Raw genomic sequence first — 49,421 nt, forward strand, 5'->3', positions numbered from 1 at the left:
TAGTGCTTTTGCGAGTCCTTTTGGGGCCTCACCTGAATAACCTGATGCAAAACCTGATCGAATAATGTAGTACCTGCCAAACTGATCTTTAAATATAAATGCATGAGCCTGTTCACTTGTGAGCAAACGTGCATCAGTGAAATCTACATTTGTTTGGATTAAATTGCAAAGACTATAGAGACATGTTTCTGTTACTCCAGCTTGAGCTAAGTAATCTATGTGGTAATAGTTTTCAGTCTTAAACATTTTTAATAATTAATAAATAGTTGTTTGAAATATGATGAAGTAAATGAGATTAGAAATCTAGAGCTTAAGTTTTTAAAGAGTCGATTTGATGCCTTCACCTAAAACTATCATTGTGAGGTTATTGGTGGTATTAAAAATGGACCTCTTCCTGCCCATAAGCGCGAGCAAATAGAAATATATTCAAAAAACTTGATAAAGTTTAAAATCATCGAGAACAGCATTGAGATTGGTTAATCTTTCACATCGGGCAACATTTCAAAAAAACTATTTGAACCCTGCTATTGAAAGTAACTTAATAGAACGAACAGTTCCAGATAAACAGAAAAGTCCAAAGCAGAAATATAGACGAAAGCTACGATTAATTCTTTATTTAATTTTCAAGATGAATGAAAAGAGCTATATACTTTTGAGTATACAGCTCTTAGATGATTAATTTACTTTAGATTATTTTTAAAGAAAGAAGTTAATTTATCAAATGGAATGAGATTAACACGATCATATAGGTCAACATGTCCTGCACCTTTAACATAATATAATTCTTTAGGCTCACCAGCATGTTTATATGCATCTTCACTAAACTCTTTTGAATGTGCTTGATCACCTGTTATGAATAACATTGGGCGAGGTGAGATCATTTCAATATCATTAAATGGATAGAAATTCATAAACTTCACATTACTTGTTAAAGTAGGATGAGTCGTCCCAAGAGGATCAGCACCTTTAGGAGTAAACTCTCCTCTTGGAGTACGGTAAAAGTCATAGAACTCACGTTGAATAGCAGGAGTGTCTACTGTCAGTTTATGGACTGTACCACTGGTATAAGCTGGCTTTTGACCTTCAAATTCTTTATAGCGTTGAGCTGCAGCTTCTGCAATAATTTGTTTTCTTTGCTCGATACTTAAAGAATGATTTAAAGCATTGCGGTTAGCAGCACCCATATCATACATGCTTACAGTAGCAATCGCTTTCATACGTGGATCAATTTTAGCAGCACTAATTACAAAACTACCACTACCACAAATTCCTAAAACACCAATTTTCTCAGGATTAATAAAATTGCGAGTCCCTAAGTAATCAACAGCAGCACTAAATGCTTCTGCATATATATCTGGTGCTACAGCATTTCTTGGGCTGCCTTCACTTTCTCCCCAAAATGATTGGTCGATTGCTAATGTGACAAATCCTTGTTCTGCAAGTTTTTGTGCATAAAGCATAGAACTTTGCTCTTTTACTGCACCCATTGGACTTCCTACAATAATCGCAGAAGCTTTTGTATTCTTACTTAGATTTTTAGGTAAAACTAAATTACCAACAATTTTCATTCCATACTGGTTCTTAAAAGAAACTTTCTTGATAATGACTTGGTTGCTTTGATAAAAGTTATTCGCACCATTTGACATATCTGCTGCCATTACAGATGCTGATGAAAATAGGCTAACTGTAGCTGTAACCGCTGCTGTTAAAGCAATATGACGGAGTTTTTGAAGATTTATTGGCATTCTTACCATCCTTAAAATTACTGACTAAAATATGACATTGAGATAATTTTACTAATCTTAGGGGACACAAATTAGTCCATAAAAACATAATAGACTTATGAATTTTACTCATTAATAAAGCATTTTTTGATGAAGCGATAAGCAAAAATAATGTTTATTTTATTTTTATAAAGCTAATTCATGAATTAAATACATGACTCTATTCGATTTAAGCAACTTATTCTTATTTAAGATTATTTTTATAATTATATTTTCTTTATATTGAGAATAAAGATGCCTAGTACTTTAAATGAGGATAAGAGGCTGGAAAGGCCTGCTTATTGGAGTGGCGTATTTGCAATGGCTTTATGTGTTTTTGCATTAATTGCTTCTGAATTTATGCCAGTTAGTCTATTGACTACAATTGCTCAAGATTTACATATTACAGAAGGATTAGCTGGGCAGGGAATCACTGTTTCAGGTGTTTTTGCTGTAATAACAAGTTTAACAATATCCTATCTAGCTAAAGGAATAGATAGAAAACATTTATTGTTAGGACTAACAGCAATAATGGCTATTTCAGGGCTTATTGTTTCTTTGGCTCAGAGTTATACGATGTATATGATTGGTCGTGCATTTATTACTGGTAATAATGGCAAAAAACACTTTACTGTAGATTCAATAGGTGAAGATAGATTTCTTTGGGTTTTGGCAAGAAATGAAAAAGGTGATGCAGTAGGCTATGCTACCATCAGGCCATTAACAGAAGGTATAGCTGAAGTTAAAAGAATGTTTTCAAGTCAAAGTTCACCTGGTATAGGTTATGCTTTACTTACTTTTTTAGAAAAATCAGCAAAGGCCATGGGGTATAATGCACTTTTGCTTGAGACTAGAAAGGTTAACACAAGAGCTGTAAAATTCTACAGAAAAAATGGATATATAAGTATTAATAATTATGGACCATATGTAGGTCGTGATGAAGCCATATGCTTCTCAAAAAACTATAATCTTCATATTTAAATGGAGTATTTTTTAGTTTAATAATAGTCAGCTAAGCTGATTTCTAAATCTATCTAAGAAAGTATATATTATAGTGAAACAGGCTAATTCATCATACAGTCAATAATACCAAAGGCTTGCCTACACGTATTCTGGAGTTTTTACTTGTATGTGTTTTTCAGCATTTTCACTATAGCTAAATTATGGTCATAGAGATGAAGAGAGCATTATTATTTTAGAGTTCGCATATTAAGATACGATAAGAAGTGTTAAAACATGTTTTTATAAGAGAAGTGATATATTTTAAAACTCGAATCTATTTTCAAATCTTTAATCAATGTAAGGCATTATAAAGCAACCGGTTGTTTGTAATGCTCTTCAAAACAAAAAGAGCTCTTCAATTTGAACAGCTCTTTTTGTTTGAGTGACAACTGATGTGCGGTTCAACAAAAACCTACCAGCTTAAAGCACCGCCAGTTTGGTAATCTGTTACACGTGTTTCAAAGAAGTTCTTTTCTTTACGTAAGTCCATCATTTCCGACATCCATTGGAATGGATTATTTACACCTTTATACTGTTCAGGCAAGCCAAGTTGTGCAAGTCGACGGTTACAAATGAACTGTAAGTATTCTTCCATCATTGCCGCATTCATACCTAAAATACCACGTGGCATAGTGTCACGTGCATATTCAATTTCAAGCATTGTGCCTTCAACAATCATTTGAATCACTTCTTCTTGGAATTCTGCAGTCCAAAGTTTTGGATTTTCAATTTTGATTTGGTTGATCATATCAATACCAAAGTTTACGTGCATAGACTCGTCACGCAAAATGTATTGGAATTGCTCTGCAACACCACTCATTTTATTACGACGACCCATACTTAAAATTTGGCTAAAACCGCAGTAGAAGAAAATGCCTTCAAGTACACAATAAAACGCAATCATATTACGCAGTAGCGTTTGATCTGTTTCAGTTGTACCTGTCACAAATTTTGGATCACCTAATTCTTGTGTGTACTTTAGACCCCAAGCTGCTTTTTTAGCAACACTTGGAATTTCACGGTACATATTAAAGATTTCGCCTTCGTCCATACTTAAGGATTCAACACAATACTGGTAAGCATGAGTATGAATAGCTTCTTCAAAAGCCTGACGTAAGATGTACTGGCGGCACTCTGGGTTTGTAATCAAACGATATAGCGCAAGTACTAAGTTGTTCGCAACCAATGAGTCTGCTGTTGAGAAAAAGCCAAGATTGCGCTTGACAATCATTCGCTCATCTTCAGTTAACCCATCTTCTGACTTCCATAACGCAATGTCATGCGTCATGTTTACTTCTTGAGGCATCCAGTGGTTTGCACAACCATCAAGGTATTTTTGCCAAGCCCATTCGTATTTGAATGGTACAAGCTGATTTAAGTCCGCACGGCAGTTAATCATTGATTTATCATCAACTTCAACACGACCCGCACCCATTTCCAACTCTTCTAGACCTGGTGCAATATCTAAATTTCTGAGTGATTCAGCTGCCCGAGCCATGGTATCGGTTTGATGTGTTGCTCTGTTACTTGAGGTTGTTCCAGAATTTTCAGATTCGTCAGAGCTTTTCTGCGATGACTGCGAATCAGATACCATCTTCTGTTCAGGCGTTTCTTGCGGTTGGACGGGCGTAGATTTGGACTCTGGAGTTTGTGTTTTCGAATCATCGTCAAAATCGTCCCAACTTATGATAGACATAATTAATCTCTCTTCTTGGTGTTTATTTTAGCATAAGTCATCTATTGAAGTGTTGATGCCTTGAATGCGATATTGATTTCTAGATAAGTGGCATAGGGTAGTGAACCTATTTCCACTCATCCTTGACTCACAGATTATATGTTGCCTAAAAAGGCGTGCAGTGACATTCCTTTAAGAAATGTCACTGTCATGTTTTATTGGCATGCTTCGCAATCTGGGTTGTCGATAGAGCATGCTTGCGGTACAGGAGCAGCTTGTGTAAAGCCTTCTTCTACACCTTTAGCCGTTGCAGTGGGTGCATTGTTAACTGTGGTTTTTTTCACAGCGTTCAGGGCACCTGTGTTAATGGTCGATTTTTCAGTTGAGGTTGCACCGAGTGCTCGGAGGTAGTAAGTCGTTTTTAGACCACGTAACCATGCCATTTTATAGGTCAGGTCAAGTTTTTTACCATTTGCACCTGCAATATACAGGTTGAGAGATTGTGCTTGGTCAATCCATTTTTGGCGACGAGATGCTGCATCAACAATCCAACGTGGTTCAACTTCAAAAGCAGTGGCAAACAGTGCTTTGATGTCATCTGGGATACGTGCAATTTTCTCTACTGAGCCTTCGTAGTGTTTAAGGTCATTGACCATAACAACGTCCCACAAGCCACGTTCTTTCAGCGTACGAACGAGGTATGGGTTAATAATTGTAAACTCACCAGATAGGTTAGATTTTACATATAAGTTTTGGAAGGTTGGTTCAATAGATTGCGCTACACCACAAATATTTGAAATGGTTGCTGTTGGTGCAATCGCCATCACATTTGAGTTACGCATACCATTTTTTTGTACGGTAGTACGTAGGGTATCCCAATCTAAACGTTGTGTACGGTCAACTTCAAACATTTTTTCAGGGCGTGATTTTGCCACAAGATCAAGTGAGTCAATTGGTAAAATACCTTGATCCCATAGTGAACCTTTAAAGGTTGAATACGTGCCACGCTCTACAGCTAAGTCACTTGATGCTTGAATGGCGTGGTAACTGATCACTTCCATTGATTCATCGGCAAACTCTACTGCTGCATTTGAACCATAAGCAATATTCATTTCATAAAGGGCATCTTGGAAGCCCATGATTCCCATACCCACTGGGCGGTGTTTCATGTTTGAGTTTTTCGCTTGTGGTACGGCATAGTAGTTAATGTCAATGACGTTATCTAGCATGCGTACCGCAGTTTTAATGGTACGTTTTAGTTTGTCTTCGTTTAGCTTACCTTGTTCGATATGGCGAACGAGGTTAATTGAACCTAGGTTACATACTGCAATTTCATCTTTGCTGGTATTTAAGGTAATTTCAGTACATAAGTTTGATGAGTGAACGACACCAACATGCTGTTGTGGTGAGCGTAGGTTACATACGTCTTTAAATGTAATCCAAGGATGGCCTGTTTCGAACACCATAGACAACATTTTACGCCACAAGTCTTTTGCATGTAGTTTTTTATGCAACATGTTCTTTTCTTTGGCAACGCTTTCATAGTAGCTGTAACGTTCAGCAAAGGCACTACCAGTCAGGTCATGCAAATCTGGTGTTTCTGATGGCGTGAATAGTGTCCATTCACCATCTTCAATAACACGTTGCATAAATAAATCTGGAATCCAGTTTGCTGTGTTCATGTCGTGAGTACGGCGACGGTCATCACCTGTGTTTTTACGTAGCTCTAAGAATTCTTCGATGTCTAAGTGCCATGTTTCTAGGTAGGCACACACAGCACCTTTACGTTTACCACCTTGGTTTACAGCAACTGCGGTATCATTTGCCACTTTTAAGAAGGGTACAACACCTTGTGATTTACCGTTTGTGCCTTTGATGTATGAGTTTAATGCACGTACAGGTGTCCAGTCGTTACCTAAGCCACCAGCCCATTTTGAAAGCATGGCATTGTCACGCATGGCACCATAGATGTCGTATAGGTCATCATCAATGGTAGTGAGGTAACAGCTTGAAAGTTGTGGGCGTAATGTACCTGAGTTAAACAGTGTTGGCGTTGATGCCATGTAGTCAAAGCTAGACAGTAAGTTGTAGAACTCAATGGCACGATCTTCACGGTTTTCTTCGTTTAAGCAAAGCCCCATAGACACACGCATAAAGAACAGCTGTGGCAGTTCAAAACGTACACCTTTTGAGTGAATGAAGTAGCGGTCAAATAGGGTCTGTAAACCTAAATAGGTAAACTGATTTGAGCGTTCTGGTTGAATGGCATTTGATAGCTTTTCTAGGTCAAACTCGAGCAGTACAGGTGACAGTAGCTCAAGCTCTACGCCTTTTTTAAGATATGCTTCGAGAGCATTGGCTTCTGATGTTTCAGCATCTAAGCCTAAAAATTGTAAGCCTGTTTGTACCAATTCATTACGTAGCAAACGTGCAGTCACATAAGTATAGTTTGGCTCGTGTTCAATACGTGTACGTGTTGCCATGATCATTGTGGTTGCAATGTCACTGGCCTTTACGCCGTTGTATAGGTTTTTAACAGTCTCATCAACGATGGTTTGTACGTCAATGCCTTCAAGCCCTTCGGCTGCTTTGCTAATTTCTGTATTCAGCGCCGCGAGGTCTAGTGGCTGTAGGCTACCATCTGCCGCTGTGATTTGTAGTGTTGGGTGATGATTTTCTGACAGGTTTTGACGAGCATTGGTGCGTTGCTCACGGTAAATGACATAGCTACGAGCAACTTTTTGTTCGCCTTCACGCATTAGTGCAAGTTCAACTTGGTCTTGAATTTCTTCGATATGAATTGTGCCACCAGATGGTAAGCGACGTTTAAACGTATTGCTCACCATATTGGTCAATTCAGTAATACGGTCATGGATACGGCTTGAGTCAACGCTTTGTTGCCCTTCTACAGCTAAAAATGCTTTACCAATAGCTACAGAGATTTTCTCGGCATCAAAAGGTGCAACTTCACCAGTACGTTTGATGACTTGAAGTTGCCCTGGGGTTGATGAGATGACGCTCATATCAGCTTCGCTCCATTGTATTGTTTATGATGTTTTGACCTGTATTAAATACGCTTTTGCAGTATATAAGTTAAAGGCTTAAACACAATATTTGGTGGTTTATATTAAGTATTGGCACAAGATACGGTAATTTTTTTAAATTATCAATATTGACATTTTGTTATTTATTTTGTTGTGGAAGGACGGGTGTTGTAAGTGGTTGTTGTTTGTAAAATATAGCAGTAGCAAGCATATCAAAAAATAAAAAAAATACGATGGGATAACTGTGTGGATAACTTTATATTTTGTGCTTATGGTTTAAAACTCCCCGAATTGTATTTATGATTTTAGTATTTTGTGTGATTTTAAGGTGATCATGTTATGTTTAGACTACTTTACATACAATAGATAAAAACAATGAAATTTGAAATTAATACAGAAGTCCGTATCAAGGCAACGCTAGATCAGGTCTGGGCAGTACTCATGGATTTTGAGCATTATAAAGCGTGGAATCCTTTTATTTATGATGTTGTTGGCAATATGAGTGAAGGGGGCTTAATACGGGTAACATTACATGATGACTCTGCTCATAAAATGTCATTTAAAGCAATTGTTTTAGCGCATGATACAAATAAGCAGTTTACGTGGTTGGGTCGTTTATGGATGAAAGGTATTTTTGATGGTGAGCACAGCTTTGTTCTAGAACAAGTATCTGAAGATACAGTGAAGTTGACTCAAAGTGAAATGTTTAGAGGGGTGTTGGTTCGACCATTTTTAAAAACTTTACAGCACAAGACAACACAAAACTTTCAAAAAATGAATGATGCCTTAAAGAAAAAAGTAGAAGGTCTGTAATATATAAAAAGAACAACACCTCACTTGAGGTGTTGTTCTGGTTCAAATATTGATGTTTAAGATACTTTGTCGCCAGGTTTTGCATCGGTTGCTGGTGAAATAATAATGCCATCCCCTGCACACAGTACCATGCCATTTGAAATGCCAAAACGCATTTTTCTTGGTGCAAGGTTAGCCACCATTACCACCAATTTGTCTTGTAAGTCTTCAGGTGCATATTGGGCACGAATACCGCTAAATACGTTACGTGGTTCAGGCTCACCGACATCTAGGGTAAGTTGTAGTAGCTTGTCTGAGCCATCTACTGTATTTGCTTGTAGTACTTTTGCAACTCGTAAGTCGACTTTGAAAAAGTCATCAATCTGAATGGGTTCATCTGTCGTTGGTGTTTTTACAGCAGGCTTAGATGATTTTTTTACAGCTTTTGCAACTGGCTTTTCTGTAGCGGTGAGTGATGATTTTGAAGCATCAACCATTGCATCTACTGCTTTTTTATCTACACGTTGCATGAGCGGTGTAAATGTATTGATTTCCCAATCGGTGAGTACAGTTTCTCTTGATGCAAAGTGAAAATGTTCAAGTTTTAGGAATTGCTGGACTTCACTGGCAAGTGTAGGAAGTACAGGTTGTAGATAAACCATCAATTGGCGGAATAGATTGATCCCCACTGAACAAATGTCATGGACGTGTTGGGCTTGGCCTTCTTGTTTGGCCAAAGCCCATGGTTTTTTCTCATCAATATATTGGTTGGCTTTGTCTGCTAAAGCCATAATTTGACGAATAGCAGTACTGAACTCACGAGACTCATATGATTGCATGATCTGTTGTCCTGCATCGATGAAGTGTTGTACGAGTTCAGGCTCAGCACATTGCTTTGACAGTATGTTGTTAAAGTCTTTATTAATAAACTTTGCACAACGGCTGGCAATATTAATTACTTTACCTACAAGGTCTGAGTTTACTTTTTGTATAAAGTCATCAAGGTTTAAGTCAGAGTCTTCGACTTTGTCTGATAGTTTTGATGCAAAATAGTAACGCAGTTGCTCTGGGTTAAGGTGTTCTTTATATGTAGCAGCTTTAATGAACGTACCACGTGATTTAGACATTTTTTGCCCGTTCACAGTTAAAAAGCCATTTACAAAGAGGGCTGTAGGGGTACGGTAACCTGCACCTTCAAGCATTGCAGGCCAAAATAACGCGTGGAAGTAAACAATGTCTTTACCAATAAAATGGTAGACTTCATTTTTACTGTCTTTTTTCCAGTAGTCATCAAAGCTTAGTTCAGGGCGTTTGGTTTTAATGTAGTTTTCAAAACTTGCCATGTAGCCAATCGGTGCATCTACCCATACGTAAAAGTATTTGTTTGGTGCATTTGGGATTTCAAAGCCAAAGTAAGGGGCATCTCGTGAAATATCCCAATCAGATAAGCCTGCTTCAAACCATTCGTCTAATTTATTGGCAATAGAGACAGGCAAACGGCCTTGGTCACGTGTCCATTGTTGTAGGTAGTTGTTGAAATCTGGCAACTTAAAGAAGTAGTGGTCAGACGATTTTTCAACAGGGGTAGAGCCACTTAATGTTGAGCGAGGGTTCAGTAACTCTATTGCATTGTAGGTTGTGCCACACGACTCACAAGCATCGCCATATTGGTCTTCTGTGTTACATTTTGGGCAAGTACCTTTAATAAAACGGTCTGACAAAAACATTTGTTTTTCAGGGTCAAACAGTTGTGTCACAGGACGAACGGCAATGTGGCCTGCTTTGTGGTTTTTTAAATAGATTTCTTCGGCACGTGCTTGGTTTTCACTGCTATGGGTTGAGTCATAGTGATCAAAGCTAATATTAAATGCCGCAAAATCATTTTCATGTTCTTTTTGTATTGATGCTATATATGCTTCTGGTGTGACGCCACCATTTTTTGCACTGAGCATAATTGCTGTACCGTGGGCATCATCGGCACACACATAAGTTACATCATGTCCGAGAGATCGCATTGCACGAACCCATATGTCGGCTTGTATATAGCCAAGCAGGTGTCCCATGTGGATTGGGCCATTTGCATAAGGTAAGGCATTGGTAACAAGTATTTTGCGAACGGACATAGTTCTCTCACGGTGTTTACAAGTGGGTGATTTTACCTGACTTATCGGTTTCTTGCATGGTTGAATTGCGAAAAATATAATCAAAATGATGGTTGTGTGAAAGTGCAGGCGGATTTGTTGTGTATAGAGGGAAAAAGATATCTTCCGAGTTGTGTATTTTCTTTGTATCAAAGTGCAGTTTTTAGTAAAAAATCTAACAAATTTTTTACAGTTGGATTAGGTTATTAAAGGTGTACTTAACTTAATTAAATTTTTGAGTTTAAAAAGGAAAAACAACATGACAGACAGTAATAAGTTTGACGAATTGAAAAATAAAGCATCTGATCTTTCTGATGCGGCGAAAGAAAAGGCACAAGATGTTCAGACACAAGGGGAAAATGCATTCAATAACTTGAAACAACAGGCAGAAGATGCCAAAGATCAAGGTCAGGCAAAGTTTGATGAGTTAAAGCAAGGTGCTGAAGATAAATTTGCTGAACTTAAACAAGGTGTGGAAGATAAGCAAGAGTCTGCACATTCTGCAATTAGCGATAAAGTAGATGAAGCAAAAGCAAAAGCTGAAGAGTTAAAAGATGCTGTAGAAGATAAAGTGGAAGAGCTAAAAAACACCGCAAAAAATAAGTTTGACGATTTCAAAAATAAATTCTAATCTGTTGTAAATATTCGCTGCCGCCTATTAAAGATGTCGTTAAGTTAATGACAGATTTATAGGCGGTTTTTTCATGCTGTGATATAAGCATGGCATTATATGTGTTGATTAGGTTGGAGTTGTTATGTCGTGGCACGGGTTGTTAAAATCTGCTTTAGGGGAAAATCATTCGCATGAGCAAGACATTGAACGTGTGTTACAGACATTTCAGTTACCTTCAGGTCAGCTGTTATGTGACCATATTCAACAGATACAATATGTAGATGCATGTTTGCAACTGATGTTAGATGTGCCTAAAGCTGATGTGGTGCAGTTACAAACATTTCGTGATGAGCTTGCTGAGCAATTAGCACTGTATGCAGTGAAGCATTTAAATTTACATATTATTCAACAAAAAACGGCAGCTGTAGAAACGGTCATACCACAGTCTAATAAAACACCACCGCAACAACAGACTTTGACTGCACATCCAATGATTGAGCATGTTGTGGTTGTCGCTTCTGGCAAAGGTGGTGTCGGGAAGTCGACCACTACAGTGAATTTAGCTTTAGCACTGCAGTCACTAGGCTATAAAGTGGGTGTTTTAGACGCAGATATTTATGGGCCAAGTATTCCAATCATGTTAGGCAGTGAAGCCAAAAGCCCTGTGATTGAAAATGAACGTTTTATTCCAATCAATGCGTATGGTATGGCTGTGCTATCTATAGGTCATTTATTGGGTAAAGGAAATACGCCAGTGGCATGGCGAGGCCCTAAAGCGACTGGGGCACTGATGCAATTGTTTAATCAGACTTTATGGCCACAGTTAGATATTTTACTCATTGACCTACCACCTGGTACGGGCGACATACAGCTGACTTTAGCACAACGTATTCCTGTGACGGGTGCAGTGGTGGTAACCACACCGCAAAATGTGGCATTGCTTGATGCTGTGAAAGGTGTAGAGTTATTTAAGCGAGTGTCTATTCCAGTATTGGGCGTGGTTGAAAATATGGCCATGCATGTGTGTTCAAATTGCGGTCATGAGGAGCATATTTTTGGTATAGGTGGTGGAACTCATTTGGCTGATGAATATGCTGTGCCATTGTTGGGGCAATTACCCTTATTGAAAAGTATTCAGCAAAGTGCAGATTCAGGTAAGCCAAGTGTATTGGTACAAGATGAAGCTGCACCACACTATGTCAATATTGCAAAAAATATGTTGCTTGAGCTAAAAAAAATACCGCAGCGTGTGCGAGATAAAAGTCGTATTTTTTAAATGATCTGATTTAGCATGTATTTAGTTTTTCGTAGCGCAGATGCCCCATTTGACTAAGTGAGCTTTTGTGAGATAACTCCTTGGGGTATTTGGTGCTACAGTAGGTGAAATTACCCATAGATCCTCTAGGCAAGCCAGTATCCCGTTGTAAAACAATAATGTTTGATTTAAATGCGCCTGTCCAAATGAGTGTGCCATAGTCAATGTTGTTCTGGTGTACTTGAATGATGGTATCTGTATCATCAACTTTATTATTATTGTTTAAATCGTAGGTAGCTAAAATAGCGTTATTCCAACGATTACTACCATTGCATGTTTTACCATCATTTGTTGAGCATAAAATAATATTTTTTCGTGTGATGATGGCCTCATTTTTGTAGTGTTGAATTATATTGTTTAGATGAGGGTAAATATTTTCACTTTCTGATCTTGCTTGTAGGTGGTTAAATGAGGGGATGGCGAGTGTGGCGATTACAGCTAAAACGGTGAATGTAATGGCAAGTTCAATGAGTGTGAAACCTTGAACTGTAGAGTGTTTTTGAAATTTTTTTATTAATGTCATTATATGTGTTATCGATACAAGCTAAGTGTATTTTTCTATTTTCATTATATTATTTTATAGATAGAACGTAGTGGTGGCAATACAAAAATAGATTTGCCACCACATTTAAAATTATTGGTTGAGCTCTAAAGCGCGTTGGTATGCGACTTTCTTTTTAATATTAAATAAATCTGCGGCAATTTGTGCTGCTGTTTTTACAGACATGTCTTGTAGTAATCGCTGTAAGATATGGTCAAGCTTGGCTGTATTTAAATCCACTTTTTCAGTTGCACCTGCAACAATCAGGACAATTTCGCCTTTTTGTTGGTTACGGTCTTGTTCGACCCATTGTGCAAGTTCAGCTAATGTGGTTTTTTTGATGGTTTCAAAGGTTTTGGTAATTTCCCGAGCAAAGCCTACGCTACGATCTGCACCAAATACGCTGATCATATCTTGAATAGAGGCTAAAATACGGTGTGGTGCTTCGTAGAAAATAAGGGTTTGGCTTTCATCTTTGAGTTGTTCTAATGCGATTAGGCGTTGTGATGATTTTGATGGGAGGAAACCTTCAAAACTAAAACGGTCGCTTGGTAAACCAACAGCACTTAAGCCTGCAATAGCCGCACATGCACCAGGAATAGGAGTAACTTTAATATTGTGCTCTTGGGCTGCTCGGACTAACTTAAACCCAGGATCACTAATTAAGGGCGTGCCTGCATCGCTAATTAAAGCAATAGATTTGCCTTCCTGAAGTTGTTGTATAAGTTGTTCGATTTTATGTGATTCGTTGTGGTCGTGGCACGCTGTAAGTGGTGTGTTAATGTTAAAATGTTTGAGTAGCATGGCAGACTGACGCGTGTCTTCAGCGGCAATCAGGTCTACTTGACGTAATGTTTCTATAGCACGGTAAGTGATATCATCTAAGTGCCCAATTGGCGTTGCGACAACAAATAATTGAGCAGCCATAAGTATGATCTCGTCTTTATATTAAATAGGTAGTTTAACTGATTTTTCATGGCATTGTGAGAGATGTCGTTAAGTGAGTGGTTAATGGCACATCAAAATAAATTGGGGCAGTGGGCAGAGGCTGTTGCTTGTAAGCAGTTACAGCAAGCAGGTTTTGTAGTGTTATATCAAAATTACTTTTCTCGGTATGGTGAAATAGATCTTGTGGCTTTTAAAGGTGATTTAATCCTTTTTATTGAGGTCAAAGCTCGAGCAAGCACAGCCTATGGAACAAGTGTTGAGGCCATTTCTGAGCGTAAACAAGCAAAAATTATACAAACAGCAGAGTATTTCATCATGCAACATCCTCAGTACAGTGATTATAATTTTCGATTTGATGCGATTTGTATTGATTTAAAACATGTTATTGCAAAAAACACACAGCCAGATTTTTCTAAATTAGCGTATGATTTAACTTGGATTGAAAATGCATTTACTTTGAGTTAGTGGTGTTTTAGTGTTTTTAATTAATGAAATAACACTAAATGACACAGAAGGAGTTTTAAGGTGTCTAAGCGTATTATAGTGTCACTACTATGTGTAGCAAGTTTGTCAGGTTGTGCCAGTTTTATTGCAGGTGGTACGGGGTCTGCACCCGTAGGTACACAAAATGGGGTGCGTTCACTCGGTCAGGCTATTATTGATAAGTCGATCGAAAGAACAGCCTATATTAACTTATTTAAGTTAGATTATCGTTTTAGACAGTCACGTATTAATATCAATAGTTTCTTTGGCAGTGTACTACTGACAGGTCAAGTCCCTGATGCAAGTTTGAAAAAATTGGCTGAAGATAATTTAAAAGCCATGAGTGATGTTAAATCTGTGCATAATTACATTACTGTTGGGCCACAAATTAGCTACACCACCATTATGCAAGATACTGCCGTGACGGCAAATACGCGTGGTTTAATTGCAAAAGCATCTGTGATTTCTGACAGTAAAGTGTCTGTGCATACAGAAGATGGTGTTTTATATGTGATGGGGCGTTTAAATCAGGCAGAAATTACTGATTTAAAACAGGTATTAGAGCAAGTAGGGAACGTCACGAAAATAGTTACCCTTATTGACCCAATAGATGCAACAGGTGTAGTGCAACCAACGGTGCAAACCCCCGTTGCGATTGAGCAACCAAGCACACGTAGTGCAAATACGACCCCTTATACCAACTAATGATATGATCGCGAATGGGTAAAATGATAAAACGACAACGCATCACTACACGCATAAAAAAAGCACACCAAGCATGGAAAGACTTTCGCGCTTATGAAGTGGTGAGTCGTCGCTTGAATCAATCTATTGCAACAGATAAATTTTTTCTTACTGAAAATGTGGCCTATGGCGAACATGAGCGACAAAATTTTGACCTGTACCGTGCTGTGTCATCACGACAAGATCGTGCACTTATTGTTTTTGTACATGGTGGGACGTGGGCAAGAGGTGATAAGTCAGATTATGCTTTTGTGGCAGAGAGTTTTACACAAGATGGTTTTGATGTGTTGGTGTTGAATTATCGTTTAGCACCACAGCATCGTTTCCCAGACTATGTGTCTGACTTAATACATGCGGTCAATTATTTACATGCACAGCAACAAGAATTATCTATTTCTACTGAAAATTTAGTGTTGATGGGTCACTCTGCAGGCGCATTTAATATTATGTCTGCGTTGTATCACAAAGATGCTCAGGATGTATTTGATGGTATAGATCAGATTAAGGCTGTGATTGGTCTGGCAGGCCCATATCATTTTAACTATGCCAATGATAAAAATTTACAGCAGGCTTTTCCTGTAGATAAACACTACAAGCAGATCATGCCGTATTATTTTGTGACACAGAATCAGATTCAGCATCTTTTGCTGATTGCTGAGCTAGATCTGATTGTTGCATCACAAAACAGTAAAGACATGCATTATGCACTGTGTAGAGCGGGTAATCAGAGTGTGCTTGAGCGTGTACCCTATGCGGGGCATATTAGCTTGGTTGGCAGTTTATCGAGCCGTTTTAGTCACTACTTTGCAACCAAGCGTCTAATCTTAAATTACTTAAATCGGATTTTAGGCTAAAGTTTCATTGATCCATGCCGTAATTATTTTATGAGCAATACTGCCTGCAAATGGAATATCAGGCATGGCATTGCGGTCAAAAAATTGAGCATCTGCAATTTCATCTTCTTGTACGATAATATCACCGCTGTCATATTCAGCATGAAAGCCAAGCATGAGATTACTTGGAAATGGCCATGGTTGGCTTTCAAGGTAGCGAATATTTTTTACTTTAATACCGACTTCCTCTAATGTTTCTCTCGCCACAGCTTGCTCAAGTGTTTCACCCACCTCTACAAATCCTGCAATTAAACCGTACATATTGTCTTTACGGTGAATAGACTTTGCCAATAATACTTGGTCACCTTTGGTGATAATGGTAATAACACAAGGGTTAATGCGAGGATATTGGCGTAAGGTACAGCTAGGGCAACACATGCAGTATTCGCTCGCATGAGGTGTGGTTTTTTCACCACAGCGACCACAAAACTGATGGTTTTTTTTCCACTCAAGTAGTTGGATGGCACGGCTCGCCTCTTCGGCTTGGGTGTTTGACCAGTTTGGAATGAGTTGCCTTAATGCGACAAATTGAAAGCTTTGAGGAACGCTTTGGTGGCTTGGCCATTCTCTTGCCACAATACAGGGGGCTTTCTGCACAATCACGTCATCTGATTGTACCGTCAAAGAAGGCATATTGAAGGTGTCATCAACTAACAGTTGCTGTTGTTGATGTATATAAGCTTTGGCGAGTTTAGTCATGACTACAGCGTCTTTTTAGATTATGTTTTCATCAGCATAAATCATTCAGGGGGTAAATTAAATCTTTTACCGATTTTGCTGAAGCCCTTTTTTACGATGCTGTTGTGGTTTTTGAAAAAAAGCACGGCTCGCCATTTTTTGCTTCAATGTTTTTAACCCATGTGTTGTGTTGCTCAAGCTCGGCATCACTTGGTGTAATCACAGCGAGTTTAATATGACTGGCAATCGGGTTAAGCTGTTGTGTCTGCTCATTTTGGCTTTGATTGGCATGGTCAATGTCTAGTAAAACTTGACCACCTGTCATGGCCAAATAGACATCTGCTAAAATTTCGGCATCAAGGAGTGCGCCGTGGTAGGTTCGATCTCGTGCAGGTATATCATAACGTCTGACAAGCGCATCTAGAGAGTTTTTCTGCCCAGGGTGTTTGCTTTTGGCCATGACTAAAGTATCTGTTACTGCACACACCGTTGAAAGTTTAGGTAGCCCTGCTTTTTCAAACTCCATATTTAAGAAGTTCATATCAAACGTGGCGTTGTGGGCAATGATTTCCGCCCCTTGCAGGTAGTCAAATAATGGCTGAGCAATCTCTTGGTAAACGGGTTTGTCTTGCAAAAACTCATCTGTAATACCATGCACAGTCACAGAGTCGCCAACAGGTTTTTGCGGATTAATGTAAATATGAATCGAGCTACCTGTGAGTTTGCGGTTAATCATTTCAACGGCACCCACTTCAATAATGCGGTCGCTGTCTTGAAAGTAAAAACCAGTGGTCTCTGTATCTAGAATCAGTTGGCGTTCGCCGTGTAATTCCTGCTGTGCAGGGGTGATTTTGATATGTGGATGTTGTGTATGTGTTAATACAGTATGGTCTTCTGCTTCTGCTTCTGCTTCTGCTTCTGCTTCTGCTTCTGCTTCATCTAGTCCAAAAGGGTCGCTCAGTAACCAGTCTTGATCTTGGTTTGGTTTAGGATTTTTTTTTTCGCTCATGACCTGATTTGCTCCTAGATTTGCCAATTGATCTGCCATTTCGTTACCTGCATGCCCCGCATGGCCTTTAATCCAATGCCATGTAATGTCACGCCCTTGGCAGACGTCATCAAGTTGTTGCCATAAATCGGGGTTTTTGACATCTTTCCAATTTTTCTTTTTCCAGCCTGTAATCCATTCGGTAATACCACGTTTGACATAGATAGAATCTGTCCAAATAATCAGTGTGGCATCCGGAGGGCAAAATTTAATGCCTTCAATGGCTGCTGTGAGTTCCATACGGTTGTTGGTTGTGACTTCTGCACCACCATAGCGTTGGTGTTCGCCTTGCTCTGTCACAATATAAGCACCCCAGCCACCTAAACCAGGATTTCCTTTGCAAGCACCATCAACATAGAGTGTAATTGTTTGTGACATGATACAAAACCAAAACTAAAAATAGAGGAATAAAGCAGTATTCTAACCTGCGAACGAACCTGTTTGATTATAGCAGGTTGATTTTTTTATTTATTGTAACATTTAAGCTAAGTTTGCGAGTATTATTTACTTGTGCGAATTATTGGCTCGCATAAAATAGCTGAAAAATTAGTAGCTCACGACGCATTTGGGATTGTATATGTTTAAATCTACCACAGTACTGTGGCACTCGGCTCTATCTAACAAATTTAAAATGTCATTACTTGGCTCAACTGTTTTAGGGCTGCTGCTTACAACAGGTTGTGCATCGACATCAACAACATCTACAGTACATAAAACGCATACAGCAACAAATTCCCAAGCCAATAATGCCAATTCGGGCCTTTTAGATGCGAACTCTTTAGACTCATTAGAAGATTTATTGTCTGCAACAGATATGAGAGCGGTAGAGGGTGATCGCTTACTTATTTTAAAACATGGTGATGTGTGGAAACGTATGACCGTTGGTTTTAAAATGGATGAAACAAAATGGGACCCACGTATAGAAGCACAGCGGAATTGGTTTATTTCTCGTCAGCCGTATTTAGATCGTTTAAGTGCCCGAGCAAGTCGTTATTTGTATCATACTGTCAAAGAAGCAGAACGCCGTGGTATGCCAACAGAGTTGGCTTTATTACCTGTGATTGAAAGTTCATATGACCCCTCTGCAACCAGTTCAGCATCTGCAGCAGGGTTATGGCAGTTTATTCCAAGTACGGGAAAAATTTATGGCTTACAACAAACGGGTTCTTATGATGCTCGCCGTGATGTTGTTGAGTCGACACGTGCCGCATATGAATTTTTAGGTTCACTATATAACCAATTTGGTTCTTGGGAGTTGGCACTGGCGGCTTATAATGCAGGGCCGGGGCGTGTACAGCAAGCCATTAACCGTAATGCAGCAGCAGGCTTACCGACAGATTATTGGTCTTTAAAGCTTCCACCTGAAACGATGAACTACGTACCACGCTTTTTGGCGGTGGCACAAATTGTAAAAGACCAAAAAGCATATGGCATTACTTTACCGCCCATTGCAAACCGACCACATTTTAGAGAAGTTCAAGTTCAACCGGGTGTTTCTTTAGTACAAATTGCTGAGCTTACAGGTGTTTCTCGTAGTGAGTTATCTACATTAAACCCAGGGTATCGTGGTGATTTTATTGATGCTGCAAGCCCTGGTCGTGTATTAATCCCTTCGGATGTAAGCTTGAGTGTTGATCAAAGAGTATCTGCATTAAAAGGCAATGGTTCAGCATCACTATGGGTCAACACGAGCCCAGCGCCAGTTGTGATCAAACCAACACCAAATGCAATCACGCCTGTGGTGATTACACCACAGAAAAGAGTGACGCCTAAAGATGCCAATGACCTTGCTGCTTTTGCAAATAATGCAGATGTACCGAGTGCACCTCGTATACCGATTGCTGTGACGACAGCCTCTGATTTGAAAAAACCAATTAGTGTAGAACCACCAATTTCAGTGAAAGAGCGTGATCGTATTGTTGCTGAAATTAAAGCAGATGATGCTAAAGAAACGGTATCTTCTGTAGTACAACCAGTAGCAAATAATGCAGAACAGCAACAAGTGATTAGTGAACTAAAAGCAATTGCTCCAGCTGGTACAGAAGTTGTTGACCCGTATGATGGTAAAATTAAACTGACAGCGATTCAAACCAGTCAATCTATTGCAGACAGTCAAGGCAAAGAAGTCACCAAAAGTTTTGCTTCAGATGATAGTAAAGATAAACGGAATATAGAGAATAATCAGCCAAAAGGCACTCGTAGTACTTATACTGTTGCGGCGGGCGATACCTTAGCCACCATAGCTGCAAAAAATGGTGTGAGTTGGAGAGATATTGCCAAATGGAATCAGATTGATCCAAATGCATCATTATATGTGGGTAATATTTTGTATCTGTATGATGCCAAGCCACAACCTCAAACGACGAATGTGACTAAGCCTGAGGTTTATACGGTCAAAGCCAATGACAGTTTAACTGCACTTGCAAGTCAGTACGGTATTTCTATTAAAGACTTAGCGGATTGGAATGACTTACAGCCGAACAGTAATTTGATGGTAGGGCAAAAACTATATTTAAGAGAACCAAAAGAATCATCAGTTAGCACAAAGAGCACGAAAAATAAGCCAAAAACTGTTGTATATAGTGTGAGAAAAGGTGAGTCTTTAAGAATTATTGCTGAGCGTTATGATCTTTCTGTACAGGCATTGGCTGATTTAACCCCTAGCTTGACAGCATCATCTGGCTTAATGGTAGGTCAAAAAATTAATGTGCCACAAGGTGATAGCGATACAGATCAAAATGACAGGTCTCGTGATATATCACGTTTGAAAACCGAACTATATAAAGTTCAGCGTAAAGAAACATTTGCAGACATTGCAGATAAGTTTGATTTATCTGTTGCAGATTTGGCAAAAATTAACCAAGTGAAAGCCAATCATATGGTGAAAGTTGGACAAGTTATAAAAGTACCTAAGGTTGAGCAACCACAAGAATACATTGTGCAACGTGGTGATACTTTGGCAAGTATTGCGGCACATTTTAAATTCCAGCCAAATTATTTGGCTCGCATGAATGGCTTGTCTAGTAAGTCTACAGTGCGTGTTGGACAAAAGCTTACTTTAGTTGAAAAAGAAGAGCCTACAGAGGTAAGTAAGCCTGCAGCTAAGTCAGAAGCGTCGGCGAAGAAAGTTACGTCTACGCGTGCCACGGAAAGCTATACGGTTAAAGCAGGGGATTCATTTAATAGTATTGCTAAACGCTATGATTTAACCATCAAAGAATTAGCAGAAATGAATGCTATCTCTGTGAAGTCGATGCTAAAACCAGGACAAGAAATAGATGTACCAAAGAAAACCATTTCTTATAAAGTAAAATCTGGTGATAACTGGATTAAACTTGCGGCGAAGTATGATTTAGAGCCGAAGGATTTGGCCGACATGAATGATACATCAACAAGCAAAGCATTAAGAATTGGAGCAGTGATACAAGTTCCAAATAAGTAAGTAAATGTTTTATAAATAGATGCTTAAATATTTAGGCATCTATTTTTTATAAATACAAGAGTTTTAAGATGAGTGCAATTTTATTATTTGTTGTAGGGGGAGTTTTGGGTTTTATACTTGGTCGCAAATCTCATGGTAATCGGGTACAAAAGCCAATAAATAAAGAGATTGGAAAAGGCTATTCTTATAGTGAAAGACAGTATCGTAAAGTGGCCTACTTATCAGATGCTGATCGTATTAGAGCATTAAATCTATTGTCTGCCAATGCCAGTGTTTTTCTTCGACTTTTAAAACAAGAATTTCTTCACCATGAAGTCATTGTTAAAAATAAACGTTTTTTTATTGTAGATCGTGATCAATATCCAATTGCTATTTTTGAATATAGAGATGGAGAACATGCCATAAAAACCATGACAGTTGAAGATGGACTGCCTTTATTTTTATATAAGGGGATAATTTCTAGTGAAAAAATAAAGCAAGATGTGATATTAATTTATCAACAATACCCAAGAAAAGCCTAAAAGTTGATATGTGAGCTATGCTCATGATGAGATGACTTTTCATTGAGTGTAAATGTGGTGATTTCACTCACATACTCACTTATTCCATTTTAATAGACATAACAAAAGGTAAATACAATTGGATACATTAAGTAGTGCCCATATTTGTTTGTTAGGTGATTTTTCGGATCAAGTGGGAGCACATAAAGCAATTAATCAGTCACTTTGTATTGCATCATCTAAATACCAAGGCAGATTAACCTATCAGTGGGTAAAAACTAGTGATATTAGTGATGACATAGCTTCACAGTTTTCTATGTATGATGCGATTTGGTGTGTTCCTGGAAGCCCTTATGAAAATATGTCAGGGGTATTAAATGTTTTAAATTATGCTAGGACTCACAAAGTTCCTTTTTTGGGTACATGTGGTGGGTATCAGCATGCTTTAATTGAATATGCAAGAAACGTTTTATCAATTTTAGATGCTGATCATGCAGAAATTAATCCAGAATCTGAGATTTAATTAATAACACTTTTATCATGTGCAATGATAGAAAAGAGTGAGGTAGTATCTATAATAAGCACAACACTTTTACATTGTATATATGGTACAGACAAGGCAAAGGAGCAGTATCATTGTAGCTTTGGTCTAAATGAACAGTATCTTGCAAGTTTTGAATCGGATACATTTAAGTTTTCAGCATTTGATAATTCGGGGCATGTACGAGCATTTGAGATTTGTAATCATCCTTTTTTTATTGCAACATCTTATCAGCCAGAGCGTATGGCTTTTCAAAATATTTTACACCCTATTGTTGATCATTTTGTTTTGGCAGCCATCAAAAGAAGTAGTATTAATTCGTGAAACCTAATAGAAATTATTTGGTTTCTAAAAAGTGTTTAGGCTTAAGAAAAGCGGACTATTCTCTTTAGGAAGGATATAAGCTGACTTATATTCTAGGTTGGTTTTTAGTTTTAGATGAACTCTTGATTAATCTAACTACATTTTTGCATTGTGTCCAGAGATACATATTTATCGTAGGTATAGTGGCTTTCTTAAAAAAGTCTGAGTTCAGATCACTGACACTTCAGGAAGTAATGTTAATAATCATATTAAATGATGATGGTATAAGCGTATTTTTGAACTAAAAAAGTTGTTCTGGTTTTTATTTAAAGTCATTTAAAATACAGTCAACACTTTTGATGGGGAAAGAGAAAATTGGTTTTTTCTATATTACTCATTTGTTTAATTATATTTTTTGTTGTATTTGTAAAATCTAAAGAATTCGAGAAAAAGGATTGTTGAATTTTAAACATAAAAAAAGCTCGGTACTTAGTGACGGAGCTTTTTTAGAATTTGGCGTCCCTACGGGGATTCGAACCCCGGTTACCGCCGTGAAAGGGCGATGTCCTAGGCCTCTAGACGATAGGGACGTTTAGAAGATGACAGTATCTTATTGATCTGTCATCAAACTGTCAAGTGTTTGTGGGGAGAGTTTGTTTAAAATATAGCAAAACAACTCAGCTGTTTTTTGGGTGTCATATAGTGCAGAGTGTGCCTCTTTACCATCGAACTCAATGCCTGCTTGTATACAAGACTTAGCAAGTACAGTTTGTCCAAACATAACTGCACTTAAGGTCACTGTGTCGAAAACAGAGAAACTATGGAAAGGATTTTGATTTTTTGTGGCTGTACGTGCCACAGCGGCTTGTAAAAAGCTTAAATCAAAGTGTGCATTATGACCGACTAGCACAGCATGGCTGCACTTTTGTTGGCGACGCACTTCTGTAATTGCCTTGAAAATTCGTTTTAATGCACTGGTTTCATCTTCAGCCATGGCAATACGTAATGGGCTAAAAGGGTCTATACCAATAAATTCTAGCGAGCGTTTATCTAGGTTTGCACCAACAAATGGATTGATGTGTGCATGAATAGATGGGCCAGGCACAAACTGCCCAACGTCATTATAAATAATTGGAATACAGGCAATTTCTAGCAAAGCATCGGTTTGTGCATTAAATCCTGCTGTTTCAACATCAACAACAACAGGCAAGAAGCCTCGGAAACGTTGTCCAATGAGTGGTGTTTGTTCAGTTGTCACACTTTTCTCCATTGAAGCGTTTTTCCTGCAAATAATGGAATGATTTGTTGGTCTTCTAGATAATCGAATGATTCAGGAACGACAAAATCTTCTTTGATTAATGTGATCTGTTGCGTATTTCGCGGTAGACCATAAAAATCTGCACCAAAGTGGCTAGCAAAGCCTTCTAGACGTTCAATTTTTCCAACTTGATCAAACGCCTGAGCATAGAGTTCAATGGCGGTGACAGCACTATAACATCCTGCACAACCACATGCATTTTCTTTGGCGTCTTGTGCATGTGGGGCACTGTCTGTACCTAAGAAAAATTTAGGATTACCACTGGTTGCAACTTCAAGTAATGCAGATTGATGGCTTTGGCGTTTTAAAATAGGTAAACAGTAGAAGTGTGGTTTAATACCACCAACCAACATGTGATTACGGTTAAATAATAGATGTTGAGGGGTAATGGTTGCTGCAACTTTATGGCCTTGAGCAAGAACAAATTGTGCTGCATCTGCGGTTGTAATGTGTTCTAGTACGATTTTAAGTTCAGGAAATTGCTGAATAACAGGCTGTAATACTTCATCTAAAAAGCGTTTTTCACGGTCAAAAATGTCTATGTGTGAATGAGTGACTTCACCATGTAAAAGCAATGGGACTTGATGTTTTTCGAGTTGTTCAAGTACAGCATAGACATTACGTATATCACTTACACCATTTGCTGAATTGGTGGTTGCACCAGCAGGGTAAAGTTTAACGGCATTTACATGCTCAGATTGTTTTATTTTTTGAATTTCATCAGGAGAAGTATGATCTGTTAAATAGAGTACCATGCGAGGGTCAAAAGCCACGCCTTCAGGTACATGTGCCATAATACGGGCTCTGTAGGCAATCGCTTCTTCAACCGTTTTTACTGGTGGAACAAGGTTTGGCATGCAAATGGCACGGTGAAATTGGCTTGCAAGATCAGGAACAGTGCGTTCTAGGGCTTTACCATCTCTTAGGTGGGCATGCCAGTCATCTGGCTGAATCAGTGTTATTGTATTCACAGTGAAGTCTAATCGCTAAGGTGAGTAAATGATAATGCATAATTCCAAAAAAGCATAATCTCATCTGATAAGTTATATACCAATAGCACACTTGCTGGCTCTAAGGTGTTTGCTTTAGCTTGCGATAATGGCTGAATTCATCATTTTATAATAAATCGCAGTTGCCGAGTATTGACCATCTGAGCTTAATGCAAAATGAGGAATTACACCTGCACGAGTAAATCCTTGTTTAAGATATAGTTGCTCTGATACATCACCTAAGCGAGTATCTAATACCAGTAACTGTACATTTAAATCTATTGCACAGGTTTCTAGTGTTTTTAGCAGTAAGGTTGCAATGCCTTGTTTTCTGTATGATGACATCACCATCAGTTTTTCGACTTCAGCACGGTGCTGACCATTCTTTTTTTCAGTCAAAGACAGTTGAACACTACCAACCACTTGCTTATTTTGTATGGCAATAAATAAATTCTTTTGGTTACTTAAAACTTGCTTATTCAGCTGTTCTAAATAATCAGCCACTTCATGGGGCTGAGTGGGTGCTAAAAATCCAATAGAAGCACCGCTTTCAATACAGTCATTAAATAGTATGGTGAGTTGATTTTGAAATGGGGCAGGGTCTTGTATTTGTAAGATCTCTATAGCGTGCATGCTATTTTATTGGTCTAATTCTATTTCTATTGAATAAAAAAGATAAGTTAAAAGGTGTGATGTTTCAAGATATTTGGAAATAAAACTTCACTGGTTAAGATTTTGTTATTTTGGATGATGTGGCTATTTAGGCGGGATCTTGAAGAGGGGGTAAAACCACCTTAACTTAATTGAGCCAAGGTGGTATTTACTTGATTACTTTTTAGTCTCAAGCTGTGGTACAGCAGAACCTTGAGCAATAGACAATAAGCCTGTTTGGCTGTAAATGCCAAGCTTGCTACGAGTGTCTTTAATATCTAGGTTACGCATAGTAAGCTGACCAATACGATCCATTGGGCTAAAGCTTGAATCGCCTTTTTCCATGGTTAAGCGTTCAGCTTCATAGGTTAGGTTTTCAGATTCAGTATTTAAAATACTAAAGTCATTACCACGACGTAATTCAAGTGTTACTTTACCTGTAATGGCTTTGGCAACCCAACGCTGTGCTGTTTCACGTAGCATAAGCGCTTGAGAGTCGAACCAACGACCTTGGTAAAGTAAACGACCTAAACGTAAACCATTAATACGGTATTGTTCAATGGTGTCTTCGTTATGAATACCCGTCACTAAACGCTCGTATGCAATGTGCAATAACGCCATACCCGGTGCTTCATAAATACCGCGTGATTTTGCTTCAATAATACGGTTTTCAATTTGGTCTGACATACCTAGGCCATGACGACCGCCAATGGCATTGGCTTCTAAAATCAGGTCTACTGGGTTATCAAAACGTTTGCCGTTCAATGCAACTGGCATACCTTCTTCAAAAGTCACGCTTACTTCTTCAGCATCTACTTTTACATCATCACGCCAAAATGCAACGCCCATAATTGGGTCTACAATTTTAATGCCTGCATCTAAGTATTCTAGGTCTTTGGCTTCGTGTGTTGCACCTAGCATGTTTGAGTCAGTTGAGTAAGCTTTTTCTTTTGACATTTTATAGTCAAAGCCATTGTCGATCAAAAATTGTGACATTTCTGCACGACCGCCAAGTTCATCAATAAACTGTTGGTCTAACCAAGGCTTATAGATTTTTAGGTTCGGGTTAGTGAGCAGACCATAACGGTAGAAACGCTCAATATCGTTACCTTTATAGGTAGAACCGTCACCCCAAATGTTAACGTCATCTTCTTTCATGGCTGTAACAAGCATTGTTCCTGTCACCGCACGACCAAGTGGCGTAGTGTTAAAGTAAGGAATACCACCTGTACTGATGTGGAATGCACCACATTGAATCGCAGCAATACCTTCTAGTGCAAGTTGCAAACGGCAATCGATAAGGCGAGCTTTTACCGCACCATACTGTTCAGCTTTTCTTGGAATCGCTTGGTAGTCGTCTTCGTCAGGCTGGCCTAAGTCTGCAGTATACGCATAAGGTTCTGCACCTTTTTGTTTCATCCACAGTAAAGCAGCAGAAGTATCTAAGCCACCAGAAAAAGCAATACCTACTTTTTTACCTACAGGTATGCTTTGCAAAATTGTTGCATGATCAGTCATTGTAGATCCTAATATTTTAAACCCATTACCATTAATGGGCATCATTGAAAGAATTTTGTTCTATTCTATAAGTTTTGTTCATTATTTGCATGGCTAAAACGACATATAATCACAGCAATGTATATAAATTGTTCCTTTAAATGCTTGCTCATGTATGAGACTGTGCAGATAGCTAGAAAAATAATGTACTGGTAGCATTTTTCAGTAGATTTATTTTTTATGTATTGTTTATTTATCTTTGGCTCAAGTTTTACCTTTTAATCATTATTGATCTCAAATATGGCATACACATTGCATAAATATTATTCAGTTACAGGAGAGTGGTACATGTACCCGCCGAAGGAGCAACGACCCCGGAATCTCTCAGGCAAAAGGACTGTAATATAAACATATCAATCTGGAGAGAAGTAGATTTGCTCTACTCACCGAAGGAAGAAGGTAAAAGTAAGGTTACTTTTACTGAAGATCTCAGGTCAAAGTACAGATGGGGCTAAAGCACTCAAGGAGATGTTTTATGCCACATGTTATTGTCATTGGTGCGGGTGTAACGGGCGTAACAACTGCCTATGAACTGAGCCAAATGGGTTTTGAAGTCACTGTGCTTGATAAGCATTTGTATCCTGCAATGGAAACGTCATTTGCCAATGGCGGACAACTGTCTGCGTGCAATGCGGAAGTTTGGAATCAACGTGCAACCATTTTAAAAGGTTTAAAATGGATGACAAAAAAAGATGCACCTCTGTTAATTAATCCCTCTTTTGACTTACATAAGTATGCTTGGCTGATGGAGTTTATGGGGAATATTAAACATTATGAAAAAAATACCATAGATACTGTTAAGTTGGCATTACTCGCTCGTGAACGCATGTTTCAAGTGGCTGAAAAAGAAGGCATAGACTTTAACTTGGAAAAGAAAGGCATTTTGCATTTTTATCACTCTGCAGAAGACTTTAAAGTGGCAGGTGATGTCAATGATCTGTTGCGTAAAGGTGGACTAAAGCGTTATGAAGTCACCAGTGATGAAATGAAAAAAATAGAACCAACATTGCAAGGTGACTATTATGCAGGATTTTATACTGAAGATGATGCCACGGGCGATATTCATAAATTTAGTACAGGTCTTGCTGAAGCTTCAAAAAAATATGGGGTGAAGTATCGTTTTGGCACAGAAGTAACAGCTGTGGTCAACCATGAGCGTAGTGTGACGGTAAAATACACATGCAGTGCTGAAGATGTAAAAGGCAACGTGAGTGAAATTCATGAAATACATGCAGATGCCGTGGTGGTGTGCGGAGGTGTTGCCAGTTATCATTTAGCCAATGCAATGGGGGATCGAGTGAGTATTTATCCTGTGAAAGGGTATTCGATTACCGTGGCATTAGATGATGAACAAAGCCAAAACAATGCACCGTGGGTCAGTTTGCTTGACGAGAGTGCAAAAATTGTCACATCACGCTTAGGTAAAAACCGTTTTAGAGTGGCAGGTACAGCAGAATTTAATGGTTATAATCGTGACATTCGAGCAGACAGAATTCAGCCACTCATTGATTGGGTGAATAAAAACTTTGAGGTCTCTACCGAGTCTGCCGTGCCATGGAGTGGATTACGCCCAATGATGCCTGATATGATGCCTAAAGTGAAGCGTAGCCGACACCCTCGGGTCTTTTACAATACAGGTCATGGTCATTTAGGCTTTACATTATCTGCTGCAACAGCGGTGATGATTAGCGAAGAAATTCAACAAATGATTGTGGCAGACCAAAAGCAGTATAAAGTGGCTTAATGCTCATGCGACAGATCTCCTAGAGTAAACGCGCAGTTAGTGTATTTACTGTATTTAAAACTTATGAATATTTGATTGATCACTATGTTTAAATCCTTCTTCCCAAATCCTAAGCTGTTTTTTTTATCTGCAACCATCTGGTGCATAGTGAGTATGTTGTTATGGTACACGGGAGGGGAACACTGGGGGGAATGGATTGGTTTTCCCAAAGGCTATGCAGTAGAAGGTTTACCCATTGGGGTGAGTCGTTTTTGGCATATGTCATTTATTTGGTTTTATCTTTGGTTTGCTGGTTTTACTGCTATATTTTTTTTGTTTTGGCATGTTGTTGCCAACCATAAGTGGCAAAAGTGGTCTATTTTAGGTTCGGCTTTTATTATTTTTAATATTTGGTTTGATGTACAAGTCAGCGTCGCGATTAATGCATGGTATGGGCCATTTTGGGATCTTATTCAAAATATGATTTCTAAACATGGTGGTAATATTAATGATCTATACATGGGGACGCTGACCTTTATGTATATTGCCATGGTGTCTATTTTTGTGGCGTTGATGAATACATTTTTTGTAAGCCACTACATTTTTCGTTGGCGTACTGCGATGACTGAACATTATACCGAACAGTGGCATTTGTTGCGTCATATTGAAGGGGCGTCACAGCGTGTGCAAGAAGATACCATGCGTTTTGCCACCATTATGGAAACGCTTGGAGTACGTTTTATTTCTGCGATTATTACCCTGATTGCATTTTTACCTGTGTTATTTATTTTATCTAAACATGTACCTGTTTTACCTATTGTTGGTGGAATTCCACACTCATTGGTTTGGGCAGCTGTGGTTTGGTCTGTATTTGGTACATTATTGATGGTTGTGGTGGGGATTAAACTGCCTGGACTTGAGTTTAATAATCAAAAAGTAGAAGCGGCATATCGCAAAGAGTTGGTCTATGGCGAAGACCATGCAGACCGTGCAGAACCCGCTACGTTAAAAGAACTATTTGGTTATGTACGTCATAACTATTTTAGGTTGTACTTTCATTATACGTATTTTAATTTAATCAGTAACTGGTATATGCAACTCGACATTTTATTTAGCTTAGTGGTACTGTTTCCATCAATTTCGGCAGGTTTAATTACTTTGGGTTTAATTAACCAAATTGGAAATGTATTTGATAAGGTACGTTCAGCTTTTCAATATTTGATTACCTCATGGAAAACAATTATTGAGCTGTTATCTATTGTGAAGCGTTTAAAAATGTTCGAAGAGAGTATAAATAAATAGCATAAAAGGCCCAAGTTAGGTCTAAACCTAGCTTGGGCTTCGTTTTTTCTTAGGTAAATGTTTAACCTAAGAGTTGTTTCATTAGTTGGTTCACTTGAGCTGGGTTGGCTTTACCACGAGATGCTTTCATCACTTGTCCAACAAGACCGTTAAAGGCTTTTTCTTTACCAGATTTGTACTCTTCAACCATTTTTTCATTGGCCGCAAGTACTTCTTTAATCATGGCTTCGATCGCACCTGTATCTGTTTCTTGTTTCAAGCCTTTTTCAGCAATAATTTGGTCTGCGGTTTGGGCTGGAGCTTCCCATAAGTAAGCAAACACTTGTTTCGCAATTTTGCCACTGATGGTGTTGTCGACAATACGTGCAACCATGCCACCAAGTTGTGCTGCACTGATAGGCGATTCTGTAATGTCTAGGTTTGCTTTGTTTAGTGCCCCAGAGAATTCACCCATCACCCAGTTGGCAGCAATTTTTGCATGTTTTGCACCACCTGAAGCGACCACAACTGCTTCAAAAAAGTCAGCCATTTCACGACTTAATGTGAGTACACGTGCATCGTATTCAGTTAGTGCATAGTCATTGATAAAGCGTTCACGCCGTGCTTGAGGTAGCTCAGGCATATCTGCTTGAATGTCTAAGATTTGCTGTTCAGAAATGTGTACAGGTAATAAGTCTGGGTCAGGGAAGTAGCGATAGTCATTGGCTTCTTCCTTGCTACGCATAGAGCGTGTTTCCATTTTATTCGGGTCAAACAAACGGGTTTCTTGTACAATTTTTCCGCCACTTTCTAAGATATCCATTTGGCGTTCAATTTCAACGTCAATGGCTTTTTCAATAAAGCGGAATGAGTTAATGTTTTTTAACTCGCAACGTGTACCAAACGCATCACCTGGTTTACGTAGTGATACATTACAGTCACAGCGGAAAGAGCCTTCAGCCATGTTGCCATCAGAGATACCTAACCAGCGTACAAGTGTGTGAATAGCACGTACATATGCCACAGCTTCTTCAGTTGAGCGCATGTCTGGTTCAGATACAATCTCAAGCAGTGGCGTGCCTGCACGGTTTAAGTCAATGCCTGTCATGCCTTCAAAGTCTTCATGCAGTGACTTACCTGCATCTTCTTCTAAGTGGGCACGGGTCACGCCAATACGCTTTTGCGTGCCGTCTTCTAAAAAGATATCAATATGGCCTAAACCAACAATTGGGTTGTCCATTTGGCTAATTTGGTAGCCTTTTGGAGAGTCTGGGTAAAAGTAGTTTTTACGTGCAAATACGGAAGCACGGTCAATTTCTGCATCAATACCTAAACCAAAACGAATGGCTTTATCGACCACAACGCGGTTCAGTACAGGCAGTACGCCCGGCATGGCTAAATCAACCAAACTGGCTTGGGTGTTTGGTTCAGCACCAAATGCCACGCTTGAGCCAGAGAATATCTTTGACTGTGTATTTAACTGGGTGTGAATTTCTAATCCAATCACCACTTCCCAGCCATCAATCAACTTTGCCATTATACATTCTCCTTTGCAATTTCAGCACGTTGGCTATGCCAGTCGGTGGTTTTTTGGTATTGGTGGACAATAGAAAGTAGTTGAGATTCTGACCAATAATTGCCAATGAGCTGTAAACCTACAGGTAAGCCGTGTTGGTCAAAACCAACAGGGGCATTAATGGCCGGGTGTCCTGAAAGGTTGGCTGCAAGCGTGTATAAATCGCCTAAGTACATTTCTACTGGGTCAAGTGCTGCCCCAATTTTGTATGCTGTGGTTGGTGCAGATGGTGCTGCAATTACATCAACTTGGGAAAATGCATTTAAGAAGTCTTGTTGGATTAAGCGACGTACTTTTTGAGCCTTCACATAGTAGGCATCGTAGTAGCCGGCAGAAAGGGCATAGGTACCAATTAAAATGCGGCGTTTAACTTCTTCACCAAAACCTTCTGAGCGAGAGCGTTTGTAAAGGTCGTTTAGGTCTTGTGGGTTTTCACAGCGATAACCAAAACGTACACCATCGTAACGAGATAAGTTTGATGAGGCTTCAGCAGGTGCAATCAGGTAGTAGGTTGGCACGTATGATTCAACCATGTTGAGATCAACTTCTACTAATGTTGCACCCATGCTTTCAAGTTGTTTGAGTGCTTCTTCAACACGCTGTTTCACATCTGCATGTAAACCATCTACATTGAAATATTGTTTTGGAATACCAATACGTAAACCTTGTATCGCTGTTTTGTTGAGGTTGCTGACGTAGTCATCTACAGGCTGTTGTACAGAAGTAGAGTCTTTGTCGTCATGACCTGCCAATACGTTCATGAGATAGGCACAGTCTTCTGCCGAACGTGCCATTGGGCCTGCTTGGTCTAAAGATGATGCAAATGCGATCATACCAAAGCGAGAAACACGACCATATGTTGGTTTTAAGCCTGTTAAACCACAAAATGATGCAGGTTGGCGAATTGAACCACCTGTATCTGTCCCTGTTGCCAGTGGTGCAAGGTCAGCAGCAACTACAGCAGAAGAGCCACCCGAAGAGCCACCTGGTACGTGAGCCAAGTTCCAAGGGTTTTTGGTTGCACCGTAAAATGAACTTTCAGAAGTAGAGCCCATTGCGAACTCATCCATGTTCACTTTGCCCAAAGTCACCATGTTCGCTTGTTTGATTTTTGTAACAACAGTAGCGTCATATGGTGAGATAAAATTATCTAACATTTTTGAGCCAGCAGCGCTACGAATGCCTTGGGTACAAAAAATATCTTTGTGTGCAAGTGGAATACCTGCCAGTGGGTGTGCATTGCCTGCATTGAGTGCAATATCGGCCGCATCTGCTTGAGCGAGTGCCAGTTCTGGGGTTGCGGTCACATAACTGTTGATTTGTGGGTCAATCTTGGCAATACGGTTGAGGTAGTGCTGTGTGAGCTCACGTGATGAAAAATCGCGTTGTTTTAGCCCGCTTGAGAGTTCTTTAATCGTTAAACGATGTAAGTCAGTCATAATATCTGCTATTGGTCAAATTGATCGAAAAAGGTTATTCAATAACACGTGGCACAAGGTATAGACCTTGTTCTACACTTGGTGCAACTGCTTGATATTCATCACGATGGTTGGTTTGTGATACACAGTCGTCACGCAGTGGCTGAGCGTTGTCAAATGGACTCTTGAGGGGTTCGACACCTTCGGTATTTATGTTCTTCAATGTATCCATCATGTCTAAAATTTTATTTAAACTTTGTGCGTATGCTTGAGATTGCGTATCATTAAGCGATAATCGAGCGAGATTGGCAATGCTCGATACGGTTTGAGCATCTAAATCGGTATGCTGTGTATCTGGGGTTGACATATAATCACCTCGTTCAGTATCAAAAACTTTGAAATATCCTGTGATATGATAAGCGATTGACTTGTTCAAATCATCACATTTAGTTAAAGTTGCCAACTTGCGTCCATATTTGTAAAAACTGGGAATGACCCGTGATTTTAAAACGACTAATTGGCTTGTTTTCGCCAGATCTTGCCATCGACTTAGGCACAGCCAACACACTTATCTATGCGCCAGGACGAGGCATTATATTAAATGAACCGACTGTTGTGGCAATACGCCACAGTGGCTCACAAAAAATTGTGGCGGCAGTAGGTTTAGATGCAAAACAGATGCTTGGTCGTACGCCTGCCAACATCTCTGCAATTCGTCCAATGAAAGATGGCGTGATTGCTGACTTTGAAGTCACTGAAACCATGTTAAATCAGTTTATTGGTAAAGTGCACGAAAAACGTTTGTTTCCACCTGCACCGCGTGTTGTGGTGTGTGTGCCATGTAAATCAACGTTGGTTGAACGCCGTGCTATTCGTGAAGCAGTATACAATGCTGGTGCACGTGATGTGCGTTTAATTGAAGAGCCAATGGCTGCTGCAATTGGTGCGGGTCTACCTGTAGAGCAGGCATGTGGTTCTATGGTGGTTGATGTAGGTGGTGGTACAACAGAGATCGCCATTATTTCTTTACAAGGTTGTGTGTATTCAGACTCACTACGTATTGGTGGTGATGTGTTTGATGAACAAATCATTAACTATGTGCGTAAGTCGCATGGTTGTGTGATTGGTGAAACCACAGCAGAGCTGATTAAGAAAGAAGTAGGTACAGCAATCAATGACGGCGAAAAGCTTGAAATTGAAGTGCGTGGTCGTAACTTGGCTGAGGGCGTTCCTCGTTCAATTATTGTGACGTCAGAAGAAGTGGTTCAAGCCATTACAGACCCACTGCAAAGTATTGTGAGTGCGGTGAAATCTGCATTAGAGCAAACACCACCTGAGTTGTCATCAGATATTGCACAGCGTGGTATCGTGTTAACAGGTGGTGGTGCATTACTGCGTAACCTTGACCAACTGTTATCAAGAGAAACGGGTCTACCAGTGGTATGTGCTGAAGAACCATTGACTTGTGTGACACGTGGTGGTGGCAAAGTGCTTGAGTTTTTTGATAATCCAAATCATGACATGCTGTTTGTGGGTTAACATAAGGTAGGAAGGCGGGTGCAACCGAATATTTTTTCAAGACAACCGCCATCATTTCGCTCGTTTATTATTGCAATGATAACTTGCTTGGTGGTGTCATTTTTTGATTGGCGTATGCCACATATTGTTCAACCAGCAAGAGATGTGCTGTATTCGATGTATACCCCCATATACACCGTGGCAAGTTATCCTGTGATTTCTAGAGAGTGGCTCACCCAACAAACGAAGTCTGAAGAGCAATTACGCCGTGAAAATACAGCAATGAAAGCAGAGCTTTTACAGGCACAAGTCCGCCTACAAAAGTTATCTGAACTCTCTGCTGAAAATACACGTCTGAGAGGGTTGCTAGATACGCCATTGATTATTGATGGTCGTATGGAAATTGCTGAAGTGATTGGCACAGATACAAACCCTCTACATCATGTAGTGATTATTAACCGTGGTACAGCTGACCGTTTACGTCAAGGTCAGGTTGTGCTGGATAATCAGGGGATTATGGGGCAAATCATTGATGTACATCAGCACAATGCACGGGTACTTTTGTTGTCTGATAAAGACAGTTCTTTATCTGTACGAGTAGAGCGTACAGGTATGCGAGCGATTGTTTCAGGTACAGGTGATTTAGGGCGTTTAAAAATGCAATATGTACCAACCAGTGCAGACTTACAGGTGGGTGATAACGTGTATAGTTCTGGTTTTGGTGAGCATTTCCCGGCAGGTTATTTGGTGGGTACAGTGAATAAAATTCAACGCCAAAATACCGGTGAATTTGCACAGATCGACATTAGGCCTGCGGCCCAACTTGCAGGTGGGCATTATGTTGTGGTGTTGTTTTCTGACTCTTTAGCCAAGGAACAACCCTATGCTAATCGCTAAATATAAGCCGCTCAAAAGAAAAGACCCATTACTACTGATTGTCCTTACCGTTATTCTTGCTTCGGTAATGACAATTTACCCTTTGTCTTATGATATCTCAGCATGGCGACCATTTATTTTAATGCTGGTCATGTTGTTTTGGGTGTTGTGTCAACCAACATGGTGTGGGGTGTGGTTTGCCTTTGGTTTAGGTATCTTTTTTGATTTACTCATAGATGCGCCTTTGGGGCAAAATGCATCTGCTTTTGTACTGATTGCTTTTATAACGCGTTATTTTATTAGAGAAAAAAGAATTCTTACATTTTTAAACTTGTGGTTTATAAGCATCTTAGCCACAGTGGGCTATGTATTGTTCGTTTGGTTATTGCAAACGCTTGGTAATGTTGATTATCCACTGATGCGACGTTGGCCACCCATTGTAAGTAGTCTTTTATGTTGGCCTTTACTCTACTATAGCTTAAAAACATGGCGTCTTTAATTTTAGCTTCTGGTTCACCTCGTAGGCATGAGCTTTTGTCGCAACTGGGGTATGCATTTGAAGTCTGTGTACCCAATATAGATGAAAGTGTTTGTTTGGGGGAGGGTGCTCAAGATTATGTTGCACGTTTGGCTTATGAAAAAGCCTGTGCTATTGTTGAACAGCACCCAAAGAAATTGGTTTTAGCTGCAGATACTTGTTTGAGTATTCAGTCAGAAATTATTGGTAAACCAAGTTCTAAGCAGCATGCATTTGAGATTTGGCAAAAATTGTCAGGCCAATACCATGATGTTTTTACAGGTATTTGTGTGGTACAGCAGGGGAGAGTGTACCGTACTGTCGTCAAAACGCAGGTTCAGTTTACTGTACTTACAAAACAAGATATGGAACAGTACTGGGCAACTGGTGAGCCTTTAGGTAAGGCTGGAGCTTATGCAATACAAGGGATTGCAGCCAAATATATACCTGAAATTATGGGTAGTTATAGCAATGTGGTTGGGCTACCTTTATATGAAACAGATCAATTATTACAGCAAGCGATTAAGGCACTAAATTAATCGTTCAAAAATTCTTATAACATTTGAGCTTTATTATGTCTGATGAATTATTCATCAATGTAACACCTATGGAGTGTCGGGTTGCATTAACAGAAGATTGCGTCGTCAATGAGATATTTGTTGAAAGGACACTCAGGCGTGGGTTAGTTGGCAATATTTACAAAGGTAAAGTTGTACGTGTACTACCTGGTATGCAAGCAGCATTTGTAGATATTGGTCTTTCTAGAACTGCGTTTTTACATATTAATGATATGGTTTGGCCAAAGGGTATGGCAAACCCTAATGTATTTGAACTCTTACAGCAAGGGCAAATTCTCACCGTACAAGTCATGAAAGATATGCTTGGCACGAAAGGTGCTCGGCTGACCACAGACCTCTCTATTCCATCACGTTACTTGGTATTTATGCCTTTTGGTAGTCATGTGGGGGTGTCGCAAAAAATTGAAAGTGAGAGTGAACGCATTCGCTTAAAGTTAATCATAGATAACATTAAAACCAAATACCCTCTCCCTGGTAGTGTGATTATACGTACTGCTGCAGATGGTGCTTCTGAGGCAGCAATTGAGCGAGATATGGCGTATTTAAGCCGTTTGTGGGAGTATATTCAGCGTAAAAAAAGAGCCATTACTGTACCTTCTTTAGTATTTGAAGAATTGCCTTTGCCTCAGCGGATTGTGAGAGATTTGGCTTCAGAGCATACCGAAAAAATTTATGTCGACACCGAAGAGGTCTATCACACGCTTACGGCATTTATGGCTGAGTTTATGCCACAGTTACCTACACAGCTGATTTTTTACCGTGAGCAAAAGCCTTTATTTGAAACCTATCATATTGAAGAAGACATTCAAAAAGCACTGCAAACCCGTGTGGCGTTAAAGTCAGGTGGTTATTTAATGATAGATCAAACGGAGGCCATGACCACCATTGATGTCAATACAGGCTCGTATGTTGGTGGTCGCAGTTTAGAAGACACCGTGTATCGTACCAATATGGAAGCCACAGAGGTGATTGGTCGACAACTCAGGCTACGAAACTTGGGTGGCATATTAATTATTGACTTTATTGATATGCAAGAAGAGATTCATCGGGCAGAGGTTTTAAAGTACTTTGAAGTTGTACTTGCCAAGGACCATGCCAAAACAAAAATTACCCAAGTGTCTGAATTAGGCTTGGTTGAGATGACACGTAAGCGTACCCGTGAATCGTTAGAGCATTTATTGTGCGATGCTTGCCCAACCTGTCAGGGACGTGGATTTGTAAAAACTGCCGAAACCGTTTGTTATGAGATTTTTAGAGAAATGATGAAGCTTACACGGCAGTATCCACATCAAAAAGGTTTTATATTGGTTGCAAGTACCGTGGTTATTGACCGTATGCTCACAGAAGAAGCTTCTGCACTCACAGATTTAATGTTTTTACTCAATCGTTCGATACAACTGCAAGTAGAAACGCTGTATACGCAAGAGCAATATGATGTCATTTTAAGTTAACTTTGTAACAAAAATACATTCAATCTTTGTTACAACTGGCAGTTTACTTTCATCAGTGATTTCTCAATACTATAGATCTGGGTAGCCAAAGATAGATGTTATGTCTTAGTGAGTGAGGCAATTATGCAGAGATATGATGAGAACAATATGCAAAACAATACGCACCACGTTGCAGAACAACAAGCGGTAAAAAACCATTGTTTTATGCTCGATGAAGAAGGGCGTGAAGTGCCAATTACAACAAGCATGGTGCAAGATATATGTATTGAACTGCTTAAGCAGTGTCGTACTGTGAAAAGTTAAGTTCAGACTCAAGCCAATAAAAAGGGTGACATGAATATGTGTCGCCCTTTTTATTTGAGTAAGTTACATATCTCGTTGCTGCTCGCCTGTATAAAGCTGACGAGGGCGACCAATTTTATGTGGGCTAGATTGCATTTCTAGCCAGTGGCTCATCCAACCTACTGTACGTGCCAGTGCAAAAACAACGGTAAACATAGAGGTTGGAATACCAATCGCTTTTAAAATAATACCTGAGTAAAAGTCTACATTAGGGTATAGATTACGTTTAATAAAGTACTCATCTGAAAGTGCGATGCGTTCAAGTTCCATGGCTAGTTTCAGTTGTGGGTCATGTATACCAAGCTCAGCAAGTACTTCATCACATGTTTCTTTCATCACTTTGGCACGAGGGTCAAAGTTTTTATAAACACGATGCCCAAAGCCCATGAGTTTCACTTCTTTGGTTTTGACCTTTTCCATAAAGGATGCAACGTTTTCAATTGAACCAATCTCATCAAGCATATTCAGCACAGCTTCATTTGCACCGCCATGAGCACGTCCCCAAAGGGCTGCAATCCCTGCTGAAATACATGCATATGGATTTGCACCTGTAGAGCCTGCAAGACGTACTGTAGACGTCGAGGCATTTTGCTCATGGTCTGCATGCAAGGTAAAAATGCGATCCATGGCTTTGGCATGAATTGGATTGACTTGATAGTTACGGTCGGCTGGTGTTGCAAACATCATGTGTAAGAAGTTTTCAGCATAGCCTAAGTCATTACACGGATACATAAAGGGTTGACCCACAGTATATTTATAACTCCATGCTGCAAGTGTAGGCACTTTAGCCAACAAACGAATGGCAGTAATTTCTCTGTGGTTGACATCGTCTAGGTCAAGGTTATTGTGGTAAAAGGCGGACAAAGCACCTACAACCCCAACCATAATGGCCATTGGGTGAGCATCTCGTCTAAAACCATTAAAAAAACGACTGACTTGGTCATGTACCATGGTGTGGGTGCGAATTTTTTGGTCGAATTCTTCTTTTTGCTCGGGGGTTGGTAGCTCACCGTTAAGGAGTAAATAACTGGTGGTGAGGTAGTCTGCTTTGGTTGCGAGTTGGTCAATTGGATAACCACGATGAAGTAGTACGCCTGCGTTACCATCAATGTAAGTAATTTTTGACTCACATGAAGCGGTTGACATAAAACCAGGGTCAAACGTGAAATGGCCAGATGTGAGTATATCCTTTACATCAATAACATCGGGGCCTAATGTACCTTTATAAACAGGTAGTTCTATCGTTTTTCCATCGAGTTGTAAAATGGCTTTCTTGCCGTTTGCTTCAGACATTCAAAGATCTCCTGTCCTGGTGAATGTGATCTGATAGTTGTGTGCTGCTTTATCTTGCAAAGTGGCTTGATAAAGTTGCTGTAATGGAAGGTATTTCATTGTTTTTATTATTCACTTGTTTTAGTTGGCAAATATTGTGTAAAACAAATCCTACATCTCACGATATTTACCATAGAACAATATTTGAATCCTTCATGTTTAAATGTAACCCAACATGAGCTAAAAAATATAGTGTTTTATATCTGTAATTGTTGCGATTTGAAAGTAATATCGACCAAAGTTGTATGATTGGTATACAAGTTATGGGTGGAAAGTCATAAAATTAAATGTGTTAAGTGGGTGATTAAGTAATGGTTTTAGGTGTGTTTTATGCCTTGTAAATGGTGTTTAAACGCTGAGCTTATATTTATTTGAAGTGAAAAATGCTTTGAGCTATATCGAAAAAAAATACCTGTATACTTAAAAGATAATACAAAAAAATTGGTTGCTATTTAATCATGGGTGAGGCTGGGTTTAGGGGTTGTTTTTATACTTTAATACATTGTTTTTTATGGTTTAATTTTTAAAAATATAAAAATTAAAGTACTTTTAATAGTGTTGTAGAGCATGATTTTTTTTACTTGTTATTGGTCTTTAGTCTTGTTTGAGTTTTTAAAATAGCCATCTTATACTTTCACATAGAATACGTTTGGGCGAAGGATGCCCAGATCATACGCTAGCTTTCCTTCATTAAATTGAATTAGATAAACCCAAGGCTTGGGTTTTTACACATAGGATGCCCGCTGTGAAAAGTAATAGACCTGTCAATTTAACCATGGGACAGGTGTTAGCGGTTAATTTACGCTCACCCGTGGCTATTGCCTCTATATTGCACCGCCTTTCAGGTGTAATAGTTTTTGTACTCATTCCAATTCTACTCTGGATATTGGATAAATCATTGTCTTCAGCCGATGGATTTACCTACGTGAAAGAACACGTGTTTGGCCATATTGCAGTTCGCTTTGTGGTATGGGCATTTGTTGCTGGGTTAATTTATCATTTTGTGGCTGGCGTTCGCCATTTGCTTGCAGACTTAGGTCACTTTGAGGAACTTTATAGTGGTCGTGCAGCAGCAACGGCGTCATTGGTTTTATCTGCAATAGGGATTGTTGCAGCATTTATATGGATTGTTGTCTTATGAAAAGTGCCACTGGTTTAACTGGCTCAGGGTCACGTGATTGGTTTATTCAGCGTGTGAGTGCAGTTATTTTAGCTGTCTATACTGTTGTTGTATTCGGCTGGATTCTGTTGCATAGCGGTTTTAGTTATGAACAATGGTCGGGCTTTATGCTGACTTTACCCATGAAGATCTTGTCTTTATTGGCTGTCTTATCTTTAGTTTCTCATGCATGGATTGGTATGTGGCAAGTCTTTACAGACTATGTGACCACAAGGCAAATGGGACCATTCGCACCGCGTTTACGTTTAATTCTGACCACACTGGTGATTGTGGCGGTTTTTGTATATGCGATTTGGTGTATCCAAATCTTTTGGGCAAACAAATAAGGCGGTAACAAATCATGGGTGCAATTACTCCCAAAGAAAACTATTCTAATATTCAAAATTTAACCTTTGATACGATCATTGTTGGCGGTGGTGGCTCTGGTATGCGAGCCGCTTACCAGCTGGCACAAGCGGGTTTAAAAGTTGCAGTACTGACAAAAGTATTTCCAACACGTTCGCATACGGTTGCAGCTCAAGGTGGTATTGGTGCGTCTTTAGGTAATATGCAAGAAGACAATTGGCACTACCATTTTTACGACACAGTCAAAGGGTCAGATTGGTTAGGTGACCAAGATGCCATTGAGTTTATGTGTCGTGAAGCACCGAAAGTGGTGTATGAGTTAGAGCATTTAGGTATGCCATTTGACCGTAATGAAGATGGTACGATTTATCAGCGTCCATTTGGTGGTCACTCGGCAAATTATGGAGAAAAAGCAGTACCTAGAGCGTGTGCAGCCGCTGACCGTACAGGGCATGCACTTTTACATACGCTGTACCAAAGCAACGTTAAAATGGGTACACAGTTTTTTGTAGAATGGATTGCTTTAGACCTGATTCGTAATGAAGCTGGTGATGTGCTAGGTGTCACCGCATATGACCAAGAAACAGGTGATATTGCTGTATTTCAAGCCAAAGCGACGTTATTTGCAACAGGTGGTGCAGGGCGTGTGTATCGTGCATCAACCAATGCTTATATTAATACAGGTGATGGTTTGGGTATGGCTGCTCGAGCAGGCATACCATTGCAAGACATGGAGTTTTGGCAGTTCCACCCGACAGGTGTGGCAGGTGCAGGTGTATTACTGACCGAAGGCTGTCGTGGTGAAGGTGCAATTTTAAGAAATAAAGATGGCGAACCGTTTATGGAGCGCTATGCACCAACACTGAAAGATCTTGCACCACGTGATTTTGTGTCGCGTTCAATGGACCAAGAAATTAAAGAAGGTCGTGGTTGTGGCCCTAAAGGTGACTATATCTTGTTAGATATGACGCATTTAGGTGCAAGTACCATTATGAAGCGTCTACCTTCGGTTTTTGAAATTGGTAAAAAGTTTGCCAACGTTGATATTACCAAAGAGCCAATTCCTGTTGTACCAACCATTCATTATCAAATGGGTGGGATTCCAACCAATATTCATGGTCAGGTGGTTGTTCCTGCAACAGCAGAAGATAAGCCATTGCATGCGGGCTATGATGTTGCACAAGACCAATACCATACAGACAGTGAGCGTAACTTTACGCAACCTGTAAAAGGTTTTTACGCCATTGGTGAGTGTTCTTGCGTGTCTGTGCATGGCGCAAACCGTTTGGGTACAAACTCACTGCTTGATTTGGTGGTGTTTGGTAAAGCTGCGGGCGAGCATATTATTGATTATGTGACCAAGCATCATGGTGATGATTATGCACCATTACCAACCAATGTGTTGCAACAAACTTTAGAGAGAGTCAAAAAATTAGATGACTCGACCTCAGGTGAAAATGCACAAGATGTGGCAGATGAAATTCGTGAAATTGTGCAAAATCATGCAGGTGTGTTTAGAACACAAGCTTTGCTTGATCAAGGGGTAAAAGAAATTTTAGCCATTGCACCACGTGTTAAAAATATTCACTTAAAAGATAAATCTAAAGTGTTTAACACTGCACGTATTGAAGCATTAGAAGTTGAAAACTTATATGAAGTTGCTAAAGCAACGTTAATCTCAGCGGCAGCACGTAAGGAATGCCGTGGGGCACATACAGTCGTTGACTATGAGCTACCTGCAGAGCACCCAACCTATTCGTATGGTCGCCGTGATGATGAATGGATGAAGCATACATTGTGGTATGCCTCAGATAACCGTTTAGAGTACAAGCCAGTACGCTACAAGCCATTAACGGTTGATGCAATTCAACCGAAGCCACGTACATTCTAATCGGGAGAAAGACATGAGTAGAGGCACACGTACCTTTGAAATCTACCGCTATGATCCTGATAAGGATACAGCACCGTATATGCAAACGTTTACTCTGGAGTTGACAGAGAAACATCGTATGTTACTTGATGCTTTGTTGGCATTAAAAGTGCAGGATGAAACACTGACATTTAGACGCTCTTGCCGAGAAGGGATTTGCGGTTCAGACGGTGTAAACATTAATGGTAAAAATGGTTTGGCTTGTTTGCTTAATCTCAATGATTTACCTAAAAAGATTGTGATTCGTCCGTTACCTGGTTTGCCAGTGATTAAAGACCTTGTGGTCGATATGAACCAGTTTTATGACCAGTACGACAAAATTCAACCATTTTTAGTGAATAATCAACCTGCACCACCGAAAGAACGCTTACAAACACCTGCGGAGCGAGAGCATCTAGATGGGTTGTATGAGTGTATTTTGTGTGCATGTTGTTCAACCTCTTGCCCGTCATTTTGGTGGAATCCTGACAAGTTTTTAGGCCCATCTGCGTTACTCAATGCGTACCGCTTTATTATTGACTCACGAGATACTTCAACCGCAGAACGCCTTGCACGTTTAGATGACCCATTTAGTCTATTTCGTTGTAAAGGCATTATGAACTGTGTGGCTGTGTGTCCGAAAGGTTTGAATCCAACCAAAGCGATTGGTCATATTCGTGGCATGCTTTTAGATCAGGCCGGATAGTCGCTACATTGCCATTTTAATACGTAATTTTTGTATAAACCACTTGAAAAGGTGATGTTTTATGCAAAAATTACTTGGCATAGTGTTGGTCGAAAGATGTGGTGAATTGGTTTAAATTTTAACGCCATCATGAAGTGAGTATAAGGATATAGTCGCTTTAGAAAAGTTAAATTCAAGCATTTATTTTTTCTAAGTCGGTTTGCAAAAAATTACGCAATATATTGAGTAATATACTCGTGATATTTATAAAATATACTGTGTTTTTATTGACTTATTTGGTGTATTTCAACCGTACATCACTCAATGGATTGAACAATAAGTTTGATTGAGTCACATTGAAAAATGTGTTTAAACAGGTTGATCAAGGGTTACTTGAGATCAAGCAACCGTTTATTTTTTGCAGTAAAGGAAATGGGTCCACAAATGCAAGAAGTTGCAGACGCACTGCGTCTAGATACTGAACTTTCAGCTGACAGTGCAGCGTATATAGAAGAATTATACGAACAGTACTTAACTTCTCCAACCTCAGTCAGTGACGACTGGCGAACATACTTCGATACATTTCCAAAAGGTGATCAACCGCATGGGGCAGTCCGTGAGCAATTTCTATTGCTTGGACGTAATGCCAACCGCATGACACCTGTGGTATCGAGTAGTGTAAGCACAGCACACGAACACCGCCAAATTGGTATTTTGCAACTGATTGCAGGCTACCGTAACCGTGGTCATCAAAAAGCCAAACTAGATCCACTTGGTATTGCCAAACGTGAAGAAGTACCAGACTTGGAGCTGAGTACACATGGTTTAACCAAGTCAGATTTAGACACGGTATTTAATACCGCCAATTTAGCCATTGGTAAACCAGAAGCAACTTTAGGCGAAATGGTCGAGGCAATGGAAGCCATCTACTGTCAGTCTATTGGTGCAGAGTACATGCATATTGTCAACACTGCTGAAAAACGTTGGATTCAACAACGTTTAGAAGGGGCACGTGGGCAGTATGGGTTATCTGTTGAACAGAAAAAGAATATTTTAGAGCGTTTAACCGCTGCAGAAGGGTTAGAAAAATATTTAGGCAATAAATACGTTGGTGCTAAACGCTTTGGTTTAGAAGGTGCAGAATCTTTTATTCCAATGATGAATGAACTGATACAACAAGCAGGTGCCGTAGGTTGTAAAGAAGTGGTCATTGGTATGCCACACCGAGGCCGTTTGAATGTACTTGTAAATACGATGGGTAAAAACCCAGCAGATCTATTTGGTGAGTTTGAAGGTAAGGCCTTACATAAGAAAGGTTCAGGTGATGTGAAATATCACCAAGGCTTTTCATCAAATGTGATGACCGCAGGTGGTGAAGTGCATCTTGCTTTGGCATTTAACCCCTCTCACCTAGAAATTGTTGGCCCTGTGGTTGAGGGTTCGGTACGTGCTCGTCAAGTGCGCCGTAAAGATATTGGTGGTGATGATGTATTACCAGTCATTATTCATGGTGATGCTGCGTTTGCAGGGCAAGGCGTAAATATGGAAACCTTCCAAATGTCACAAACGCGTGGCTATTCGGTGGGTGGTACAGTTCATATTATTGTAAATAACCAAGTTGGTTTTACCACGTCTAACCCGAAAGATGCCCGTTCGACTGAGTATTGCACAGATATTGCTAAAATGGTGCAGGCACCTATTTTTCATGTGAATGGTGATGACCCTGAAGCAGTGGTGTTTATTACTCAACTTGCACATGATTTTCGCCATACCTTCCGTAAAGATGTGGTCTTAGATTTATTTTGCTACCGTCGCCGTGGACACAACGAAGCAGATGAGCCATCAGGCACACAGCCAAGCATGTATAAAGCGATTAGTCAAAAAGCCACGACACGTACGTTGTATGCAGACACCTTAGTGCAGCAACAGATCGTTGACCGTGCCACTGCTGATCGTATGATTGAGCGCTATCGGGCTGATTTAGAAGCAGGGAAGCATGTTGCAAATGCTTTAGTGCTTGAGCCAAATACCAAAATGTTTGTCGATTGGAAGCCATATTTGGGTATGGATTATACCGATGACTGGGATACTTCATTTAGCCTTGAGCGCTTAAAGCAACTGGGCAAGATTATGTATCAGCGTCCAGAAGGTTTTGAGCTACAACGTCAAGTGGCAAAAGTGATTGATGAACGCTTGAAAATGCAAACAGGTGAAATACCATTAAATTGGGGTGCGGCAGAAGTTTTAGCCTATGCCACCATTTTAGATGAGGGTTACTTGGTACGTATTAGTGGTGAAGATGTGGGACGTGGTACGTTCTCGCATCGTCATGCTAAATTGCATAATCAAAAAAATGGTCAAGAATATTTACCGCTGTGCCATATTAAAGAGAACCAACCACGTTTTGCATTATGGGACTCTTTACTGTCTGAAGAAGCTGTATTGGCCTATGAATACGGTTATGCGACCACACAGCCACATGCCCTCGTGGTGTGGGAAGCTCAGTTTGGTGACTTTGTGAACTGTGCTCAAGTGGTGATTGACCAGTTTATTGCGTCTGGTGAAACCAAATGGGAGCGTGTCTGTGGTTTAGTCATGTTATTACCACACGGTTTTGAGGGGCAAGGGCCTGAGCATTCATCTGCACGTTTAGAACGTTTCTTACAGTTATGTGCAGAAGACAATATGCAAGTGGTTACACCAACCACACCTGCTCAGATGTTCCATTTACTGAGAAGACAAGTGGTACGACCATTACGTAAACCTTTGATTGTTATGGCACCAAAATCATTACTGCGTCATAAAGAGGCAGTATCTACGCTCAATGAGTTGGCGGTAGGTCAATTTAATACCGTGATTGATGAAATTGATGCTTTGGCACAAGATGCGGTCACACGTGTCGTGCTTTGTGGTGGTAAAGTCTACTACGACTTATTGGCAAAACGCCGTAGCTGTGCTTTAGAAAATACAGCGATTGTACGTGTTGAACAATTGTACCCTTACCCAGAGCAACGTATTGCTCAGGTGCTGGCAAGCTATCCAAACCTTAAAGATTTGGTGTGGTGTCAAGAAGAGCCGAAAAACCAAGGGGCTTGGCAATATATTGCACCACAATTATTTGAAGGCATTGCTCAAAGTGAACGTGCAATTAAATTAAAATTTGCAGGTCGTGAAGCGGCAGCAGCTCCTGCATGTGGTTCACCTTACTTACATGCACAACAACAAAACCAGCTTATTTCTGACGCACTTGCGATCGAAGCTGAATAATCAGGAGATATTTACCCATGGCTATTGAAATTAATGCACCTGTATTTCCAGAGTCGGTCGCAGATGGAACAATTGCAACTTGGCATAAATGTGTTGGTGAGCGTGTTGCACGTGATGAAGTGATCTGTGACATTGAAACAGATAAAGTGGTTCTTGAAGTCGTTGCGCCTGCAGATGGTCAGATCACGGCTTTTATAAAAGAAGAAGGTGACACTGTACTTTCGAATGAGCTCATTGCACAATTTGAAGCAGGAAGTGTAGCGGACACAAGATCTGCTGAAGTAAGTCAACAGGTTGAACAAACTACAGCACAAACACATGCTGGTGCAACTGCGGTGGTAGAGCGTTCACAACCTGTGGTTGTGCAAGATCAAGCCCCTGCGGTACGTAAAGCATTGACTGAAACTGGTATTGATGCTGCAAATATTGCAGGCACAGGCCGTGGTGGTCGTATTACTAAAGAAGATGTGGTGAATCATCAAGTGACACCTGCCCCTGTAGCAACACCTCAGGTTACTATGACAGAAACAGCAACCACGCCTTCAGGTCGTATAGAAAAACGTGTACCTATGACACGTTTAAGAAAGCGTGTGGCAGAAAGATTATTGGCAGCAACACAGCAAACAGCCATGTTAACGACGTTTAACGAAGTGAACATGAAACCAATCATGGACATGCGTAAGCAATATAAAGATGCGTTTGAAAAGCGTCATGGTGCACGTTTAGGCTTTATGTCATTCTTTGTGAAAGCGGTAACAGAAGCATTAAAGCGTTATCCTGCTGTGAATGCATCTATTGATGGCGATGATATTGTGTATCATGGCTATTATGACATTGGTGTGGCGGTATCCTCTGAACGTGGGCTTGTTGTACCAGTACTGCGTGACACAGATCATATGAGCTATGCTGAAGTAGAGTCAGGTATTCGCAGTTATGCAGGCAAAGCACGTGATGGTAAGTTGGCCATTGAAGAAATGACGGGCGGTACATTTACCATTACCAATGGTGGTACATTCGGTTCGTTATTATCTACACCTATTTTAAATCAGCCACAAACTGCAATTTTGGGTATGCATAAAATTCAAGACCGCCCAATGGCTGTAGATGGTCAAGTGGTCATTTTACCGATGATGTACCTTGCATTATCTTATGACCACCGTATGATTGATGGTAAGGAAGCAGTTGGTTTCTTGGTGACAGTAAAAGAGCTATTGGAAGAGCCTGCAAAACTCATTCTTGATCTTTAACTTGAAATTATCGTGATAAAAAAACACAATCTACTTCGGTAAAGTATTGTGGAAAATGGAGATGGACATGTCTCAACAGTTTGATCTGGTTGTGATTGGTGGTGGCCCTGGTGGATATGAGGCTGCAATTCGTGCTGCACAATTGGGCTTTAAAGTCGCGTGTATTGAAAAACGTATTCATAATGGTAAGCCATCTTTGGGTGGTACATGTTTAAACGTTGGTTGTATTCCATCAAAAGCATTACTTGATTCAGCACACCGTTTTGAATCTACACAACACGAGTTGTCTGATCACGGGATTAGCACAGGCGAAGTCTCGCTTGATTTAGCAAAACTACTTGCACGTAAAGACAAAGTGGTTGATCAGTTGACCGGTGGTGTTGCACAGCTACTCAAAGGCAATCAAATTGAGTGGCTACAAGGTACAGGTAAACTACTTGCAGGTAAAAAAGTAGAATTTGTACCACATGAGGGTGAAATCCAAGTCTTATCACCTAAATATGTGATTTTGGCTTCAGGCTCTGTACCTGTAAATATTCCTGTTGCACCAGTAGATCAAGATATTATTGTTGACTCTACAGGTGCATTAAATTTCCCCGAAGTACCAAAACGCTTAGGGGTAATTGGTGCAGGCGTCATTGGACTTGAGTTAGGCTCTGTATGGCGCCGTTTAGGTGCAGAAGTTGTTGTATTTGAAGCCATGGACAGCTTTTTACCAATGGCAGACAAAGCACTTGCTAAAGATTTCCAAAAAATCTTGAAAAAACAAGGCTTAGATATTCGCGTTGGGGCAAAAGTTGCCGGTACGCAAGTCAATGGCCGTGAAGTGACTGTGAAATACAGCCAAAATGGTCAAGAGCATGAGCAAGTATTTGATAAGCTAATTGTTTGTGTTGGGCGTAAGCCGTATGCAGAAGGTTTATTGGCTGCTGATGCGGGTATTACACTCACTGAACGTGGTTTTATTGAAGTTAATGACCACTGTGCAACTTCTATTGATGGCGTATATGCAATTGGTGATTTAGTACGTGGCCCAATGCTTGCACATAAAGCGATGGAAGAGGGTGTAATGGCTGTGGAGCGTATTCATGGTCATGCTGCACAAGTGAATTACGACACGATTATTAGCGTCATTTATACACACCCAGAAGCGGCTTGGGTCGGTTTGACTGAAGAAGCAGCCAAAGAACAAGGC

42 protein-coding genes, 1 tRNA gene, 2 pseudogenes and 1 riboswitch (1 of these 46 cut by a window edge) are annotated in these 49,421 nt (G+C 39.8%); of the genes and pseudogenes, 27 read left to right on the forward strand and 18 right to left on the reverse strand.

The features are described from left to right. Positions 1–246: pseudogene (locus I2F31_RS10455) on the reverse strand (TIGR02391 family protein); it reaches 574 nt to the left of the window's first position. A gap of 220 nt (positions 247–466) precedes the next feature. Between I2F31_RS10455 and I2F31_RS10460 the strand changes: the two are divergent. Beyond that, positions 467–598: pseudogene (locus I2F31_RS10460) on the forward strand (Fic family protein); the annotation flags it as partial. An 82-nt stretch (positions 599–680) separates the two neighbouring features. Here the strand turns inward: I2F31_RS10460 and I2F31_RS10465 are convergent. Next, positions 681–1,745, reverse strand: coding sequence for an alpha/beta hydrolase (locus tag I2F31_RS10465; RefSeq protein ID WP_407647879.1), 1,065 nt, complete (start codon positions 1,743–1,745; stop codon positions 681–683). Positions 1,746–2,018: 273 nt separating this feature from the next. Here I2F31_RS10465 and I2F31_RS13260 point away from each other — a divergent pair, with 273 nt between their 5' ends. Then, positions 2,019–2,744 carry a GNAT family N-acetyltransferase gene (locus tag I2F31_RS13260; protein ID WP_213014866.1) on the forward strand — a complete coding sequence of 242 codons (726 nt, stop codon included), beginning with the start codon at positions 2,019–2,021 and terminating at the stop codon, positions 2,742–2,744. Positions 2,745–3,177: 433 nt separating this feature from the next. On the opposite strand, the gene I2F31_RS10475 is transcribed toward I2F31_RS13260, so the two are convergent. Together I2F31_RS10475 and I2F31_RS10480 are read right to left on the reverse strand one after the other, a co-directional pair. Next, complete coding sequence (locus I2F31_RS10475; RefSeq protein WP_195773877.1) at positions 3,178–4,461, reverse strand: ribonucleotide-diphosphate reductase subunit beta; 1,284 nt, start codon at positions 4,459–4,461, stop codon at positions 3,178–3,180. Between the two features lie 194 nt (positions 4,462–4,655). Further along, complete coding sequence (locus I2F31_RS10480) at positions 4,656–7,463, reverse strand: ribonucleoside-diphosphate reductase subunit alpha (RefSeq protein WP_195773878.1); 2,808 nt, start codon at positions 7,461–7,463, stop codon at positions 4,656–4,658. A gap of 396 nt (positions 7,464–7,859) precedes the next feature. Between I2F31_RS10480 and I2F31_RS10485 the strand changes: the two genes are divergently transcribed. After that, a complete protein-coding gene (locus I2F31_RS10485) occupies positions 7,860–8,297 on the forward strand; it encodes an SRPBCC domain-containing protein (RefSeq protein ID WP_195769294.1) in 438 nt (145 codons plus the stop codon). Between the two features lie 56 nt (positions 8,298–8,353). On the opposite strand, the gene metG is transcribed toward I2F31_RS10485, so the two are convergent. Continuing rightward, positions 8,354–10,399 carry a methionine--tRNA ligase gene (metG, locus tag I2F31_RS10490; RefSeq protein ID WP_195769295.1) on the reverse strand — a complete coding sequence of 682 codons (2,046 nt, stop codon included), beginning with the start codon at positions 10,397–10,399 and terminating at the stop codon, positions 8,354–8,356. 277 nt (positions 10,400–10,676) lie between these two features. Between metG and I2F31_RS10495 the strand changes: the two genes are divergently transcribed. Continuing rightward, positions 10,677–11,048, forward strand: coding sequence for a hypothetical protein (locus tag I2F31_RS10495; protein WP_195769296.1), 372 nt, complete (start codon positions 10,677–10,679; stop codon positions 11,046–11,048). 124 nt (positions 11,049–11,172) lie between these two features. Continuing rightward, entirely contained in the window at positions 11,173–12,306 is a 1,134-nt protein-coding gene (gene apbC, locus I2F31_RS10500; RefSeq protein WP_195769297.1) for an iron-sulfur cluster carrier protein ApbC, read from the forward strand. Positions 12,307–12,316: 10 nt separating this feature from the next. Here apbC and I2F31_RS10505 read toward each other — a convergent pair whose 3' ends face one another. Then, positions 12,317–12,868 (reverse strand): GspH/FimT family pseudopilin, encoded by a 552-nt coding sequence (locus I2F31_RS10505; RefSeq protein ID WP_195769345.1) that lies wholly within the window; start codon positions 12,866–12,868, stop codon positions 12,317–12,319. 111 nt (positions 12,869–12,979) lie between these two features. Then, positions 12,980–13,813, reverse strand: coding sequence for a 16S rRNA (cytidine(1402)-2'-O)-methyltransferase (gene rsmI, locus I2F31_RS10510; protein WP_195769298.1), 834 nt, complete (start codon positions 13,811–13,813; stop codon positions 12,980–12,982). Between the two features lie 84 nt (positions 13,814–13,897). On the opposite strand from rsmI, the gene I2F31_RS10515 reads away from it, so the two are divergent. The 3 genes from I2F31_RS10515 to I2F31_RS10525 are packed head-to-tail and all read left to right on the forward strand — an operon-like array spanning position 13,898 to position 15,915. Next, a complete protein-coding gene (locus I2F31_RS10515; RefSeq protein WP_195769299.1) occupies positions 13,898–14,299 on the forward strand; it encodes a YraN family protein in 402 nt (133 codons plus the stop codon). A gap of 60 nt (positions 14,300–14,359) precedes the next feature. Next, entirely contained in the window at positions 14,360–15,022 is a 663-nt protein-coding gene (locus I2F31_RS10520; RefSeq protein ID WP_195769300.1) for a BON domain-containing protein, read from the forward strand. A 14-nt stretch (positions 15,023–15,036) separates the two neighbouring features. Beyond that, positions 15,037–15,915: an alpha/beta hydrolase gene (locus tag I2F31_RS10525; RefSeq protein ID WP_195769301.1), complete on the forward strand. Its 879-nt coding sequence runs from the start codon at positions 15,037–15,039 to the stop codon at positions 15,913–15,915. Here the strand turns inward: I2F31_RS10525 and nudC are convergent. Continuing rightward, positions 15,907–16,653: an NAD(+) diphosphatase gene (nudC, locus tag I2F31_RS10530; protein ID WP_195769302.1), complete on the reverse strand. Its 747-nt coding sequence runs from the start codon at positions 16,651–16,653 to the stop codon at positions 15,907–15,909. The genes I2F31_RS10525 and nudC overlap by 9 nt on opposite strands. A gap of 91 nt (positions 16,654–16,744) precedes the next feature. Beyond that, entirely contained in the window at positions 16,745–18,058 is a 1,314-nt protein-coding gene (gene dnaQ, locus I2F31_RS10535) for a DNA polymerase III subunit epsilon (protein WP_195773879.1), read from the reverse strand. A 199-nt stretch (positions 18,059–18,257) separates the two neighbouring features. Between dnaQ and I2F31_RS10540 the strand changes: the two genes are divergently transcribed. The 4 genes from I2F31_RS10540 to I2F31_RS10555 all read left to right on the forward strand — a co-directional run bounded on the left by I2F31_RS10540 (position 18,258) and on the right by I2F31_RS10555 (position 22,487). Beyond that, a complete protein-coding gene (locus tag I2F31_RS10540) occupies positions 18,258–21,122 on the forward strand; it encodes a LysM peptidoglycan-binding domain-containing protein (RefSeq protein WP_195769304.1) in 2,865 nt (954 codons plus the stop codon). A 68-nt stretch (positions 21,123–21,190) separates the two neighbouring features. Continuing rightward, complete coding sequence (locus I2F31_RS10545) at positions 21,191–21,643, forward strand: hypothetical protein (protein ID WP_195769305.1); 453 nt, start codon at positions 21,191–21,193, stop codon at positions 21,641–21,643. 118 nt (positions 21,644–21,761) lie between these two features. Further along, entirely contained in the window at positions 21,762–22,145 is a 384-nt protein-coding gene (locus I2F31_RS10550; RefSeq protein WP_195769306.1) for a glutamine amidotransferase-related protein, read from the forward strand. Positions 22,146–22,169: 24 nt separating this feature from the next. Further along, the gene (locus I2F31_RS10555; RefSeq protein ID WP_195769307.1) at positions 22,170–22,487 is read left to right on the forward strand and encodes a CTP synthase; all 318 of its coding nucleotides are present in this window, start codon (positions 22,170–22,172) and stop codon (positions 22,485–22,487) included. A gap of 493 nt (positions 22,488–22,980) precedes the next feature. On the opposite strand, the gene I2F31_RS10560 is transcribed toward I2F31_RS10555, so the two are convergent. From I2F31_RS10560 to argG, 5 genes are all read right to left on the reverse strand, one after another. Continuing rightward, positions 22,981–23,056, reverse strand: a tRNA-Glu gene (locus tag I2F31_RS10560). Positions 23,057–23,076: 20 nt separating this feature from the next. Next, positions 23,077–23,736 carry a ribonuclease T gene (rnt, locus tag I2F31_RS10565; protein WP_195769308.1) on the reverse strand — a complete coding sequence of 220 codons (660 nt, stop codon included), beginning with the start codon at positions 23,734–23,736 and terminating at the stop codon, positions 23,077–23,079. After that, positions 23,721–24,755 carry a dihydroorotase gene (gene pyrC, locus I2F31_RS10570; RefSeq protein WP_195773880.1) on the reverse strand — a complete coding sequence of 345 codons (1,035 nt, stop codon included), beginning with the start codon at positions 24,753–24,755 and terminating at the stop codon, positions 23,721–23,723. The genes rnt and pyrC overlap by 16 nt, the downstream gene beginning before the upstream one ends. 114 nt (positions 24,756–24,869) lie before the next feature. After that, on the reverse strand, positions 24,870–25,406 hold the full coding sequence (locus I2F31_RS10575) for a GNAT family N-acetyltransferase (RefSeq protein ID WP_195769310.1): 537 nt from the start codon (positions 25,404–25,406) through the stop codon (positions 24,870–24,872). Between the two features lie 195 nt (positions 25,407–25,601). After that, a complete protein-coding gene (gene argG, locus I2F31_RS10580) occupies positions 25,602–26,957 on the reverse strand; it encodes an argininosuccinate synthase (RefSeq protein ID WP_195769346.1) in 1,356 nt (451 codons plus the stop codon). Between the two features lie 288 nt (positions 26,958–27,245). Continuing rightward, positions 27,246–27,331, forward strand: a riboswitch (glycine riboswitch). A 125-nt stretch (positions 27,332–27,456) separates the two neighbouring features. On the opposite strand from argG, the gene I2F31_RS10585 reads away from it, so the two are divergent. Then, the gene (locus tag I2F31_RS10585; RefSeq protein ID WP_195769311.1) at positions 27,457–28,725 is read left to right on the forward strand and encodes a D-amino acid dehydrogenase; all 1,269 of its coding nucleotides are present in this window, start codon (positions 27,457–27,459) and stop codon (positions 28,723–28,725) included. 84 nt (positions 28,726–28,809) lie between these two features. Continuing rightward, positions 28,810–30,006: a peptide antibiotic transporter SbmA gene (gene sbmA, locus I2F31_RS10590; protein ID WP_195773881.1), complete on the forward strand. Its 1,197-nt coding sequence runs from the start codon at positions 28,810–28,812 to the stop codon at positions 30,004–30,006. A 61-nt stretch (positions 30,007–30,067) separates the two neighbouring features. On the opposite strand, the gene gatB is transcribed toward sbmA, so the two are convergent. Genes gatB through gatC form a run of 3 tightly spaced genes read right to left on the reverse strand, consistent with a single transcriptional unit; the run spans position 30,068 to position 33,346 of the window. Then, the gene (gene gatB, locus I2F31_RS10595; RefSeq protein ID WP_195769313.1) at positions 30,068–31,522 is read right to left on the reverse strand and encodes an Asp-tRNA(Asn)/Glu-tRNA(Gln) amidotransferase subunit GatB; all 1,455 of its coding nucleotides are present in this window, start codon (positions 31,520–31,522) and stop codon (positions 30,068–30,070) included. Continuing rightward, the gene (gene gatA, locus I2F31_RS10600) at positions 31,522–33,000 is read right to left on the reverse strand and encodes an Asp-tRNA(Asn)/Glu-tRNA(Gln) amidotransferase subunit GatA (RefSeq protein ID WP_195773882.1); all 1,479 of its coding nucleotides are present in this window, start codon (positions 32,998–33,000) and stop codon (positions 31,522–31,524) included. The genes gatB and gatA overlap by 1 nt, the downstream gene beginning before the upstream one ends. A 34-nt stretch (positions 33,001–33,034) precedes the next feature. Further along, positions 33,035–33,346, reverse strand: coding sequence for an Asp-tRNA(Asn)/Glu-tRNA(Gln) amidotransferase subunit GatC (gene gatC, locus I2F31_RS10605; protein WP_195769315.1), 312 nt, complete (start codon positions 33,344–33,346; stop codon positions 33,035–33,037). A 131-nt stretch (positions 33,347–33,477) separates the two neighbouring features. Here gatC and I2F31_RS10610 point away from each other — a divergent pair, with 131 nt between their 5' ends. The 6 genes from I2F31_RS10610 (at position 33,478) to I2F31_RS10635 (ending at position 38,222) form a co-directional block, all read left to right on the forward strand. After that, the gene (locus I2F31_RS10610) at positions 33,478–34,518 is read left to right on the forward strand and encodes a rod shape-determining protein (protein ID WP_195769316.1); all 1,041 of its coding nucleotides are present in this window, start codon (positions 33,478–33,480) and stop codon (positions 34,516–34,518) included. 18 nt (positions 34,519–34,536) lie between these two features. After that, positions 34,537–35,394, forward strand: a complete 858-nt coding sequence (gene mreC / locus I2F31_RS10615; RefSeq protein ID WP_195773883.1) for a rod shape-determining protein MreC — start codon at positions 34,537–34,539, stop codon at positions 35,392–35,394. After that, entirely contained in the window at positions 35,381–35,872 is a 492-nt protein-coding gene (gene mreD / locus I2F31_RS10620) for a rod shape-determining protein MreD (protein ID WP_195769318.1), read from the forward strand. The genes mreC and mreD overlap by 14 nt, the downstream gene beginning before the upstream one ends. Beyond that, a complete protein-coding gene (locus I2F31_RS10625; protein WP_195769319.1) occupies positions 35,860–36,429 on the forward strand; it encodes a Maf family nucleotide pyrophosphatase in 570 nt (189 codons plus the stop codon). The genes mreD and I2F31_RS10625 overlap by 13 nt, the downstream gene beginning before the upstream one ends. A 35-nt stretch (positions 36,430–36,464) precedes the next feature. Continuing rightward, on the forward strand, positions 36,465–37,919 hold the full coding sequence (gene rng, locus I2F31_RS10630) for a ribonuclease G (RefSeq protein ID WP_195773884.1): 1,455 nt from the start codon (positions 36,465–36,467) through the stop codon (positions 37,917–37,919). 147 nt (positions 37,920–38,066) lie between these two features. Further along, complete coding sequence (locus I2F31_RS10635) at positions 38,067–38,222, forward strand: PA1571 family protein (protein ID WP_195769321.1); 156 nt, start codon at positions 38,067–38,069, stop codon at positions 38,220–38,222. 63 nt (positions 38,223–38,285) lie between these two features. Here I2F31_RS10635 and gltA read toward each other — a convergent pair whose 3' ends face one another. Next, positions 38,286–39,554: a citrate synthase gene (gltA, locus tag I2F31_RS10640; RefSeq protein ID WP_195769322.1), complete on the reverse strand. Its 1,269-nt coding sequence runs from the start codon at positions 39,552–39,554 to the stop codon at positions 38,286–38,288. A 775-nt stretch (positions 39,555–40,329) separates the two neighbouring features. On the opposite strand from gltA, the gene sdhC reads away from it, so the two are divergent. The 7 genes from sdhC to I2F31_RS10675 all read left to right on the forward strand — a co-directional run. Beyond that, positions 40,330–40,734, forward strand: a complete 405-nt coding sequence (sdhC, locus tag I2F31_RS10645) for a succinate dehydrogenase, cytochrome b556 subunit (RefSeq protein ID WP_195769323.1) — start codon at positions 40,330–40,332, stop codon at positions 40,732–40,734. After that, a complete protein-coding gene (gene sdhD, locus I2F31_RS10650; protein ID WP_195769324.1) occupies positions 40,731–41,099 on the forward strand; it encodes a succinate dehydrogenase, hydrophobic membrane anchor protein in 369 nt (122 codons plus the stop codon). The genes sdhC and sdhD overlap by 4 nt, the downstream gene beginning before the upstream one ends. A gap of 14 nt (positions 41,100–41,113) precedes the next feature. After that, on the forward strand, positions 41,114–43,009 hold the full coding sequence (gene sdhA / locus I2F31_RS10655; protein ID WP_195773885.1) for a succinate dehydrogenase flavoprotein subunit: 1,896 nt from the start codon (positions 41,114–41,116) through the stop codon (positions 43,007–43,009). A gap of 13 nt (positions 43,010–43,022) precedes the next feature. After that, entirely contained in the window at positions 43,023–43,733 is a 711-nt protein-coding gene (locus tag I2F31_RS10660) for a succinate dehydrogenase iron-sulfur subunit (RefSeq protein ID WP_195769326.1), read from the forward strand. Positions 43,734–44,156: 423 nt separating this feature from the next. Beyond that, positions 44,157–46,979 (forward strand): 2-oxoglutarate dehydrogenase E1 component, encoded by a 2,823-nt coding sequence (locus tag I2F31_RS10665; RefSeq protein ID WP_195769327.1) that lies wholly within the window; start codon positions 44,157–44,159, stop codon positions 46,977–46,979. Positions 46,980–46,996: 17 nt separating this feature from the next. Further along, positions 46,997–48,226 (forward strand): 2-oxoglutarate dehydrogenase complex dihydrolipoyllysine-residue succinyltransferase, encoded by a 1,230-nt coding sequence (odhB, locus tag I2F31_RS10670; RefSeq protein ID WP_195769328.1) that lies wholly within the window; start codon positions 46,997–46,999, stop codon positions 48,224–48,226. A 67-nt stretch (positions 48,227–48,293) separates the two neighbouring features. Then, a partial coding sequence (locus tag I2F31_RS10675) for an FAD-dependent oxidoreductase (protein ID WP_195773886.1) occupies positions 48,294–49,421 on the forward strand: 1,128 nt, incomplete at its 3' end.

Origin of the sequence: Acinetobacter rathckeae, assembly GCF_015627125.1 — a bacterium.
GTDB classification, from domain to species: domain Bacteria; phylum Pseudomonadota; class Gammaproteobacteria; order Pseudomonadales; family Moraxellaceae; genus Acinetobacter; species Acinetobacter rathckeae.

Bases quoted from the DNA above. Each gene is read 5' to 3' on its own strand.
- I2F31_RS10480 (WP_195773878.1), bottom strand. From the start codon at position 7,463: ATGAGCGTCATCTCATCAACCCCAGGGCAACTTCAAGTCATCAAACGT.
- I2F31_RS13260 (WP_213014866.1), top strand. From the start codon at position 2,019: ATGCCTAGTACTTTAAATGAGGATAAGAGGCTGGAAAGGCCTGCTTAT.
- gatB (WP_195769313.1), bottom strand. From the start codon at position 31,522: ATGGCAAAGTTGATTGATGGCTGGGAAGTGGTGATTGGATTAGAAATT.
- I2F31_RS10545 (WP_195769305.1), top strand. From the start codon at position 21,191: ATGAGTGCAATTTTATTATTTGTTGTAGGGGGAGTTTTGGGTTTTATA.
- I2F31_RS10465 (WP_407647879.1), bottom strand. From the start codon at position 1,745: ATGCCAATAAATCTTCAAAAACTCCGTCATATTGCTTTAACAGCAGCG.
- rng (WP_195773884.1), top strand. From the start codon at position 36,465: ATGTCTGATGAATTATTCATCAATGTAACACCTATGGAGTGTCGGGTT.
- dnaQ (WP_195773879.1), bottom strand. From the start codon at position 18,058: ATGTCACAAACAATTACACTCTATGTTGATGGTGCTTGCAAAGGAAAT.
- I2F31_RS10555 (WP_195769307.1), top strand. From the start codon at position 22,170: ATGATAGAAAAGAGTGAGGTAGTATCTATAATAAGCACAACACTTTTA.
- I2F31_RS10625 (WP_195769319.1), top strand. From the start codon at position 35,860: ATGGCGTCTTTAATTTTAGCTTCTGGTTCACCTCGTAGGCATGAGCTT.
- sdhA (WP_195773885.1), top strand. From the start codon at position 41,114: ATGGGTGCAATTACTCCCAAAGAAAACTATTCTAATATTCAAAATTTA.
- I2F31_RS10575 (WP_195769310.1), bottom strand. From the start codon at position 25,406: ATGCACGCTATAGAGATCTTACAAATACAAGACCCTGCCCCATTTCAA.
- mreD (WP_195769318.1), top strand. From the start codon at position 35,381: ATGCTAATCGCTAAATATAAGCCGCTCAAAAGAAAAGACCCATTACTA.
- gltA (WP_195769322.1), bottom strand. From the start codon at position 39,554: ATGTCTGAAGCAAACGGCAAGAAAGCCATTTTACAACTCGATGGAAAA.
- I2F31_RS10495 (WP_195769296.1), top strand. From the start codon at position 10,677: ATGACAGACAGTAATAAGTTTGACGAATTGAAAAATAAAGCATCTGAT.
- I2F31_RS10525 (WP_195769301.1), top strand. From the start codon at position 15,037: ATGGGTAAAATGATAAAACGACAACGCATCACTACACGCATAAAAAAA.
- I2F31_RS10585 (WP_195769311.1), top strand. From the start codon at position 27,457: ATGCCACATGTTATTGTCATTGGTGCGGGTGTAACGGGCGTAACAACT.
- I2F31_RS10635 (WP_195769321.1), top strand. From the start codon at position 38,067: ATGCAAAACAATACGCACCACGTTGCAGAACAACAAGCGGTAAAAAAC.
- I2F31_RS10540 (WP_195769304.1), top strand. From the start codon at position 18,258: ATGTTTAAATCTACCACAGTACTGTGGCACTCGGCTCTATCTAACAAA.
- metG (WP_195769295.1), bottom strand. From the start codon at position 10,399: ATGTCCGTTCGCAAAATACTTGTTACCAATGCCTTACCTTATGCAAAT.
- I2F31_RS10475 (WP_195773877.1), bottom strand. From the start codon at position 4,461: ATGTCTATCATAAGTTGGGACGATTTTGACGATGATTCGAAAACACAA.
- I2F31_RS10485 (WP_195769294.1), top strand. From the start codon at position 7,860: ATGAAATTTGAAATTAATACAGAAGTCCGTATCAAGGCAACGCTAGAT.
- rsmI (WP_195769298.1), bottom strand. From the start codon at position 13,813: ATGGCTGCTCAATTATTTGTTGTCGCAACGCCAATTGGGCACTTAGAT.
- apbC (WP_195769297.1), top strand. From the start codon at position 11,173: ATGTCGTGGCACGGGTTGTTAAAATCTGCTTTAGGGGAAAATCATTCG.
- gatC (WP_195769315.1), bottom strand. From the start codon at position 33,346: ATGTCAACCCCAGATACACAGCATACCGATTTAGATGCTCAAACCGTA.
- sdhD (WP_195769324.1), top strand. From the start codon at position 40,731: ATGAAAAGTGCCACTGGTTTAACTGGCTCAGGGTCACGTGATTGGTTT.
- I2F31_RS10665 (WP_195769327.1), top strand. From the start codon at position 44,157: ATGCAAGAAGTTGCAGACGCACTGCGTCTAGATACTGAACTTTCAGCT.
- I2F31_RS10515 (WP_195769299.1), top strand. From the start codon at position 13,898: ATGGCACATCAAAATAAATTGGGGCAGTGGGCAGAGGCTGTTGCTTGT.
- nudC (WP_195769302.1), bottom strand. From the start codon at position 16,653: ATGACTAAACTCGCCAAAGCTTATATACATCAACAACAGCAACTGTTA.
- rnt (WP_195769308.1), bottom strand. From the start codon at position 23,736: ATGGAGAAAAGTGTGACAACTGAACAAACACCACTCATTGGACAACGT.
- gatA (WP_195773882.1), bottom strand. From the start codon at position 33,000: ATGACTGACTTACATCGTTTAACGATTAAAGAACTCTCAAGCGGGCTA.
- I2F31_RS10660 (WP_195769326.1), top strand. From the start codon at position 43,023: ATGAGTAGAGGCACACGTACCTTTGAAATCTACCGCTATGATCCTGAT.
- I2F31_RS10505 (WP_195769345.1), bottom strand. From the start codon at position 12,868: ATGACATTAATAAAAAAATTTCAAAAACACTCTACAGTTCAAGGTTTC.
- sbmA (WP_195773881.1), top strand. From the start codon at position 28,810: ATGTTTAAATCCTTCTTCCCAAATCCTAAGCTGTTTTTTTTATCTGCA.
- sdhC (WP_195769323.1), top strand. From the start codon at position 40,330: ATGCCCGCTGTGAAAAGTAATAGACCTGTCAATTTAACCATGGGACAG.
- odhB (WP_195769328.1), top strand. From the start codon at position 46,997: ATGGCTATTGAAATTAATGCACCTGTATTTCCAGAGTCGGTCGCAGAT.